Source organism: Lentzea xinjiangensis (assembly GCF_900110955.1).
Classification (GTDB): Bacteria; Actinomycetota; Actinomycetes; order Mycobacteriales; family Pseudonocardiaceae; genus Lentzea; species Lentzea xinjiangensis.
Genome location: NZ_FOFR01000034.1, coordinates 1 through 57,671 on the forward strand (window position 1 = coordinate 1; position 57,671 = coordinate 57,671).

Genomic DNA, 57,671 nt, shown 5'->3' on the forward strand with positions numbered 1-57,671 from the left:
TGCTCGCCGACGCCCCGCACGCACAGCACATCCACATCGGCGCACAGGGGCGTTGCCCGTCCCAACGCGCCGACACCAGCGGTGACGGCATCGTCAACACCACCGAAGGCCATCCCTTCTACGGCCACATCGGCACCTCGCTGACGACGAGCGGCGACACCAGCCCCGCCAGCGGCCTGGCCGTCGACCGCTTCCCGGCGCCCGGCGGCACCTCCTACGACTACCGGCGCAGCATCACCGTGACCGCCGACGTCGCGAGCAACATCCGCAACGGCAAGGCGGTTCTGGTCGTGCACGGCATCGACCCGAACCGCAGCGGCGCCTACGACGGCAGCGCACCCAGCGACCTGGACCCGTCCCTGCCCCTGGAGGCCACCTCGCCGGCCGCCTGCGGCTCGTTCCGGACCTGGCAGGGCGGCCTGCTCGGCCTGGACCTGGACCTCGGCATCGACGTGGGTCTGGGCCTCGGTCGCCGATGAGGTCCAAGCCACCCACCCGCGGGAGCGCGGCTTCGTGCGGGGAACGGCGCGGCCGGACGGGCTGAACCACCCACCACGGTGACCCCCGACGATCGGTGGGGGTCACCGTGGTCGATCGGCAGATCCGTCGCTGACCTGCCGATCCCTAGCGTTCCGGGCCATGAGGACACTCGTGACCGGACTGGTGCTGGGCCTCCTGCCCGCCCCCACGCCGGTATCGATCGACACCTACCTGGACCGGGTGCTCGACTCGACCGGGCTGCCCGGCGTCTCGGTCGTCGTCACCCACGGCCACAAGGTCGTGCACGCCACTGGCGCCGGGCACGACGCGCACGGCGGTGCCGTCACCGAGAACACGCCGATGCGGGTGGCGTCGGTCAGCAAGTCGTTCACCGCCGCCGCGGTGATGACGCTCGTCGAGGACGGCCGCGTCGGGCTGGACGACGAGGTGCACGACCACCTCCCGCAGCTCCCGCCGCGCATCACGGTGCGCCGCCTGCTGAACCAGACCTCCGGCATCTCCGACGACTCCGTCGACATCGGACGGCTGACCGAGGCGCGGACCCTCGCCGAGTACGTCGACCTCCTGCCACCCGTCGACGCCGCCGGGCCGGGCACGCGGTTCGCCTACAGCAACGTCAACCACAACGTCGCCGCCCGGCTGGTCGAGGTGGTCTCCGGTCAGTCCTACGAGGACTACCTGCGCCGGCACGTGTTCGAGCCGCTCGGCATGCACGACAGCCGGGCGGGCGGCGACGCGCCGAACGGCTTCAACTCGCTGTACGGCGTCTGGCTGAACAGGCCCGAGCTGGATGACGGTCCGGCGGTCGGCGGGTCGGGCACGATGATCACGACCGCGCACGACATGGGCCGCTGGCTCATCGCGCAGAACGGCCACGGCCCGTTCGCCACCGAGTCGCTCGACACCATGCACGGGCCGTCCGACGTGCACGACTACGGCATGGGCTGGCATCCCGACGGCAACGGCCTGCTCGTGCACAGCGGCAACCTGTGGACCTACAACGCAATTCAGGCCATCGACCCCAAGAGCGGCTACGGCTACGCCGTGATGACCAACGGCGCCGCGCTCGTCGACGACACCGGCACGATCCTCGACGGGCTGATCGCGCTGAGCCGCGGTGGGGCACCGGCGGAGCCCGGCAGCCCACGGCAGCTCGTCGACCTGGTGCTCGCCGCCACCGGGCTCCTGGCCGTCGCGCTCGGTGTGCTCGGGGTGGTGCGGGCGCGGCGCTGGGCGGAACGCAGGCGCGGGCGGCGCTCGTGGCTGACGGCCGTGCGGCTGGTGGTCGTGGGGCTGCCCGTGGTGCTGTTCGCGTTCTACCCGCAGGTCGTGTCGTTCGTCAGCTCGGGCCGGACGGTGCTGTGGGCGCAGCTCGGGTACTTCGCGCTGTCGCTCACGGTCACGCTCGCCGCCGCCGCGCTGGCCGGGCTCGCCGTGCTCACGGCACGGGTCGTCCGGCTAGTGTCGGTCCGGTGAGCCTCGGGATCCTCGCCGTGCTCGGCTTGGCCGGCGGACTGGGCACGGAGGACGGCGGCCTGCCGGTGTGGCAGGTGTGCGCCTGGGTGGTGCTGGCGGTGCTCGCGTACCTGCACGGCAGGCACGTCGACGCCCGCTTCGGCTGGCAGGTCCTCACCGGGGTCGCGCTCGCGGGCACGGCGGCCGTGGCTCTCCTGGACCTCACCGAGGTGCCGACGGTGCTGGTCGTCATGGTGATCACGGTCGTGCTGCCGTGGCTCGCCGGGCGGTACCGGCGGCAGCAGGCGCTGCTGATCGCGGCCGAGCAGGAGCGGGTGCGCCAGCTCGAGCGCGAGCAGGAGCACGTCGCCGAGCGGGCGCGGCTGCAGGAGCGGGGCAGGCTCGCGGCGGAGCTGCACGACTCGCTCGGCCACGACCTCGCGCTGATCGCGTTGCGCGCGGGTGCGCTCGAACTGTCACCGAAGCTGTCCGATGAGGACACCCGCACGGCGGGTGCGGTGCGGGCGTCGGCGGTGGCGGCGACGGACCGGTTGCGGCAGTCGATCGCGATGCTGCGGGAACGGGACGACGTGCCGCCGGTCGCGGTCCTGGTGGCGAACGCGCGGGACGCGGGCATGTCCGTGACCGTCGACGGGCTCGCCGACCTGCCGGACGTGGTGGACCAGGCCGTGCGCCGGGTCGCGCGGGAGGCGCTGACGAACGCGGCCCGCCACGCGCCCGGCCAGCCGGTGACGATGACGCTGACGGTCGCGGAGCGGCTGGTGACGCTGGAGGTCGGGAACCCGTTGACGGGCCGGGTCGGCAGGGGCAGCGGCCTCGCGGCGTTGGCGGAGCGGCTTCGGCTGCTGGGTGGCGAGCTGGCGGTGACAGCGGAGCACGGGCTGTTCACGCTGGTCGCACGGGTGCCGCTGACGTGATCAGGGTGCTGCTGGCCGACGACGAGGCCATGATCAGGGCGGGCCTGGCGGCGGTGCTGGCGACGGATCCGGAGGTCGCCGTGGTGGCGGAGGCGGCCGACGGGCGCGCGGCGGTGGAGCTGACGCACGCGCACCAGCCGGACGTCGTGCTGATGGACATCCGCATGCCGCACCTCGACGGCCTCGCCGCGGCCCGCGAGCTGCGCGACGTCGCCCCGGTGGTGATGCTGACGACGTTCGACGAGGACGAGTACGTGGCACAGGCCCTGGAGGACGGCGCGAGCGGCTTCCTGCTCAAGGCAGCGGACCCGCGGGAGCTGCTGATCGCGGTACGGGCGGTCGCCGACGGTGCCGCGTACCTGTCACCGCGGGTCGCCCGCCGCGTCCTCGCCGGCCTGCGGCCGGGACTGACGCGCCCGGCGGCGGCGAAGCGCAAGGTGGAGGCGCTGACCCCGCGCGAGCGGGACGTGCTGGCCCTCGTCGGGCACGGCCTGTCGAACCAGGAGATCGCGGCGCGCCTGCACCTGGCGGAGGGCACGGTGAAGGCGCACCTGTCGGCGATCCTGCGCAGGCTGGACGTGCAGAACCGCGTGCAGGCAGCCATCACCGCGTACGAGGCGGGGATGACGGAATGACCGTAGTCACCGCTTCGGCCGGTCGGGCTGTGCCGGCACGTTCCACCAGGGCCCACGCCGCCTCGTAGGAGCGTTGCACGAACCGGCTGCCCACCGTCGGACCGGCGTTGACCAGTGCCAGTAACGCGGTTGCGGTGCTCGGGCTGAACGCGGCGAACGCCGTGCAGCCACGGGTACCGCCGGAGTGGAACAGCAGCTCACGGCCGGACCGGCACCGCAGGTTCCACACCAGGCCCACCTCGTGGTCACCGGCCTGCGCTCGCGGCCGGGCGACCTCGCGGCAGGCTCTTCCCAGTGGGGAGGTGGACGGCGGGGACAGGTGGGCGGTCAGGTAGCGCAGCAGGTCGGACGCCGACGAGCGCAGCCCTCCGGCGGCGGGCAGGCCCGGTACCTCCCACGGCGGCAGGGGACGTCCGCGCAGGTGCCCGGTGACCTGCCCGGACGCGGAGAAGCCGGTGTCGGGCAGGCCGATCGGGCGCAGCACGCGGTCGGCCAGCAGCCGTTCGTAGGGCAGATCGGCGGCATTGGCCAGGGCCTGCCCCAGCAGTGCCACGCCGAAGTTCGAGTAGCGGTACCGGCCGGGTGGTTCCGGCCGGGTCCGGCGCAGCGCCGCGGCGAAGTCGCCGGCGCCGAAGTCCCGGTAGGGGTTGGTGCGCCAGTGGGGCAGCGCTGCCCGCCACAGGCCGGGTGGCAGGCGTGGCAGGCCGGAGGTGTGGGTGGCCAGGCTCGCCAGGGTGACCCCACGGCCCAGCCGGGGTGCCGCTCCCGGCGGCAGGTGGTGCCGGACGGGATCGTGCAGGTCCACCTCCGCCCGGTCGGCCATCTCGGCCAGCAGCAGGCCGGTGAACGCCTTGGTCAGCGAACCGAGCTCGAAGCGGGTGCGTCCGGTCACGGGCCGCGGGTCGTGACGGCCGGTCGTGCCGCCGACCAGGACCAGCTCCCGGCCGCCCTGCCGGACGGCGACCGCGGCTCCCGTGGCTCCGGGCGCGGCGGCCGGAAGGTGCTCCACGAGGTCCCTCACGTGCTGCCGCCGAGCAGGCGGGACGTGGTCAGCGTGCCGGCGATGGCGGCCACCACGGCGGTGTGCTGGTGGTCGTGGAAGCGCCGCAGCGGCTCGTCGTCGACCGGTTCGGTGTCCCGCGGCACGAGCCCGTCGGCGTGCTGGAGGCCGGCGAACAGCTCCCACCGCGCCGGCTCGCACCACGGCTCGGGCAGGCACGCGCCCACGATCAGCAGTTCACCGATCAGGTCCCACTGCCCCGCCTCGGCCCACACCTCGAACCAGGCCGGCAGCCAGTTCCGCAGGTACTCGGCCACGTCGGGCGGCAGTTCACCCGGCAGCGCGCCCCAGTCGGTCACGTGGAACACGGCGTGGGTCATGTGGTAGGCGGTGTACCAGTCCAACGCCCAGGGCTGCGGTGTGCGGCCCAGCCACGTCTGCCGGAGCATGTCCTGCGGATCGTCGTCGCGGGGCAGGCCCACCACGCGGTGGGCGTTGGCCACGGCCAGCCGGCGGTTGGGCACCACTTCCGTCATGGAGTCCGTGGCCGAGTCCTGTGCGAGCAGTTGCTCCAGCGCCTCGTGGCGCAGGCCGCCGCGGGCGTGGTGGGCGTAGGTCTCCAGCGGGTCGGTGAGCAGGACGTGCCGCAGCTGGCGCTCGTAGAGCAGGTCTCCCCGGCGCAGCTGCCGCCAGGAGAACTCCAGCAGTTCGCGCGCCGCCCGCAGCTCCGCCGTGCCCGCCACGCCCTCGCGCAGCACCAGCGACGACGCCAGCGCGAGCTCGCACAGCGGCTTGTAGACGCCGTCGGGGTCGTTGAGGTCGGCGGTGGCGTCGTCGTCGAACGCGCCCAGGTCGCGGTTGGCGTGCAACCAGCCGAGCGCGCGTGCCGTGACGTTGTGGGCGGTGTGGACGACGGTGTTCACGTCGACCGCACCAGATGACGGGCGGCGGCCAGGTCCAGCAGCCGGCGGGGCTCCGCGCCGGCTCGCGACTCGACGTGCGCGAGCAGCAGCACCGGGTCCAGCGGAAGTCCCACGCCTGTGGCGTGCAGCAGGCAGATCCAGCGGGTCAGGCGGCTCGCGGTGGCGAAGTCGCGGCGCAGCACGCTCCGCACGACCCCTCGGCACAGCGCCAGCGGCTGCGCCGCGACGGCGTCCACGACGGGGCCGGTCGCGCCGGGGTGTGCCGACGACGACAACTGGGCCACCGCGACCGACCAGCGCGCCCACTGCTCGACCGGGCCGAGCACGGCGGCCGGGTCCTCCGGTGTCGCGACGGGCACGGCACCGGTGAGGCCCGCCAGCAGCCGGGCGGTCGACCAGTCGTGCCAGGCCATCACCCGCTGCTCCGCCGTGGCCGGCGCGGTGACCGATGGCAAGATCTCGAACGACGCGACGACCACGTCGGCATCGCGGGTACCCAGTGGACGGTCCAGCACCAGGTGCGGCAGGAAGACGTCCGCGCCCACCAGCCGCACCGCCGCGAGACCGGCGGTCGCGTCGACGCACGAGTCGAGGAAGTCGGCCAGGTCCGCGGCGCTGCCATCGCGCAGCGCGCCGAGCACCCGACCGGCCAGATCCGCAGCGCCGCGCGCGCAAGTCGACGCGTCCACAGACCCTCCCGTCACCGATCACCTCCGCATGGTCCTGGACGGCGGCTGCCTACTTCCGCGGCTCCTTCGGTGTCGAGGGGGAGAGCAGCAGCCCCAGCAGGAGCACGCCCGCGGCGTTCGGTTCGGGCAGCGGCGGATCGGCGACAGCGGATTCCGGCTCCGCCACCAGCGTGCTGAGCGCCGCGAGGTCCGCCGGTGCGAGGACCGGACGGGCCGAGGTGTGGACAGTCATTGAAGCCTCCTTCATGTACGCCACGGCGTTGCCGTCATGGCGGCCTGTGGTTGCTTGCCAACCGAGTGCAGCACAATCGGCCGTCCTTGACCGCTCGCAAGTGCCGAATCGGGCCTGTACCACCTCTGTGGGTGACAAGGCCGCGATGGGAAGGGCTTCGTGGCGCCAAATGAGTGCCCGTGCGGTTGTAGATCCATTGCGAGAACGAACATCGGCGAGATGGCGAGGCTGCGACCCCGGCCGGGCGCGGTGGTCGTTTGGGCCGGATGGGTGACGTCCCGGCGGACGGTCCGGTTCACGGGCTCGCCGCTGAGGCGCGACCACATCGGATACCCGGTGCAGGCCCTCGCTCTGATCGGGGACGCGACGGTCGAGGAGAACCTGCGGCTGGCTCGCACCACCCGGCGTGGCCACTCGACCCGCCGGAGGGAGGCCCTCGAGCGAGTCGGCCTGGCAGGCCGGAGAAGGAAAAGATCTACGAACGACCGGATCCAACCCCCGTTCCGACGTCGAACACGAACTCCGCCCGCGGGTGTGACCGGCTGGTTCGTGCGTGAACGGCGGGGTTGGTCGGGAACTGAAACGTCCTCCGTGGATATTCGTCCGGGAAGTTCTCCGCGCCGGAACGCATCGCCGATGTGATCCGACTGTCTGATCATCCATAAGGGACCGTCAGGGCTGGCATCAGCTCTGACGGTCCGCCGTGCGATGGAGGGTGCGGCACACCCTCCCTGTGTCCGTGCGCTGCTTTTACGGTTTTCAGAGAACGGACACGAGCACGAAGCCGGCGATCGTGGCAGCTCGCCGGAGCTGAACCCGACATCCCGTAGAGGCAACCGCGCGGTCATCGCGCCCTGCCCCGCGGAAGAAATGCGCGCTCAAGCGAAGAAATGAGGAACGACACCATGAAGTACAAAACGCTGGGCGACACCGGGCTGATCGTCTCCCAGCTCTGCCTGGGCACGATGACCTTCAGCGGCGGCAGCGGCGTGTACGAGCACATCGGTGAGGTCGACCAGAGCGGCGCGAACGAACTGGTCAGGACGGCGCTGGACGGTGGCGTCAACTTCTTGGACACCGCTGACGTGTACTCAGGGGGACAGAGCGAGGCGACTCTCGGCCAAGCGTTCCGGGACCTCGGGATCCGGCGGCACGACTACGTCATCGCGACCAAGGTCTACAGCCGGACGGGGCCGGGGCGGAACGATGTCGGAGCCTCGCGCGGGCACATCATGGACGCCGTCGAGGCGAGTCTGCGTCGTTTGCGGACCGACCACATCGACCTGTACCAGATTCACGCGACCGACCGCTTGACTCCGCTCGAGGAGACGCTGCGCGCCCTGGACGACCTCGTCCGGCAGGGCAAGGTCCGCTACGTCGGCGTGTCGAACTGGAACGCTTGGCGGATCGCGAAGGCCCTGGGGATCTCCGACCGCCTCGGCCTGGCGCCCGTCGACACCGTGCAGTCCTACTACTCGCCGGCCGGACGGGACGTCGAACGGGAGATCGTCCCGCTGCTCGACGAGGAGCGGCTGGGGCTGCTGGTGTGGAGCCCGCTGGCCGGTGGCCTGCTGCCGGGCAAGTTCAGCCGCGACGAGCAGGACCCGGCCGGGGCGCGGCGGTCGGGGCTGGACTTCCCCGTCGTCGACGAGGAACGGGCCTGGCGGGTGCTGGACGTGCTGGGGCCGATCGCCCGCGACCACGGGTGCACGCCGGCGCGGGTCGCGCTCGCCTGGCTGCTCACCCGCCCCGCGGTGACGTCGGTGCTCATCGGCGCCCGGCGGCTCACCCAGATCGAGGACAACCTGGCCGCGGTCGACGTCGTCCTCGGCGAGGACGAGATCCGCCGCCTGGACGAGGTCAGCGAGCTGCCGCCCGAGTACCCGGGCTGGATGCTCGACACCCAGGGCGCGGACCGCTGGGAGCCGGTGGACCTCTGGGGTGCCCGGACCGCACCCACGTCCTGATCCTGCCCATGCCCGCGAGGATCGGAAAATCGGCACTCGGCTTCTGAACGGTCGTGGTACGGGCTGTCGTGCTCGGTGGAGTCGATGATAAGCAGAAAGGTGCACGGGTACGTGGCTGTTCACGTTTGACGAAGAAGAATCGCTGAAGTCATCGAGGTGAACGGTGTGGAGCAGGGGGCGGCTGACTGGTGTGAGCGGCCGGACGGGTGAAATTCGCTCGATTGTTCTCATGGCATTGCGATCACTGCCCCGGTGTGCGCGTGGAACCGGGGTGGACCGGCCGCGGACGTTGTCGGCTCGTGCTGGTCCCGCCGGATCGGCGCCGGGGAACCGCTCGTGACCGCGGACCTGCGGTCGAGGCGTTCTGCCTCGTCAGGAACACCGGCCGAGGTCCCAGCGGCGGCCGGACCGCTCTTTAGGTGTCCTACCAGGATTCGGGTACCGAGGTGAGGAACTGGTGACATGCCGGTCTCTTCTTGAGGTATTAATTGTGCGGCACCCCGTGCCTGGTGGGGCGTGTGAGGTTTTCGTGAGCGTCTCATTTGGTGTGGCGGCGGCGAGGCTGTTCGCATAGGGCGTCGATCTGTATTGTGTTGTGGTGGTGCCCGAACGACACGGGCCGAGCAACCTCGAATTCGATGTGCTCGAGGTGGGTGAAATAGTTGTTCGCTCACCGTCTCCTGGATCAAAAACGCGCTTTCGGCGCGGGGTTCGACCTGAGTGGGGTGGCGATGTGACCAGCACGTCGAAGGGTCCTTCGTCGGCTGCGCGACCCGCGGGAAGACAAGACCTGCGGATCAACCTCCTCGGTTCGCTGGAGTGCTGGTCGGGTGATCGGCGGATCCACCTCGGCGGTCCTGTGCAGGAACGCGTCATGGTCGCTCTGCTGCTCGACGCGGGGCAGGTCATGTCGGTCTCGCAGCTGATCGACTTCGTGTGGGACGTGGAACCGCCCGCCACCGCCGCCCACCAGGTGAGGAAGGCGGTCGCCCGGCTGCGGCAGCTGATCCCCCGCGGCGGGGAGGTGATCCTGACCGAGGGACCGGGTTACCGGGTCGAGCTGTCGGTCGAGCAGCTCGACCTCAAGGTGTTCCTGGACCTGCTGGAAAAGGCGGGGAAGGCGACCTCCCGGCAGAGCTGGGAGGAAGCGGCGGCGCACCTGCAGGAAGCCGTCGCCCTGAGACGGGGAGCGGTGCTCGCGGGCAGCGGCGGGCAGGCCATCCAGGCGGCGGACGTGGCGCTGTGGGAGCGCTACCTCGACGCGGTCGAACAGCTCACCGACCTGCGCCTGCGGCGGGGTGAGTCCCGGGAGCTCGTGGGTGAGCTGCGGGAGCACGTCGCGGCCAGCCCGCTGCGGGAGAAGCTGCGCTCCCAGCTCATGCTGGCCCTGTACCGCTGCGGACGGCAGGCGCACGCGCTCAACGAGTACCAGCAGGTCAGCCGGTTGCTGGCGGAGGAGCTCGGGATCGACCCCGGCCGTGAGCTCTCGACTTTGTACGAGCGCATCCTCTGCAACGACCCGACGTTGGGCGTGCCGGGGCCGGAGGAGACACCGGCGCTCGAGGGCCCGGCTCGCGCCGCCGCCAAGCCGGCCCAGGCGACGGCCCTGCGCACGTTGCCCTACGACCTCGCGGACTTCATCGGCAGGGAGACCGAGCTCGCCACGTTGCAGGGCATCCTCGGCCGGCCGGTGGGCCAGGGACCGCGGGTCGTCGCGATCGACGGCATGGGCGGCGTGGGCAAGACGTCGCTGGCCGTGCGCTTCGCCTACCTGGTGGCCGACCACTACCCGGACGGGCAGCTCGCCCTCGACCTCCACGGTTACACGGCCGGTGGCACCGCGGTGTCGCCGCAAGCCGCCGCCGAGAAGCTGCTGGGCATGCTCGGCGTGGAGGCCGACGCCCTGCCGTCGGAGGCCGACGCGCGGATCGCCCTCTGGCGGACGATGACGACGGAACGCCGGCTGCTCGTCCTGCTGGACAACGTCTGCGACGTCGCCCAGGTGCTGCCGCTGCTACCGCGGAGCGCGCACGCGCTGGTCCTGATCACCAGCCGGACGCGGCTCATCGACCTCGACGGCGCGCACTGGCTGACCCTGGGCACGATGACGAACGAGGACGGCGCCGCGATGGCGGCCCAGGTGCTGGGCAGCCGCCGCGCCGCCGCCGAGCCCGAGGCGGTGGCCGAGCTCGTCGAGCTGTGCGGTCACCTGCCCCTCGCGCTGCGGATCGCGCTCAGCCGGCTCGGCAACCGGCCGAGATGGCCGATCAGCTACCTCGTCGACCGGATGAGCGACGAGTCCCGGCTCCTGGACGAGCTCAAGTCGGGCGAGCGCGGCGTGGACCTGTCGCTGCGGATGTCCTACGAAGGCCTCGCGTCGCGGCACCGCACCGCTTTCCGCATGCTCGGCGTCAGCCCCGGCCGCGACGTCGACGTGTACTCGTCGGCGGCGCTGCTGGGCATGTCGGCGGTCAACGCCGAAGCCGTCCTCGAGGTGCTGCTCGACGCGCACATGCTCCAGCAGCACGAGATCGGCTGCTACACCTTCCACGACCTGGTCCGCAGTTTCGTGCGCCAGCTCACCCACGCCGAGAGCCGGGAAGAGGTGCTGGCGGAGGCGCGGGCCGCGTTCGTCCGCCTGCTCGAGTACTACGTGCGTGCCACCGACCACGCGTGCGACGTGCTCTTCCCCGGCAGGGCGGAGCTGCGCGGCGCACCGGCCACCGAGGAGTTCGAGCTCCCGCGGATGGCGACCGCCGAGGCCGCTCGCAAGTGGACCTACCGCGAGCAGGCCACGTTGCGGGACGCGCTGGTGCTGGCGCACGAGCGCGGGTTCGACAGCCAGGTCGCCCGGCTGGCCCGCAACGTCGTGTTCCTGCTGGACGCCGACGGGTTGTTCGAGGAGTTCGCCGAGGTGGCGCGGCTCGCGGTGATCTCGTCGCGGAAGATCGGGGACGCCGAGCTGCTCCGCCTCAGCCTGTCGAACCTGGCCGTGGCCGACTGGAAGCTCGGCCGCGTGGCGGCGGGGATCGAGGCCGTGTCGGAGGCACTGGCCGTCGCGACGGCGACGGGTGACCGAAGGGGCGTGGCGAAGGACACCGGGGTGCTCGGCCTGCTCATGCTCACGTCGGGGCAGTACGACGAGGCCCGGCCGCTGCTGGAGGAGTCCATCCGGATCAAGCGGGAGCTCGGTGCCGGGCGCGCGGAGGCGGAGTCGCTGGTCAACCTCGGCACCCTGCACGAGCAGCGGGGTGAGTACGCCGAGGCCATCGCCGCCACCGAGCGCGCCCTGCTGCTCAACCGCGAGCTCGGCGTCCGGGAGAACGAGGTCGTCACGCTCGCCTACCTCGCGATGACCCGCCTCGCCATGGGCGACGTGGCCGAGGCGGACGAGCTGCTGGTCACCGCGCGCGAACTCACCGAGACCGCCGGCGTACCCGGTGACATCGCGCTCGTGTACGTCCTTTCGGCGCTGGTGGCCCACCGCCAGGGCCGCACGGCCGAGGCCCGCCAGTTCGCCGCGTTCGGGCTGGGGCACCAGGAGGTGCGGTGGACACCGCTGCGGAGCATCGTCATCAGCAACCTGTCCGCCCGCCTGCACCGGGTTCAGTCGGAACTGGCTGAGGCGCGGGCGTTGCACGAGCGTGCGCTCGCGCTGGCCGTGCAGATCGGGTGCCGGGTCGAGGAAGCGCGGGCGCTGGCGGGTCTGGCCGAGATCTGCGAACGGAGGGGAGAGGACGAACAGGCCCGTTCGTTCGCGCAGCGGGCGGACGACCTGTACGAAAGCCTCGGTATCCCCGGATACGCTCGTTTTTGACCGTCGCCGAGTGCTCCACCCCGTCCGGCGCACCGCCTGACGCGGAGTGGTGACCGGCGCGGAGGTCGTTCCCGCCGGAGTTCCGGTGGGAACGAATCGGTATTCACCGCGGGCATCCTGACGCGGAAGCAGAGTCAACAGTTGAGGTGGCCTTGGCGACGCGCTGTGCCGCACCGGTCTGCCGCGGAACGCGACGATGAGACGGCGGTGGGCGAGCACGCGGTCCGACGGGGCCGGAAGTGCGAGGCGGAGATGAGCGCGGACGTACGGCTGCTGCTCTGTTTCCCGACTGTCTCCTTGGCGCGCAAGGCTGTGCGCAGCGGCGTCGACCTGCGGCTGGTGGTGGCGGAGGACGAGCGGCGCTCCTTCGAGTCGCTCGCGGCCGGCCGGACCGACGTGGTCGACGCCGGCGACGGGGACGCCGTGGCGCGGACTGTCGCGAGCGTCGTCCGGAACCACCGCATCACCCACGTCCTCACCGCCGACGGATTCCCCGCCACCCAGGCGGTTCCGGACGCCGCCCGTGCCGCGCACGTCCTGGCCGAGGACCGCAGGCTCGCGGAGGTGCTGGCAACGAGCCGGTACCCGATGATCCGCCGCCGCACCGCCACCGGTGCGGACATCGCCGAGACCGTCGCGAGGATCGGCCTGCCGGTGGTGATCAGGTCGGGGTGGTGCGACGAGGTCGTGCTGCGCCGCGGTGCCGAGCTGGCGGAGTGGCTGGGTGGAGGCGAACCCGGACCGGTCGAGGTCGAGGAGTTCGTCGTCGGCCCGCGGGTCGTGATCACCACGGTGACCCTGGACGGGATGCACCGCGTCGTCGGTGTCACGGCCAAGTGGACGACGGGTGGCGGAGTGCGGTACCTGCACCCGGCGGAACTGGACGAGGCGCTGGCATGCGAGGCCCGCGCGTCCGCCATGGCCGTCCTCGACCTGGTCGGCTACGAGTTCGGTCCCGCGGAGACGACGTTGGTGCTGTCCGACAGAGGTCCTCGCGTCGTCAGCGTCCGGCCAGGGTTCGGGACCAGGACGGTCACCAGGTTGATCGAGACCGTGTCGGGCATCGACGTGCAGACCGAGCTGTTGCGGGCCTTGGCGGGGGCGCGGGCGCGCCCGCGGAGCGCCTCCTGGTACGCGGGTGCGGAGCAGCCCCGTCCGCGGGCGGGTGACGCCGGCGGCGCTTCGTACGTGGTGGCCGAGGGACCGACACCGGGAACCGTCGAAGCGCTGCTGGACCGCGCCCGGCACGCGGGGCACGCCCCCGATCCCCGACCGGCGCCCCGCCGGCCAGGCGGAACCGGGTAGGTACTGGAGCGGTATCCCCGGGAGGAACGGATCGGGAACCGCGGCTGCCACAGTTGTCCTGGTCGAGAAAACGGGAGGGACAAAGTGCTGAAGAACGCAACTGCGAAGCGTGTCGCCGTCATGGTGCGCGACACCGGAATGGGACTGGGCGTCGCAGCCGTCGTCGCTCTCGGCGGTGTCGGCGCCGGCTCCGGGGTCGAAGGGCCCAACTCGGTTCCGTCGTCCACCGCGGCGGCCGCGACCGCCCCGGTCCTGACCGCGTCCTGAACCCTCGTCGCCGGGCCACTCCGGCAGCCGGCTGATCACTGCTGATCGCCGGGCACGTTCTTCCGTTCCCATCGCGGCCGTCCCTCGCGCACCAGGGCGGCCGCGGGTTTCCAGCCGGTACGACGCAAGTCGGGACCGCTGTCGGTGCTGTGCACGATCAACGGATCTCATTCGCCCGGCCGGTGGAGCCGGGCGCCTTTCCCGCGTCCGGGAAAAGGCTTCTTGCGAGAAGGACCGATCCGAGAAGCGGAGCCGCAATGCCTGTCACGCACGGAGGTGGCGTCGCACTCTTCCCCGGCCAGGGGACCCAGGCCAAGGGGATGGGGGCGGGGCTGTTCGACCGGTACCCCGAAGCCGTCGCGCTCGCCGGTGACGTCCTCGGTTACGACGTCGCGCGGCTGTGCCTCGAAGACCCCGACGGCCGCCTCGACGACACCCGCTACACGCAGCCCGCGATCTTCGTGGTCAACGCGCTGTCCTATTGGGACAGCGTCGACCGCGGTGAGCCGCCGGCCGACGTGCTGCTCGGGCACAGTCTCGGCGAGTACAACGCGTTGCTCGCCGCGGGGGCGTTCGACTTCGAGACCGGCGTGAAGCTGGTGGCGCAGCGCTCCGCGCTGATGGGGGCCGAGCGAGGCGGCGCGATGCTCGCCGTGGTGGGCGCTTCGGTGCAACGACTCGAAGAACTGCTCGCCGAGAACGAGCTCACGACCCTGGACGTGGCGAACCGCAACACGCCGTCCCAGAACGTGCTCTCCGGTCCGGTCGCGGACATCGACCGGGCTCGCGAAATCCTGGCGGCACAGGGGTTGCGGGTGGCTCCGGTGCGCGTGTCCGCCGCCTTCCACTCGCGGTACATGAGGTCCGCGCGGGAGGAGTTCGCGGCGTTCCTGCGCGGGTTCCGGTTCGCGCCGCTCGCCAGGACGGTGATCGCCAACGCGACCGCGCGGCCGTACCGCGACGGCGAGGTGGCGAGCACGTTGTCCGCCCAGCTCGACGGTGCGGTGCGCTGGTCGGACAGCGTCCTCGCGGTGCTCCGCCGGCTGCCTGCCGAGCGGTTCCGGGAAGTCGGCGGGAACGGCCTCCTGACCAGGATGGTGCGGCAGATCGAGACGGCGCCGGTGCCACCGGTGCCGAAACCGCGCCGGGTGTTCACCGTCGCGTTCGCGGGCGGTGACGAGAACTCCTACCGGCCGCTGGGCGAGCACCTGCGCGACGTCGAGCTGGTGCCGCTGGAGCGGCCCGGCCGCGGACGCCGCTACTCGGCGCCGCTCGTCTCCGACCCGGAGGCGCTCGTCGCGGACCTGACCGGCCAGGTGCGGGAGCACCTGCGCGAGCACGGCGACGAACCGTTCGCCGTCTACGGCCACAGCCTCGGCGCCCGGCTCGCGTTCCGGGTGTGCCGGCAGCTCCGCGCCGAGGGCCTCCCCGCACCGGTGCGGCTGGTCGTCTCCGGCGAGTGCGGGCCGTCGGTGCCCAGCCGGGAGCGGGACACCTGGCAGCTCACCGGCGACGCCTTCTGGGCCCACCTCGAACAGCTCGGCGGGGTGCCCCGGCAACTGCGCCAGTACGAGGACCTCATGGCGCACTACGAACGCGTGCTGCGCGCGGACTTCACCGTGCTCGGCCGGTACCGCCACCACGAGGAGGCACCGCTGGACGTGCCGATCACGGTCGTCACCGGTGACGGAGAGCCGTTCACGGAGGCCGACCTCGTGGCCTGGCAGCGAGAAACCACCGAACCGCTGGTCCGCTACCGGTTTCCGGGCGACCACTTCTTCATCCGCGCCCACTGGGCCGAACTGGCTCACCTGATCGAAGGAGCGAATCCATGACCGCCGCGCTGACCGCTGAGCTGAAGCGCTACCTGGAGAACGAGGCGCTGTTCACCTTCGGCGACGAGATCACCGAGGACACCGACCTGTTCAAGGCAGGGGTGCTCGACTCGTTCGGCTACGTCTCGCTGATGAACCACGTGCAGCAGCGCTACGGCGTCGAGCTCGGTGAGCAGATGCTCGACTCGGTGCTGGTCTCGCTCAGCGCGATCGTGAAGTTCGTCGAGGCGCAGGTGCTGTCCGGCGTGGACGGTCGGTGACGGCATGTGTGGAATCGCCGGCGCGTACGGAGGCGCCCGACAGCTCTCCGGTCACCACGACCTGATCGCGGGGATGCTGCGCCAGATCGAGCACCGCGGCCCCGACGAGGCCGGGTGCTACCTGGACGACCGCGTGGTGATGGGCACGGTTCGCCTGAGCATCATCGACCTCGCCTCCGGTTCGCAGCCGGTCGGCAGCGAGGACGGCCGGTGGTGGCTCTGCTACAACGGCGAGCTCTACAACTACCGCGAGCTGCGGGCGGAGCTCGGCCGGCTCGGGGTGCGCTTCCGCACCGACTCCGACACCGAGGTCGTGCTGCAGGCGTGGCTCACCTGGGGCCGCGACTGCCTGCGGAGGTTCAACGGCGCGTTCGCCTTCGCCGTCTACGACTCGCTGACCGGGGAGCTCACGCTCGTCCGCGACCGGTTCGGCAAGCGCCCGCTGTTCGTCGCCCGGCACGAGGGGGCGTGGCTGTTCGCCTCCGAGATGAAGGCGTTCCTGGCCGTCCCGGGGTTCCGGTTCTCCTTCGACCCCGGGCAGCTCGCGTCGATCTTCGCGACCTGGACGCCCCTGCCCGCCCAGAGCGGGTACCGCGACATCGAGCAGGTGCCGATGGGGGAGTTCCTGTGCCTGCGCGGCGACGACGTCGAACGGGGCCGCTGGGCCACGCTCGACCTGGAGCCTGGCCTGCCGCCGGAGTCCGAGGAGGACGCGGTCGAGCTGGTGCGGGCCGAGCTGACGGCGGCGGTTGACGTGCGGCTGCGCAGCGACGTCGAGGTCGGTGTCTACGTCTCCGGCGGGCTCGACTCGTCGATCATCGCCCACCTGGCGGCAGAGCGGCAGCAGCACCCGCTGCGGACGTTCTCGATCGAGTTCGACGACGCCCAGTTCGACGAGTCGGCCGAGCAGGCGGCGCTCACCTCGGACCTCGGCACCCGGCACCACTCCGTGCGCGTGCGTGACGGCGACGTCGTGCAGGCGTTCCCGGCGGCGGTCAAGCACGCGGAGGTGCCGGCGTTCCGGACCGCGTTCGTGCCGATGTACCTGCTCGCCGAGCAGGTGCGCGAGGCGGGCATCAAGGTGGTGCTCAGCGGTGAGGGCGCGGACGAGGCGTTCCTGGGCTACGGCATCTTCAAGGACGCCCTGCTGCTCGACGCCTGGCACGACCTCAGCGAGCAGGACCGCCTGGAGCGGATCGCGCGGACCTACCCGTACCTCCCGCACTTCTCCGGGGAGAACGCTCCCCGCCGCATGCTGGGGCTCTACCAGCAGTTCACCGAGGAGCGCCTGCCCGGCCTGTTCTCGCACCAGATGCGGTTCCAGAACGGCAGGTTCGCCGTGCGCCTGCTGCGCGACGCCACCGACCCGTTCGCCGCCGCGCAGCGGATGGTCGCCGGTGAACCGGGCTACGCCGGACTCGACACCGTGCGCAAGGCGCAGTGGCTCGAGTTCCGCACGCTGCTGTCCGGCTACCTGCTCTCCACCCAGGGCGACCGGATGGCGCTGGCGCACGGCGTCGAGAACCGCTGCCCGTTCCTCGATCCGGCGGTCGTGCACCTGGCCGCGTCGCTCAACCACCGCTTCGGCGACCCGTTCGACGAGAAGTACATCCTGAAGCGCGCTTTCGCCGACGTGCTGCCGAGGAAGGTCGTCGAGAAGGGCAAGTTCCCCTACCGCGCGACCGACAGCGCGGCCTTCGTGCGCGCCTGGCCGGAGTTCCGCGACGTCCTGGCCGACCAGGCCACGCTGGACGCGATCGGAGTGCTCGACCCCCGGTTCACGCGCGCTCTCGTCGACCGCGTCTTCACCGGTCCCGCCGAGCGGATCGGCACCAAGGAGAACCAGGCGTTCACCCTGCTGGCCTCCCTCTACTGGCTGCACCACTGGTTCGTACGCGGGCAGGCGTTCGACGCCTCGTCCCTGCGCGCCGGGCTGCACGTGGTCGATCGCCGCACGAGCGCGCTGCCTGCCGGACACGGCCAGGACTAGACGAGGAACCTCCATGACACAGCACACTTCCGGCGCGCAGGACACCGCGATCGCGGTCGTCGGACAGGCACTCAGGCTGCCCGGTGCGCGGACCGCCGACGAGTTCTGGGCGAACCTCGAGCAGGGGCGCTCGTTGATCAGCGAGGTGCCCCAGAAGCGGTGGCGCGCGGCGGACTTCGCGGGTGACCCGCGCCGCGACGGCGACAAGACGGCCAGCGTCTGGGGCGGTTTCGTCGACGACGTCGAGTGCTTCGACGCCGACTTCTTCAGCATCTCCCCGCGTGAGGCCCGACTGATGGACCCGCAGCAGCGGCTGGCCCTCGAACTGAGCTGGCACGCCGTCGAGGACGCGGGCTGGCGGGCCGACCAGCTGGCCGGTTCGCGCACCGGTGTGTTCATGGGGGTGTGCCACTGGGACTACGCGGAACTGGTCGAGCAGGAGCTCCCCACGATCGACGCGTACTACCCGACGGGTGCGGCGTACGCGGTCATCGCCAACCGCGTCTCGCACTTCTTCGACTTCCGCGGCCCCAGCGTGGTCAACGACACGGCGTGCGCCAGTTCGCTGGTGTCGGTGCAACAAGCCGTGCAGGCGTTGCAGGCGGGCGACTGCGACCAGGCGCTGGCCGGTGGCGTCAACCTGGTGTGGTCGCCGCGGCACTTCGTCGCGTTCAGCAAGGCGGGCATGCTCTCGCCGGCCGGCCGGAGCAAGACCTTCGACGCGGAGGCCAACGGGTACGTGCGCGGCGAGGGCGGCGGTGTCCTGCTGCTCAAGAGGCTCGCCGATGCGCGCAGGGACGGCGATCCCGTGCACGCGGTGGTGCGCGGCATCGGCAGCAACCACGGCGGCCGCACCAGCTCGCTCACCGTCACGAACCCCGACGCGCAGGCGGAGCTGATCGTCGACACCTACCGGCGGGCCGGGATCGACCCGGCATCGGTGAGCTACATCGAGGCCCACGGCACGGGGACGCCGGTCGGTGACCCGATCGAGGTGCGCGGCCTGAAGAAGGCGTTCGCCGAGCTCGGCGACACGGGCGGGGAGCACCACTGCGGCCTCGGCTCGGTCAAGACGAACATCGGGCACCTCGAAGGCGCGGCCGGGGTGGCCGGCCTGCTCAAGGTCATCGCGGCCATGCGGCACCGCCGGTTGCCGGCCACGGTCGGGTTCGAGCGGCTGAACCCGTTGATCAGCCTGGCCGGGTCGCCGTTCCGCGTCGTCGACGAGCTGTCCGAGTGGACCGCGCCGGACGGCGAGCCGCTGCGCGCCGGGGTGAGCTCGTTCGGTTTCGCGGGGACCAACGCGCACGCCGTGCTGGAGTCCGTTCCGCCGGTCGAGCCCACACCGGAGTCCGAAGAGGACGAATGGTTGCCGGTGTCCGCGTGGGACGAGGACCGGTTGCGCGAGACGTGCGCCGGGCTGGCGACGTGGGCGCGCACGCGGCTCGCGGAGGACGTGCCGCCCTCGTTGGCCGACATCGCGCACACGTTGAGGCACGGGCGCGTGCCCTTGCCCGTGCGAGTGGTTTTCCACGCGCGGGACCTGGAGGACTGGGCCGGTCAGCTCGAAGCGTTCGCTTCGGACGGTTCGCTGCGGGGACGCGGTGTGCGGGGCCAGGCCGAGGACGAGCAGGCCGCCGTGCTCGACGAGAGCGACCTGGCGGAGCTGGCGACCGTGTGGCGGGAGCAGGGGCGCACGGAGAAGTTCGCCCGTGCCTGGGTGCGCGGCCTCCCGGTCGACTGGTCGGCCTGGCCCGCGACCGGCAGGCGGATCCACCTGCCGGGCTACGCGTTCGCCCGCACGCCGTACTGGTTCCGGCCGCTGGAAGCCGCCGGTCACCCGTCCCTCGGCCCCGGCGAGGAGGAGAACGGCGGCTGGACGTTCCCGCTGACCTTCGACGCCGGTCAGGACATCATCCGCGACCACGTGGTGAACGGCGTTCCGGTCGTGCCCGGTGTCGCCGTGCTCGGCCTCGTCCTCGCGGCCGCCGAGCGGATCGGCGGGATCGAGGTGCCGAGCGTGCGCAACGTCGGCTGGCTGCGGCCGCTGGCGGTCACGGGAACCCGGCTGGCCGTGCGGCTGCGGCTGGAACCCCGGGCCGGCGGCTTCGGCTTCACCGTTCTCGACGACGAGGGGAACCGGTACACCACCGGACAGCTCACCGCCGGCCGGTCCGGTGGTGAGGCTGCCGGTGACCTGGCGGCCCGGTTCCCGCAGCCGGTCGACGTGGGCCGCGGGTACGAGGCGCTGCGCGCCAGCGGGATCGAGCACGGGTCCTCGCTGCGCGGCCTGGACGCGGTGTCACGGGGTGCGGACGGCGTGCTCGCCCGGATCCGGGTGCCCGCGCAGGCGGCGTCCGGCTGGCTGCTGCACCCGGTCGTGCTCGACAGCGCGCTCCAGGCCGTTCTCGCCCTGGGCGCGGACGGGACCGGCTGGCGCCGGCCCGACGCGGTCGCCGTCCCGTTCGCCCTCGACGAGCTCACGCTGCTGGCACCGGCCGGCCCGGTCGTCCACGCGGTGCTCCGCGCGGCGGGGGAGACCAAGGTCGACCTCGACCTGTTCGGTGAGGACGGAACGCCGTGCGCCCGGTTGCGCGGCTACACGCACCGCCCTCTCGCGCCCCGCACGGCCGAGGGCACCCTCATCGAGGCGCACCAGGTCTGGCGCACCGCCGGACCCGCGGCTGCGACCGGTGCCGCGGGCCCGCTCGTCGTGCTCGACGCGGTGCTGGGGGAACACCGTTCACGGGAGGTCGCCGGACGGCTGGACGCGGAGGTCCTGCCGCTGCCGACGGATCTCCCGGCCGCGCCCGCCGACGCCGCGAAGGTCGTGTTCGACGCTTGCTACCGGCACCTGCGCACGCTGCTCGACCGGCCAGGACCGGCCGGCCGGACGGTGGTCGTCGTCGCGCCCGGCCGCCCCGACGACCCCGTGTTCGCTCCGCTCGCCGCGGTGCTGAAGTCGTTGCACAAGGAGAACCCGGCGGTCCGGGGCAAGGTCGTGCTGGTCGACGGTCCGGTCGACCCGGCGCGGTTCGAGACGATCGTGCGCGCCGAAGCCGGATCGGCCGACGCCGAGATCGCCTACGACCTCTCCGGTACTCGCCTGACCAGGGAGACCGAGGAACTGCCCGCCTCCGGCGGCGGTGAGTCGCTGCTGCGGGACAACGGCGTCTACTGGATCACCGGTGGTGCGGGCGGTATCGGCCGTCAGATCGCCGAACACCTGTGCACGCGCCACGGCGCGCGCGTCGTGCTGAGCGGGCGGCGGGCCGACAGCGCGGAGGTCGCCGATCTGCGGGAGCGCTTCGGCGACCGGGTCGAGTACCGGCAGGCCGACGTCACCGACCTGACGAGCGTCCGCGCCGCGGCGAAGGCGATCAACGACCGCTTCGGCCGTCTCGACGGCATCTTCCACGCGGCCGGCGTGCTCGACGACGGCTACCTCGTGACGACCCCGCTCGAAACCACCGGACCGGTGCTGGCCCCCAAGCTGACCGGCACCGCGCACCTCGACGAGGTGTGCCGGGAGCACGGCGCCGGCTTCCTGCTGCTGTTCGGGTCGGTCGCGGGCACGTTCGGCGGTGCCGCGCAGACCGGGTACGCCGCCGCGAACGCCTTCCTCGACGCCTGGGCCCGCCGGGCCTCCTCCCACGTCGTCCGCGCCGTCGACTGGCCGCTGTGGGCGGAGGGCGGCATGCGCGTCGACCCGGCGACCGAGGCCTACCTGCGCAAGACGACCGGAACCGTTCCGCTGCCGACCGCGGACGCACTCGGTGCGCTGGAACGGGCCCTGGCCACCGACGCCCCCGCACAGCGCATCGTCATGTACGGCGACGCGCCGAAGCTGCGGCGCTACTCGGGTTTGACGAAGGACGTGCCCGCCGCGCGTCCTGTCGCCGCGCCCGCCGCTGCTCGGTCCGAAGTGGACGACAAAACGCTGACGGCACGCACGGAGGAGCACCTGCGGCGGTTGTTCGCCGAGCTGACCGGCCAGGACCCGGAGCGCATCCGGGTCGACCAGAAGCTGGAGCGCTACGGCATCGACTCGCTCGTCATCGTGGACGTGACCAGCCGGCTGGAGGACGACTTCGGCTCGTTGCCGAAGACGCTGTTCTTCGAGCACGTGGACCTGCGCGGGGTCGCGGGTCATCTCCTCGCGGAGCACCGGCCCCGGCTGGTCGAGATGTTCGGTCAGGTCGAGGAACAGGCGCCGGTGGAAACCGTGGTGCCGCAAGGTTCGGAGAAGTCCGAGCCGGAGGAGACGGAGCCGTCGTGGGAGCCGGTCGCCGACCAGCGGCCGATCGCCCGCGCGGAGACCGGGCCGCGGGCGGAGCAGGGTGACCGCGACATCGCGGTGATCGGCATGTCCGGCCGCTACCCCGGCGCGGACACGCTCGAGGAGTTCTGGGAGCTGCTCAGCGAGGGCCGGCACAGCTTCGAGCCGGTGCCGCGGGAGCGCTGGCGGCAGCAGGACATCTACTACGGCGAGCGGGACGTGCTCGGCAAGTCCGTGGTCAAGATCGGGACCTTCCTGCGCGACGTCGACGCGTTCGACCCGCGGTACTTCTCCCTCTCCCAGCGGCAGGCCGAACTGCTCTCGCCGGAGGTGCGGCTGCTGCTGCAAGCGGGCGTGACGGCACTGGAGGACGCCGGCTACTCCCGCGAGACGATCCAGCGCCGGTACCAGGGCGACGTCGGCGTGCTGGTCGGCTCGATGAACAACAGCTACTCGCTGTACGGGTTCCAGAACATGCTGATGCGCGGTACCGCGACGAGCGGCAGCGAGATCGGCGTGTTCGCCAACATGCTCTCGTACTTCTACGGCTTCACCGGCCCGTCGATGTTCCTCGACACGATGTGCGCGTCTTCGTCGACGTGCGTGCACCAGGCCGTGCGGATGTTGCGTGCCGGCGAGTGCCGGATGGCTGTTGTCGGTGGCATCAACCTGATGCTGCACCCCTACGACCTGATCGCCACCTCCCAGGCCCACTTCACCAGCAAGACGGCCGACCTGTTGCGCAGCTACGGGCTCGGCACCGACGGCACGGTGCTCGGCGAGGGCGTCGGCATGGTCGTGCTGAAGCCGCTGCGCGACGCGGTGGCCGACGGGGATCACGTGTACGGCGTCATCCGGGGGAGCGGGATGACGAACGCGGGCGTGCGCAACGGGTTCACCGTGCCCAGCCCGGTGCAGCAGGCCCGCGCCATCGAGAAGGCGCTGGACGACGCGGGCGTGAACGCGCGCACGATCAGCTACCTCGAAGGCCACGGGTCGGCGACGTCGCTGGGTGACCCGATCGAGATCCGCGGCGCGACCAGCGCGTTCCGCCGCGACACCGCCGACCGCGGCTTCTGCGCGCTCGGCTCGGTGAAGTCCAACGTGGCACACCTGCTGTCGGGATCGGGCATCGTCGGCCTGACGAAGGTGCTGCTGCAGCTCAAACACCGGACGCTGGTGAAGTCGCTGCACTCCGAGACGCTCAACCCGGCGATCGACTTCACCGAGACGCCGTTCGTCGTGCAGCACGAGCGCATCGAGTGGGCCCGCCCGGTGATCGACGGGCAGCCGGTGCCCAGGCGCGCCGGTGTCACCTCGATCGGGGCGGGTGGCGCGAACGTGCACATCGTCGTCGAGGAGCACGAGCCGGTGAGCCCGCAGGTGGCCGAGTCCGGGCTGCCGCGCCTGGTCGTCTGCTCGGCGACGACCCCGCAGGCGCTGGGGCGCGTGCTGCGCGACCTGCACGCGCACGTGCTGGCCACCCGGCCCGGCCTCGACTCGCTCGCCTACACGTTGCAGACGGGCAAGAACGAGCTGCCCTGCCGCATCGCCTTCGTCGCCGCGGACACCGGGACCGTCGCCGCGAAGCTGGCCGAACTGTCCGCAGTGGACTGGACGAACGCGGTCGCGCCGGACGGCGTGTGGTTCGTGCCGAGCACGATGGGCGTGACCGACCCGCCGGAGCGGACGGAGGTGGAGAGGGCGCTCGCCGAGACGGACCTCCGCGCGCTCGCGGCGGCCTGGACCGCCGGTGCGGACGTCGACTGGGACGCGCTGTGGCCACGGGCCGCACGCCCCGCCAAGCTGTCGCTGCCCGGCTACCCGTTCGAGCGGGTCCGGTGCTGGTACCCCGGTTTCGACGACGCGCCGAGCGTGCTGGACCCCATCGCGTTCGCGCGGCGGGCGCACCCGTGGGTGGGCGTCAACGAGTCCGACCTGGGCGGCATCCGCTACCGGCTCGAACTGCGCGGTGACGAGCTGCTCGACTACGTGTACTCGGTCCGGCGCGAGCGGCGTTACGCCACGATCGCGCTGGTGGACGGTGTGCTCGCGTTCGCGGAGGTCGCGGGCCTCGGGGACGGCTGGGCGGTGCGTGACGCGTGCTGGGCCGCGCTGCCGGACCCGTCGCGGGAACAGCGGCTCACCTGGCGGCTCGGCGCGAACCGCGCCGAACTGCACGACCAGGACGGCGCGGTCGTGTTCGGCGCCGACCTCGTGGCCGCCGCGGAACCGGTGCGGCAGCGCGACTCCGCGATCGACGCACCGCTGTCGATGGATGAGCGGGCGTTCTACGCGAAGCTCGGCGAGCTCGGCGTGGACGCCCGGCCCTACGCCAGGGTGGTCGAGGGAGTAGCGGAGCTCGGCCGGCGATCGCTCATCCGCGTCGCGGAACCCGCCGTGTCGCAGGACCCGCACAAGCGACGCGTCCGGGTTCCGGCCTGGGTGCTCAACGGGCTGGTCCAGGGCGTCCAGCTCCTCACCTCGGACGCCGACGCCACGGTTGTGCGGTTGCGTTCGGCCGAGGGCGTGAACCTCGACGGCACCAGGGCGATCGTGTTGGAGAACAACGGTTCCGCGTTCGACGTGCGGTTCCTCGACGAGTCCGGGGCCGTGCTGGGCCGCTGGGACGGCGTGGAGTTCGGCAACACGCCACCGGCCGCCGTGACCGGTGCGGGCGACCGGACCGGCGAGCTGCGGGACCGGCTGACCGCCCAGGTCCGCGAGACCGTGGCGGAGCTGCTCAAGACCGACCCGGCCGACGTCGACCTCGACACGCACTTCCCGGCGTTCGGCTTCGAGTCCATCAGCCTGGCCTCGCTCGCGCAGGAGCTCGGTGGCCGGCTCGGCATCGACCTGAGCCCGGCGGTGTTCTTCCAGCACCCCAACATCCGCGGGCTCGTCGGCAGGCTGGCCGAGGAGGTCGGGACGTCCGCGCCCGCCGACCCGGCTCCCGCGGTGCCGTCCTCGCTCCCGCCCGCTCTCCCCGCTGCCCTTCCGGCAGCTCTTCCGGCAGCCGGGCAGGAAACCGACGCCGTGGCGATCATCGGCCTCGCCGGGCGGTTCCCCGGTGCGGACGACCCGGACGCCCTGTGGGAACGACTGCGCGAGGGCGCCGACCTCGTCTCGCCGTACCCGGCCGGCCGGTTCGACGGCCGCTACGCCGAGGTCGTGGCGCGCGCGGACTTCCCGAAGTTCGCGGGGCTGATCGAGGGCGTCGACCGGTTCGACGCGGGCTTCTTCGCGCTGTCGCGGCTGGAGGCCGAGCTGATGGACCCGCAGCAGCGGCTGGCGCTGGAGACCGTGTGGACGGCGCTGGAGAACGCCGGCTACCCGCCCGCGCGGTTGCCCGCCGACACCGGGGTGTTCTTCGGCGTGTCCGGTTCGGACTACCACCACCTGCTCAACGCGAGTGGTGTCGAACCGGACGGCTACACCGCGACCGGCAACTCGCACGCCGTGCTGGCGAACAGGATCTCGTTCCTGCTCGACGTCCGCGGTCCGAGCGAGCCGATCGACACCGCGTGCTCCAGCTCGCTGGTGGCCCTGCACCGCGCGGTCGAGAGCATCCGGTCCGGGCGCTGTGCCATGGCGGTGGCCGGCGGGGTGAACCTGCTGCTGAGCGTCGACACGTTCGTCTCGACGCAGGCGGCGGGGATGCTGAGCCCCGACGGGCGTTGCAAGACCTTCTCGGCGGACGCCGACGGGTACGTCCGCGCGGAAGGTGTGGCGGCCGTGCTGCTCAAGCCGTTGTCCGCCGCACTGCGCGACGGGGACAACATCCACGGTGTCGTCCTGGGCACGGCGGAGAACCACGGTGGCCGCGCGGCCACCCTCACCGCTCCGAACGCCTCGGCGCAGGCGGAGGTGATCGAGGCGGCCATGCGCGGCATCGACCCGGACAGCATCGGCTTCGTCGAGGCGCACGGCACGGGCACGGCGCTCGGCGACCCGGTCGAGGTCGAAGCGCTCACCACCGCCTACCGGAACCTGGGTGGCTCGGCCACGCGGGCGCTCGGCGCGGTGAAGGCGAACATCGGCCACGCGGAGGCGGCAGCCGGCCTGGCGGGGGTGTTCAAGGTGCTGGCGCAGATGCGACACCGCGAACTGGTGCCGGTGCCACACCTCGACCGGCTGAACCCGCACCTGAAGCTCGACGGCAGCGGGTTCGAGGTGCTGCGCGCACCGCGGCCCTGGCGGGCGCGGACCGACGCGTCCGGCGCCGAGCTGCCGCTGCGCGCCGGGGTCAGCAGCTTCGGCTTCGGCGGTGTCAACGCTCACGTCGTCCTGGAGGCCCCGCCGTCGCGACCGGAACCGGTGCCCGCCGCCGGCCCGCAGGCGATCGTCCTCTCGGCTCGTGACCACGACCGCCTCCTGGCCCGTGCCGGGGAGCTGCGCGCCTTCCTCGGCGAGAGCTCGCCGTCGCTCGCGGACCTGGCCTTCACGCTCCAGGTCGGCCGGGAGGAGATGGAGCAGCGCCTGGGATTCGTCGCCAGTGACCTCGAAGACGTCGTCGCCGCGCTCGACGCGTTCCTCGCGGGTTCCGCCAGCCTGCACACCGCCAGCCTGCACACCGGGAGCCTGCGTCGGTCACGTGGCGCGGCCGTGCGCCGTGATCGTGAGATGGAGCCCGAGGCCGTGGCCGCGGTGCGGGACGGCGATCTCGGCCGGCTTCTCGCGCTGTGGTGCGAAGGCCGCACGGTGGACTGGGTGAGCCTGCACCCGCCGGGTGAACGGCGTGTGCTCGTGCTGCCCACCTATCCGTTCGCCCGCGAGCGCTACTGGGTGCCGGCGGCCAACGCCCCGCAGGCCCCGGCGGCTGTCCCCGTGACGGTGCTCGCCGCACCCTCCTTCGACGTCGGCGCGCGCACCGCCCTGCTGGAAGCGGTCCTGGCCAACCGGGAGGGACCCGATGCACTCGCCTGAGCCCACCTCGTTCTCGGAAGGAACCGTCGCCGTGACCCGCACCATCCTGCGCGTGCCCGTGTGGCGTGCCGACCGGGGTGTCGTGACCGCACCCGCCGGCGGTCGGCGGCTGGTCGTGCTGTGCGACCTGCCGGTCGCCGGCGTGCGCGACCGCCTCCCCGGTGTCCAGACCGCCGAGGTGACCACCGGCGGCGACGCCCCGCACGTCGCCTACGAGCGCGCCGCCGTCCGGCTCTTCGGCGAGCTCAAGCGGCTCATGTCCACTTCGGACGGACGCCCGTGCGTCGTCCAGGTCGCGTGCCGCGCCGACTCGCTGTACCGGGGTCTGATCGGGTTGCTGCGCACCGCGGCACAGGAGGACCCGGGCCTGACCGTCCGGCTGGTCGAGTTCACCCACGAACCCTCCGTCGCCGAGCTCGTGGAAGCCCTGAGCGGCCGGGACGAGCACGTGCGGCACACCCCGGCTGGACGGCAGACCGTGAGCTGGGAACAGACTGCGGGCACGAGCGCCTCCCCGGTGTGGAAGAACGGCGGTGTCTACCTGATCAGCGGCGGCGCGGGCGGGATCGGCCGCCTGCTCGCCGAGGACGCCGCCCGGCACGCCCCGGACGCGGTCGTGGTGCGGTGCGGGCGGTCCGTCACCGCGGACGGCCCGGGGGAGCACCGCCGCGTCGACGTCACGGACGCGGCGGCGGTGCGCGAGCTCGTCGCCGACGTGGTCCGCACGCACGGCCGGCTCGACGGCATCCTGCACGCGGCCGCCGTGCTGCGGGACGACTACCTGATCCGCGCGTCCTACCAGGACTTCCTGCGCGTGCTCGCGCCCAAGGTCGCCGGGGTGGTGCACCTCGACGAGGCGAGCCGCGATCTCCCGCTCGACTTCTTCGCCGCGTTCTCCGCCGCCGCGGGAGTCTTCGGCAACGCGGGCCAGGCCGCCTACACCGCCGGCAACGGCTTTCTCGACGCCTACGCCGCGCACCGCCAGGAACTCGTCAGCCGCGGCGAACGGCACGGGCTGAGCATCTCGCTGGCCTGGCCGCTGTGGCAGGACGGCGGCATGCGCGTGCCCGCCGAGGAACTTCCCGCGCTCACCGAGCGCTTCGGCCCGCCGCTGCCCACCGGGGCCGCGCTGGCCGCCCTGCACGGAGCCGTCGAGCTCGGTGCCACCCACGTCGTGATCTCCGGGGGAGGAGAAGGGATGACCCGCACGGACGACCTCCGCGGGGAGGTGCTCGGACGGCTCAAGGGCCTGATCGCCGAGACCATGCGACTCGACCCCGCCACGCTCGACGCCACCGCGCCGCTCGACAGCCACGGCATCGACTCGATCGCCGTCACCCGGCTGAACAAGCAGTTCGCGCGGTGGTTCGGCGCACTGCCGAAGACGGTGCTCTACCAGTACCCCACGCTCGCGGAGCTGGCCGCGCACCTGACCGAGCGCTACCCCGAGGGATGTGTGCGCTGGCTGGCCGATGTCGAGGACGGGGCTCCCGCGCCCGCCGCGGTCGGGGCCGAGGTGACTGTGAGCCGGGAGCCCGCGCCTGCCGCGGTTGCGGCCGAGGTGATTACGCGCCCGGAGCCCGCGCATGCCGCTGTTGCGGCCGAGGTGACCGCGCGCCCGGAACCCGCCCGTGTCGCGGCCACGGCCGAGGTGACCGCGCGCCGAGAGCCCACCCGTGCCGCTGTCACGGCAGAGATGACCGCACGCTCGGAGCCCACGCCTGCCGCTGTCACGGCCGAGGCCACCGCGCGCCCGGAACCCACCCGCGCCGCTTCCACCACCTCCGCCGCTCCCACCACCCCCGCCGTTCCCGCCGCCTCCACCGCCGCCCGCCCGGCCCCGGCGGGCGAGCCGATCGCGATCATCGGTCTCAGCGGCCGCTACCCCGACGCCCCGACCCTGGACGACTTCTGGGCGAACCTCAAAGCGGGCCGCGACAGCATCCGCGAGGTCCCGGCCCAGCGCTGGCCCCTGGAGGGCTTCTTCGAACCCGACCGGCAGAAGGCCGTCGAGACGGGCACCAGCTACAGCCGGTGGGGAGGTTTCCTCGACGGCTTCGCCCGCTTCGACGCGGCGTTCTTCGGTATCTCCCCGCGCGAGGCCGCCGACATCGACCCGCAGGAACGGCTGTTCCTGGAAACGGTGTGGTCCGCGCTCGAAGACGCCGGCTACACGCGGGAGCGGCTCGCCACCCGGCACGGGGGCCGGGTCGGCGTGTTCGCCGGGGTGACCAAGACCGGTTTCGACCGCAACGTGCCGCCCGCGGTGAGCGGCCCGCGCCGGGCGCCGCGCACGTCGTTCGCCTCGCTGGCCAACCGCGTCTCCTACCTGCTCGACCTGCGAGGCCCGAGCCTGCCGGTCGACACGATGTGCTCGGCCTCGCTCACCGCGATCCACGAAGCGTGCGAACACCTGCGGCAGGGCACCTGCGAGGTCGCCATCGCGGGCGGCGTCAACCTCTACCTGCACCCCTCGACCTACGTGGAGCTGTGCCGCTCCAGGATGCTCGCCGCCGACGGGCGGTGCCGCAGCTTCGGCGAGGGCGGCGAGGGCTTCGTGCCCGGCGAGGGCGTCGGCGCGGTGCTGCTCAAGCCCCTGGCGGCGGCCGAGGCGGACGGGGACCCGATCCACGCGGTGATCCTCGGCTCCGCGATCAACCACGGTGGCCGCACGAACGGCTACACGGTGCCGAACCCGCGCGCCCAGGCGGCTGTCGTCCGCGACGCGATCGAGGCCGCCGGGCTGCGCGCGGGCGACATCGGCTACGTCGAGGCGCACGGCACGGGCACGCGGCTCGGTGACCCGGTCGAGATCGACGGACTCACCCAGGCCTTCGAACCGGACGCGACCGCCTCCTGCGCGATCGGGTCGGTCAAGTCGAACATCGGGCACCTCGAGGCGGCGGCGGGGATCGCCGGGCTGACCAAGGTCGTGCTCCAGCTCCGCCACGGCGAGCTCGTGCCGACGCTGCACGCCGAGCGGACCAACCCGAACATCGACTTCGCGGCCACGCCGTTCGAGCTGTGCCGCGAGGGCGGCGCCTGGCCGCGCCCCGCCGGCGGGCGCCGGATCGCCGGTGTCTCCTCGTTCGGCGCCGGCGGTGCGAACGCCCACGTCATCATCGCCGAGCACCTCTCCACCGCGGTGACGCCACCGGCACCGCGGACTCCTCTGCTGCTGCCGCTGTCGGCGCGCACCGAGGACGACCTGCGGGCCCGCGTGGCGGAGCTGGCGCAGTGGCTCGACACCCAGGAGGCGCCGGACCTCGCGGCCGTCGCGGCGACCCTGCGCACCGGCCGCGAGGCCATGGACGAGCGGGTGTGCTTCCTGGCGCAGGACGCGCTGGAGTGGCGCCGCCAGCTCCGCGCCTTCCTCGCCGCTCCCGCGACCGCCTCCTCCGGCGAGTCGTGGTGGCGCGGCCGGGTCCAGGCGAACAACGAGACGCTCACCGAACTGGCGGCCAAACCCGAGCTGCGCGAGCTGATCAGGCACTGGCTCGACACCGGCTGCCACGCCGAGCTCGCGTCCTTCTGGGTCAAGGGCACCCCGATCGACTGGTCCGAAGTGGACGGATCGGGTGCGCGGCGGGTGCACCTGCCCGGCTACCCCTTCGCCGGACCGGAGTTCTGGTTCGAGCCCGCCGCGATCGAGCCGCAGGCCACGCCAGCCCCGCTCCCCGCGGGCGTGGACGTGGAGAGCACGCTGCTGACCGAGCTCGCGGAGATCCTCCAGATGGAGGTCTCGGAGATCGAGCGGCACCGGCCGTTCGCCGACTACGGGCTCGACTCGATCCTGGGCGTCAGCCTCGTGCACCGGCTCAACGAGGTCCTGGGCACCTCCGCCGACACCACCGACCTGTTCGACCACGGCACCGCCGAGCGGTTCGCCACGTTCCTGGCGGGCGCCCGCCCGGCCGCCGCCCCGGTCACCGCCGCCGCCTCCGGCCAGGACGACGCCATCGCGATCGTCGGCCTCGCCGCCCGCTACGGCGACGCCGAGGACCCGGACGCGCTGTGGGCGCACCTGGTCTCCGGCGACGACCTCGTCGAACCCGTGACGCGCTGGCCGCTGCCCGCCGACGTGGCCTGCCGCACCGGCAGCTTCCTGCGCGACGTCGACCGGTTCGACCCCGCCTTCTTCGGGATCTCGGGTGTCGAGGCCACGGCGATGGACCCGCAGCAGCGCATCTTCCTGGAGCAGTGCTGGAACGCGCTGGAGGACGCGGGGTACACCGGTGAGCGCCGGCGCGGCGCGCGGGCCGGCGTCTACGTCGGCTGCTACGCCGGTGACTACTCCGAGCACCTCGGCGAAGACGCGCCGGCGCAGGCGTTGTGGGGCACCATGGGGTCGGTCGTCGCGTCGCGGATCGCCTACCTGCTCGACTTCACCGGCCCCGCCCTCACCGTCGACACGTCGTGCTCGAGCTCGCTCGTCGCGATCGACCTCGCGTGCCGCGACCTGCTGACCGGCGCCGCCGACCTCGCCATCGCCGGCGGCGTCTTCGTCCAGAACACCCCGCGGCTCTACCGGTCCGCCTCCGTGGCCGGGATGCTCTCGGCGTCGGGCCGCTGCCGCAGCTTCGACGCCGGCGCCGACGGGTTCGTGCCCGGCGAGGGCGCGGGCGCGGTCGTCCTCAAGCGGCTCGCCGACGCCGAACGGGACGGCGACCACATCCACGCCGTCGTGCGCGCTTCGGGGGTCAACCAGGACGGCACCACCAACGGCATCACCGCGCCGAGCGCGATGTCCCAGGAGCGGTTGCTGCGCGAGGTGCACGGCAACCTGGGGGTCGGCGGTGTCCAGTTCGTGGAGGCGCACGGCACCGGTACGCAGCTCGGCGACCCGATCGAGTTCCGCGCGCTGTCGAAGGTCTTCGCCGGAGCGCGGCCGGGCAGCGTCGCGCTCGGGTCGATCAAGTCGAACCTCGGGCACACCCAGTTCGCCGCCGGGGTCGCCGGTGTCGTGAAGGCCGTCCTGGCCCTGCGGCACCGGCAGATCCCGGCCACGCTGCACTTCACCGGTGCGAACGCGCGGATTCCGTTGCAGGGCAGCGCGTTCACCGTGCCGACGGAGACCGTCGCCTGGCCGGAGCCCGAGCTGGGCCCGCGCCGCGCGGCCGTGAGCTCCTTCGGCGCGAGCGGGACCAACGCCCACGTCGTGCTGGAGGAGTACCGGCGCCGACCGGCCGCCGAGGTGCCGGGGGAGCAGGCGTTCCTGCTGTCCGCCAAGTCACCGGAGGCGCTGCGCGCGGCGGCCGGCCGGCTGGCCGCGCACCTGGAGCGCGAACCGGGCCTGTCCGCGGCGGAGGTCGCGTACAGCCTCGCGGCCGGCCGCGCAGCTCTGCCCCACCGCCTCGCCGTCGTCGCGGCGGACCCGGCCGAGGCCGCCCGGCGCCTGCGGGCCTGGCTCGCCGGAACGGCGACCGACGCGCACACCGGCGAGGTCGCCGTCGACGCCGCGCCACGGGCGGGCGTCCTGCCCGGCACGGCCGCCGAGCTCGCGGCGGCGTTCGTGCGCGAGAACCTCGCCGGCGTCGAGGCCGCGTTCCCGGCCGCCGTGCGGCGGATCGTCCCCCTGCCGACCTACCCGTACCAGCGGCAGCGCTACTGGCCCGCGCGCCGTGCCGCCGCCTCCGCCCACCGCGCCCGGCTCACCGGGCAGGAGTTCTTCCTCGCCGACCACCACGTCAACGGCCGTGCCGTGCTGCCCGCGGTGCTGTCGCTGGAGTACGCGCGCCGTGGGGCGACCAGCGGTGCGTTCGAGGCGGTGGGGCTGCGTGACCTCGTGTGGTCCCAGCCGTTCCCGGTCGGGCCCGAGGGCGCGGACCTCGCGGTGGAGCGCGACGGGGACAGGTTCCGCATCTGCCGGGGCGAAGCCGAGGTGCACGCGCACGGGCGCTATGCCCGGCCGGAACCCGCCGAGACCGTGGCGCTGGACGCCGTGCGGGCGCGGTGCGCCACCCGGACGCTGACCGCGCAGCAGTGCTACGCCGCGCTCGACGCGGTCGGCATCGCCCACGGACCCCGCCTGCGCGCGCTCGACGGCCTGGCCATCGGCGACCGCGAGGTGCTCGCGAAGCTCGTCGTGCCCGCGGGCGCGCAGGACGACGACCTGGCCGCGCACCCCGCCGTGCTCGACAGCGCCATCCAGGCTGTCGTCGGGCTGTTCGGCGGTGCGTCCGGTGAGCTCGCCGAGCGCGAGGGGCGGCCCGCCCTGCCCTTCGCCGTCGACCGGGTCGACCTCCTCCGACCGGTCTCCGGCACGATGTGGGCTCACCTGCGGCACACCGGCGGTGGCGCGCAGTCGTCCACTGTGGACATCGACGTGTGCGACGAAGCCGGGCGGGTCGCCGTGCGCCTGCGCGGCCTCGCCTTCCGGCACGTCACCGAGGAACCGGACCTGCGCACGGCGCTGCTCGCCCCGGTGTGGGACCCGGTTCCGGACGGGATCGAGCTCGACCCCGCCATCGGCGGCCGCCCGGTGCTCGCCGGTGGCGGCGAGGCCGAGCGCGCGGCGTTCCTGGCCCGGTTCCCCGGCGCCACCACCCTCGGCGCGGAGGACCACGAGAGCCTTCCCGCCGATGCGGACCACGTGGTCTGGCTCGCTCCGGAACGCGGAGGACAGGACGGGACGTTCACCGTCTTCCGCTGGATCAAGGCTCTGCTCGCCAGAGGCGCGGACGGCCGCGAGATCGGGTTCACCGCCGTCACCCGGCAGGCCTGCCGGGTGGGCGGGGACGAGACCGTGGACGCGACCCACGCGGGAGTGCACGGCCTGCTGGGCTCGGTGGCGAAGGAGTACCCGCACTGGCAGGTCAGGGTCGTCGACATCGCCGCCGGGGCGACCGTGCCCTTCGACGCCGTGCTGAACCCGCCCGCGCAGGCGCGGGGCGGGGTCGCCGCCCTCCGCCACGGTGAGTGGGTCCTGCCGCGCCTGGTCGAGGTGGCCGCCGAAGGGCCGGTCGCCGCGCCACGCGCACCCGGCGGCGTGGTCGTCGCCATCGGTGGCGCGGGCGGCATCGGCGAGGTGTGGACCGAGCACCTGCTGCGCCGGTACGGCACGCAGGTCGTCTGGCTCGGCCGCCGCCCCCTCGACGCGGAGATCACCGCGAAGCAGGACCGGCTCGCCGCGATCGGGCCGCGCCCCGACTACCTCTCGTGCGATGCGTCCGATGTGGACGATCTGCGGCGGGCGTGCGCCGAGGTCGTGCGGCGGTACGGGCCGGTGCACGGCGTCCTGCACACCGCCATCGTGCTGGGCGACCGCAGCGTGGCGCGGATGGACGAGGAGCTCCTGCGGACGACCTACGCCGCCAAGGCCGGCGTGACCGTCGCGCTGGCGGAGGTCTTCGCGGACCAGCCGCTCGAATTCGTCGTCTTCTTCTCGTCCATGCAGGTGTTCTTCACCGCCGCCGGCCAGGCCAACTACGCGGCGGGCTGCACGTTCGCCGACGCCTTCGCCGACGGGCTCGCGGATCGCCTCGGCTGCCCGGTCAAGGTGATGAACTGGGGCTACTGGGGCAACGTCGGCATCGTGGCCGAGGACGGCTACCGGCGCAGGATGGCGCGGCTCGGACTCGGCTCGATCGAGCCGGACGAGGGCATGGCCGCCGTCGACTTCCTGCTCACCTCGCCCCACCACCGCCTCGCCCTGCTCAAGGCCGCGGACTCCCGCAGCATCGCGAGGTTCTACGAGCGCAGCACGGTCACGGCACTGCCGCAGACGAACGAGTCACCGGCCGCGGCGCTGCTCGCGGCACGGCCGGACCGGCGGGCCGCCATCGAGCGCGTGCGCGTCGCCGCGGACGGCCACGGCCGGTCCATGGAGCCGGCGCTCGTCCGGATCACCTGGGCCTTGCTGCGCGACCTCGGCCTGTTCGGCCCCGGCCGGGCGGGCACGGTCGACGAGTGGATGGCGGCCGGTGGCATCATCGCCCTCTACCGCCGCTGGCTCGCGCACACGCTGGACGTGTTCGTGCGCGAAGGGCTGCTGAGCGAGTCCGGTGACGGCCGCTACGCCGCGGTCGACCCGCGCCCGGTGGACCTCGGCGCCGCCTGGCGCCGCTGGGACGCCGACCGCGCGCCGTGGCTCGACAACGAGGGCAAGCGGCCGCAGGCGGTGCTCGTCGACACCACGTTGCGGGCGCTGAACGACGTCCTGACCGGACGCCGTCCCGCCACCGACGTCATGTTCCCCAAGTCCTCCCTCGAACTGGTGGAGGCGGTCTACCGCAACAACCCGGTCGCCGACTACTTCAACGACGTCCTCGCGGACACGCTCGTCGAGCACGTGCGGGCACGGGTGGCGGAGAACCCGGACGTGCGGTTGCGGCTCCTGGAGATCGGCGCGGGCACCGGCGGCACGAGCAGGGTGGTGTTCACCCGCCTCGCACCGTGGCGCGACAACATCGAGACCTACTGCTACACCGACCTCTCCAAGGCGTTCCTGCTGCACGCTCGCCGTTCGTTCGGCGACATCGCGCCGTACCTGGACACCCGCATCCTCAACGTCGAGAAGCCCCTGGCGGAGCAGTCGCTGGACCTCGGCGGCTTCGACGTCGTGGTGGCGACCAACGTGCTGCACGCGACCCGCAACATCCGCTCGACCCTCACCAACACCAAGGCGGCGATGCGCGCGAACGGCGTGCTGCTGCTCAACGAGCTGAGCGACAACGTCTACTTCAGCCACCTCACCTTCGGCCTGCTGGAGGGCTGGTGGCGCTACGACGACCCGGCGCTGCGGATCCCCGGCTCCCCGGGGCTCACGCCGGCCAACTGGCTGCGCGCGCTCGGCGAGACCGGTTTCCGGTCCGCGTTCATCGCGGCGGAAGGCGCCGACGACCTCGGCCAGCAGGTGTTCGTGGCCTGCGCCGACGGTGTCGTCCGGCAGCCGGTTCCCGCAGGAGGAGCGGCTTTCGCGGCCGGACCGGACAGCGAGCCGGTCTCCCCGCCCGCCGTCCCGGTCGTCGAGGAACGCGTCGAGCCCGGCCCGGCCACGACCTCGGCCGCTGGCCGCGAGGACGAGCTTCTGGAGCGTGCCCGCGACCACTTCCGCGCCCTCGTGGCGGAGGTGTTGCAGCTCCCCGTCTCCTCGGTGCGCGCCGACGTGAGCTTCGACCGCTACGGCATCGACTCGATCCTCGTCGTCCAGCTCACCGAAGCGGTGCGCCGCGGGCTCGACGACGTCGGCAGCACGCTGTTCTTCGAGGTGCGCACGATCGACGGGCTGGCCGCGCACTTCGTGAAGACCCAGCCGGAGGCGCTCGCCGCGCTCGTGGGCCTGCCCGCGGCCGAGCAGGAGGTCGTGAGCGCGCCGGTGGCAGCTCCGGTTCCCCAGCCGGTCGCCGGGCCGGCGGTACCCGCTCGGACGGACGAGGAGATGCCGATCGCCGTGATCGGGATCTCCGGCCGCTTCCCGGGAGCGCGGAACCTCGACGAGTTCTGGACCAACCTGCTCGACGGCGTGGACAGCGTCACGGAGATCCCGCCGGACCGCTGGGACCACGACCGCTACTTCGACCCGCGCCGCGGGGTGCCGGGCCGCACCTACGCGAAGTGGGGTGGCTTCCTCGACGGGGTGGACGAGTTCGACCCGCTGTTCTTCGGCATCTCTCCCGCGGCCGCGTCCACAATGGACCCGCAGGAGCGGCTGTTCCTGCAGGCGGCTTACGAGACGCTGCAGGACGCGGGCCACACGAGGGACTCGTTGCGGGACGCGGCGAGGGCCGTCGTCGGTGAGGACGCCGGGGACATCGGCGTGTTCGCCGGCGCGATGTACACCGAGTACCAGCTCTACGGTGCCGAGCAGGCCGTGCGCGGCGAGCCGGTGGTCGTGCCGGGAAGCCTGGCCTCGATCGCGAACCGCGTCTCGTACTTCTTCGACGCGAACGGCCCGAGCGTCGCCGTCGACACGATGTGCGCCGCGGCGTTGACCGCGATCCACCTCGCGTGTGCCGCGTTGCGCCGCGGGGAGTGCGGCGTCGCGCTGGCGGGTGGGGTGAACCTCTCGCTGCACCCGAGCAAGTACCTGATGATCGGGCAGACCCAGTTCGCCTCCAGCGACGGCCGGTGCCGCAGCTTCGGCGCGGGCGGCGACGGCTACGTCCCCGGAGAGGGCGTCGGCGCGGTGCTGCTGCGCCCGCTGGCCCACGCGGAGGCCGACGGTGACCGGATCCTCGGGGTCATCCGGGGCTCCGCGGTCAACCACGGCGGCCACACGCACGGCTTCACCGTGCCGAACCCGCTCGCGCAGGCGTCGGTGATCCGGCAGGTGTACCGCCGCAGCGGGGTCGACCCGCGCCGGATCGGGTACGTGGAGGCGCACGGCACCGGCACCCCGCTGGGCGACCCGATCGAGATCGCCGGGCTCACCTCGGCGTTCGCCGAGTTCACCGACGACCGCGAGTTCTGCGCGATCGGCTCCGTCAAGTCCAACATCGGCCACCTGGAGGCGGCGGCCGGGATCGCCGGCCTGAGCAAGCTGCTGCTGCAGATGCGGCACGGCACCTTCGCGCCGTCCCTGCACTCCCGCGAGGTCAACCCGGAGATCGACTTCAGCCGCACGCCGTTCGTGCTGCAGCGCGAGGCGGCGCCCTGGCCCCGCACCGGCGCGGACCCGAGGGCCGGGGTGGTCTCGGCCTTCGGCGCCGGTGGATCGAACGCCCATCTGCTCGTGGAGGAGTACATCGTGCCGGAACGTCCTGAGCGTGCACCCGAGGCCCAGGCGGTGGTGCTCTCGGCCGCGGACCACGAGCGGTTGCGCGAGTCGGCGGAGCGGCTGCGCGACGCACTGCGCGACGGTGCCTGGAGCGACGCGGACCTGCCCGACATCGCCTACACGCTGCAGGTCGGCCGCGAGCCGATGACGGCGCGCTTCGCCACGGTGGCACGGGATCTGCCGACCCTGGTGGCGGCTCTCGACGCGTACGCCACCGGCGCGGAGCTGCCCGCGGACACCTTCGCAGGCGACGAGGGCAGCGCGGCGGGCCCGCTCGCGGCCCTGCGGCACGACGAGGACTTCCAGGAGACCCTGGCCCGCTGGGCCGCGCGGCGCAAGCTCGCGCCGCTGGCGGAAGCCTGGGTGAGCCACGCGCGGGTGGACTGGTCGCTGCTGCACGCCGACGGGCCGCGCCCGCGCAAGGTGGGCCTGCCGACCTACCCGTTCGCGCGGGAGCGGTACTGGTACACGGACGTGCTGCCGAAGGGGGCCGCGACGGGGCAGTCCTCCGCTGCACCGGTTCCCACTGCTGCCCCGGTTCCCGCTGCACCGGTTCCCGCTGCACCGGTCGTTCCGGCGGCCACCTCCGCTCCCGCCCCCACGCCCATCCCCGCGGGTGCGGCACCGGTTCCCGCCGCCGCACCCGCGGTCCAGTCCGTCCCCGGCCCGCGTGCCACGGCCGACGACGTGCTGCCGGCCGGCGACGTCACGGTCTGCCCGGTGTGGGAGGTCGAACGGCCGGGCGCGGCCCAGCTCTCCGGCCGGGTCCTCGCCATCGGCCTGGGCACCGACGACTTCGCCGTGCTGCACCAGGCCGTGCCCCAGGCGGTCACCTGGGACGGCTTCGGCCCGATCCCGGACGACGCGGACCACGTCGTGCTCTCGGTGCCGACCCGCACCGGCGGCACCCCGGCCGAACGCATCCGGGACCACCGCACCGCCGTGCAACGCCTGCTGCACATGGTCAACGCCGTTCAGGCGCGGTACGCGGGCCGTCAGCTCGAGCTCACCCTGCTCACCCGGGACGCGTTCGGGCCCGGCGGCGGGGACCCGGCCCAGGCGAGCCTGCACGGGTTCATCGGCGCACTGGCCAAGGAGCAGCCGCACTGGCGGGTCAGGGCCGTCGACCTCGCGAAGGACACGCCCTGGCAGCCCGCCGAGGTGTTCGGCCTGCCCTGCGACCGGCGCGCCCACCCCGTCGTGCAGTCCGGTGGCCAGTGGCTGCGCCGGCGGCTCGTCCAGGTCGATCTGCCCGTGCCCGCCACCTCCGCGATCCGGCGCGGCGGTGTGTACGTGCTCATCGGCGGAGCCGGTGATCTCGGCGTCGTGCTGACCGAGCACCTCGCCCGCACGCACGGAGCCCAGGTCGTGTGGGTCGGCCGGCGTGCCGAGAACGACGTCCGCGCCCGCAAGGCCGGCCTCACCGGTCCGGAACCGCTCTACCTGCAGGCCGACGCGGGTGACCCGCGGGCGCTGCGCCGGGTGCGCGACGAGGTCGTCGCCCGGTACGGCCGGGTCGACGGTGTCGTGCACCTCGCGATGACCTTCACCCACACCCCGATCACCGCGCTCACCGACGAGGAGCTCGCCGCGACGCTCGCGTCCAAAGTGGACCCGGTCGTGCACCTCGCGGACGCGTTCGGCGGGCTCGGCCTCGACTTCGTCCTGCTGGTCTCCTCGCTGGTCAGCCACATCCGCAACGCGAACCAGGCGCACTACGCCGCGGCCTGCGCCTACGTCGACGCGGCCGCCGACGGTCTGCGCGCCTTGCTCGGGTGCCCGGTGAAGACGGTCAACTGGGGTTACTGGGGCAACGTGACCGAGGACCTGATCGAGGGTATGGCCTCGCTCGGCCTCGCCCCGATCGACCCGGCCGCCGCGATGGCCGTGGTCGAGGCGCTGCTCGCCGGTCCGCTCGACGTCGCCGGTTTCCTGCGGCTGGGCCGCCCGCTGCCGGTGGAGGGCGTGCTCACCGGTGAGGTCGCGGCGGTGCGCCCGCGGGTCGCCGTCGCGCCGGTCGAGGTGCGGGACCCGCGGCTGCCGGTCGCGCTCGCCGCCTACCAGGACGGGCCGCTGCCGGCCGAGATCGACGCCGCCCTGTGCCGCTGGGTCGCCGCCGAGCTGCGCGACGCGGGCTTCGCCGGCCCGTCGCGGCTGCGCGCTGACGCCCGGTTCGCCTCCTGGGTCCCGCCGATGCTGCGAGCGCTCGCCGAGCACGGCCTCGTCGACGCCACCGGCCGTTGGGCGGTGACGGCGGACGCGGCGGCGTGCCGGGAGGAGTGGGCCCGGTGCACGGGCCGGTGGGCGGAGGCCAACCCCGACCTGCGGACCCCGCTCGCGCTGCTCGCCCGCACCGTGCCCGCGCTGCCCGCGGTGCTGAGCGGCGAGGTGCTCGCCACCGACGTGCTCTTCCCCAACGGTTCCTTCGACCTCGTCGAGGGCGTCTACCGGGACAACCGGGTCGCCGACCACTTCAACGCCGTGCTGGCCGAGCACGTCGTGGAGTTCCTGCGGGCCCGGCTCGCGGCGGAGCCGCACGCGCGGCTGCGCGTGCTCGAGGTCGGCGCGGGCACCGGCGGCACCACGCGCGTCGTCCTCGACCGGCTCACCCGCGAAGGCCTGCCGCCGGCCGAGTACTGCTTCACCGACATCTCGCGGGCGTTCCTGCACCGCGCCGAGGACTCGTTCGGCGCGCGGCACGACTACCTGACCTACCGGCTGTTCGACGCCGCCCGGCCGCCGCACGGGCAAGGGCTGGACCTCGGCGCGTTCGACGTCGTGATCGCCGCCAACGTGTTGCACACCACCGAGGACGTGCGCGCGACTCTGCGCGGGGTCAAGGCGTTGCTGCGTGGCGGTGGTCTGCTCGCGCTCAACGAGATCAGCGGTTTCTACCTGGTCAACCACCTGACGTTCGGCCTGCTCGACGGCTGGTGGGCGCACACCGACCCGGAGCTCAGGGTGCCCGGCGGTCCCGCGCTGTCCCCGGCCTCGTGGCGCGCCGTGCTGGAGCGGGAGGGCTTCACCGGCGTCGTGCACGCCGCCGCGGACGGCGAGCCGCTCGGCCAGCAGGTCGTCATCGCCCACAGCGACGGTGTCTCGCGAGGACCGCGGGAGAGCACGGCCGCGCCGGCGCCCGAGCCCGCTCCGGTGCGCGCCGAGGTCGTGCAGGAGACGTCGATCCGCGCGGTGGTGCTGCGGGAGCTCGCCGACGCGCTGCGGATGGCGGAGGCGCAGATCGATCCGGAGCGGGCCTTCGCCGACTACGGACTCGACTCGATCGTGGGCGCCGGGTTCGTGCAGCGGCTCAACGAGAGCCTCGGGCTCGACCTGCTCACCACGGTGATCTTCGACTACCGCAGCGTCGACCTGCTGGCCGGCCACATCGCCGCCGAGCACCGGCCTGTCCTGCCCGGTGCGGTGCAGGAGCCCGCGACCCCGGAGCCGGTGAAGACCCCGGAACCGGTGGCGGTTCCCGAACCGGCGGCGGTTCCGGCACCCCGGGAGACCACGGAGTCACAGCCGGTTCCGGCGCACCCCGCGGCGGCGCCGGGGCCGGACTCGGCGGACCCCATCGCGATCATCGGCGTCAGCGGCCGGTTCGCCGGTTCGCCCGACCTGGACGCGTTGTGGCAGCACCTCGCCGACGGCGACGACCTGGTCACCCCGATCGAGCGCTGGGACGTCTCCGGTCCGGAGTGGACGGACGTGGCCTGCCGGGAAGGCGGTTTCCTGGACGGCATCGACGAGTTCGACGCCCAGTTCTTCCGCATGTCCGGCCGCGAGGCCGCCTACACCGACCCGCAGCAGCGGCTGTTCGTGGAGGAGGCGTGGACGGCCCTGGAGAACGCCGGCTACGTCGGTGCCGCGCTCGACGGCAAGCGCGCGGGCGTCTACGTCGGCTGCACCGGTGGTGACTACACCTCGTGGTTCACCGAGCGCCCGCCCGCCCAGGCGGCCTGGGGCAACGCGCCGTCCATCGTGCCCGCCAGGGTGGCCTACCACCTGAACCTGCACGGTCCGGCGATCGCCGTCGACACCGCCTGCTCCAGCTCGCTCGTCGCGATCCACCTCGCCTGCCAGGGCCTGCGCGACGGGGAGACCGACCTGGCCGTCGCCGGTGGCGTGGCGGTGCAGACGACCCCGAACACCTACCTGACCGCGGGCCACGCCGGCATGCTGTCCCCGACCGGCCGCTGCCACACCTTCGACTCCGCCGCGGACGGGTTCGTGCCCGGCGAGGGAGTCGGCGTCGTCGTGCTCAAGCGGCTCTCCGACGCACTCGCCGACGGCGACCACGTGCACGCGGTGATCCGCGGCTCCGGGATCAACCAGGACGGTGCGACCAACGGGATCACCGCGCCGAGCGCGGCGTCCCAGGAGCGGCTGATCCGCGAGGTGTACGAGCGCTTCGGCGTCGACCCGGCCGAGATCGGCATGGTGGAGGCGCACGGCACCGGAACGAAGCTCGGCGACCCCATCGAGACCGAGGCGCTCGTCCGCGCGTTCGGCACCGCGGAGGGGTCCACCGGCTGTGCGCTGGGCTCGCTGAAGACGAACCTCGGGCACACCATGTCCGCCGCCGGGGTGGCGGGCGTGCTCAAGATCGTGCTCGCCCTGCGGCACCGCATGCTGCCGCCGTCGCTGCACCACGACGAGACGAACCCGGCGATCCGGCTCGACGGCAGCCCGTTCCGCGTCCACACCGAGCTCACGCCGTGGGAACCGAACCGCTGGGGCAAGCGGGTCGCCGCGACCAGCTCGTTCGGGTTCAGCGGCACCAACGCCCACCTCGTGGTGGAAGAGCCGCCCGCCCTCGCGGCCCGGCCGCACGACGGTCGTGAGCTGCTGTTCCCGCTGTCCGCGCCACGGCAGGAGGCGGTGCGGCAGCTCGTCGCGAACCTGGCCCGGCACCTGCGGGACACCCCGGAGGTCAGCGTCGCCGACGTCAGCCACACCCTGGTGCACGGCCGCGCCCACTTCGCGCACCGGGTGGCCTTCGTCGCGGCCGACCACCGAACGCTGTTGTCCCGCTTGGAGGACTGGCTGGCCGACGGGACCTCGCACCCGGCGCGCGACGTCACGCTCGACGGTGTCCGCACGCGGTGGGTCGAAGGCGGACGGCTGGCGAGCGAGGGGCTCTTCACCGGCCTGGACGTGCGGCGGACGCCGCTGCCCACCTACCCGTTCCAGCGCCGCAGCGCCTGGGTGAACGGCAGCGGCCCGTCCGGCGGGCGACCGGCCGCCGCCAGGGCGGCCGACGAGCCCATCGCCGTCGTCGGGCTCGCCGCCCGGTTCGCGGACACCCCGGACGCCGAGCGGCTGTGGGAGCACCTGGCCGCGGGGGACGACCTCGTCGGCGAGGTCACCCGCTGGGACCTCGACGGGAAGCTCGGCAAGAGGTCCGGCCGCCAGCACGGCAGCTTCCTCGACGACCCCGCCCGGTTCGACGCGTTGTTCTTCAGCGTCTCGGGCGTCGAGGCCACCTACACCGACCCGCAGCAGAGGGTCTTCCTCGAGGAGTGCTGGCACGCGCTGGAGGACGCGGGCTACGCCGGTGAACGGCTGACCGACCGCGGCTGTGGCGTCTACGTCGGCGCCTACCCCGGCGACTACCACGAGCTGATCGGCGACGAGCGGCCTCCGCAGACCATGTGGGGCAACATGGCCTCGGTCATCGCGTCGCGCATCTCCTACCTGCTCGACCTGTCCGGTCCCGCGGTCGCGGTGGACTCGGCGTGCTCCAGCTCCCTCGTCGCCATCCACCTCGCCTGTGACGCGCTGCGCCTCGGCACGGTGTCGATGGCCTTGGCCGGTGGCGTGTTCGTCCAGGCGACACCGCGGCTCTACGAGTTCTCGGCCACGGCGAAGATGCTGTCGCCGACGGGTCGCTGCCGCACCTTCGACGCGGCCGCGGACGGGATGGTGCCCGGTGAGGGCGCTGGCGTCCTGGTGCTCAAGCGCCTGTCCGACGCCCTGCGCGACGGGGACCACGTCTACGGCGTCATCAGCGCCTCCGGCGTCAACCAGGACGGTGCCACCAACGGCATCACCGCGCCGAGCGCCCAGGCCCAGACGGACCTGGTGCGCCAGGTCCACCGCGACGCGGGCGTGCGCCCCGGCGGGGTGCAGATGATCGAGGCGCACGGCACCGGCACGCCGCTCGGCGACCCGATCGAGTTCGGCGCGCTGGCGGAGGCCTTCACCGGCGCGCCGGAGGGGAGCTGCGCGCTCGGCTCCATCAAGACCAACCTGGGCCACACCCAGTTCACCGCCGGCGTGGCGGGCACGATCAAGGCGCTGCTGTCGCTGCACCACGGGCAGGTGCCGCCGTCGCTGCACTTCACCCGCGAGAACCCCGCGATCTCGTTGCAGGGCAGCCCGTTCTACGTGCCGACCACCCTGCGGGAGTGGCCCGCTCCCGCGTCGGGGCCGCGCCGGGCCGGGGTCAGCTCGTTCGGCGCCAGCGGCACCAACGCGCACCTCGTCGTCGAAGAGGCGCCCGAGGTCACCCGGCCGGCGCGGCAGGACCGGGACGAGTGGCTGGTGGTGTTGTCCGCCCAGGACGACACCGCGCTGCGCGCCCACGTCGAGCGCATGATCACCCACGTCGCGGCGCGCCCGGACCTCGACCTCGGCGACCTCGCGTACACCCTCGCCACGGGTCGTCGCCACGAGAAGCTGCGGCTCGCCGTCGTGACCGGCGACCGGGACGAGTGGCTGGGCGCGCTGCGCGTCTGGCTGCGCGACGGCCACGCCGAGTCCGTGGTGGCCGGTTCGGTGCCCGACGACGTCCCCACGACCGCGGGAACCGAAGGCCTGGCGCTGACCGAGGTCGCGCGACGGTTCGTGCGCGGTGAGATCGCGGTGCTCGGGGGCCTGTTCGGACGCGGCTTCCACGTGGTTCCGCTGCCCGGCTACCCGTTCGGTGGCGAGCGGTACTGGATCTCCACGCCGCCGGCGCCCGCCCGGTCCGCCCAGCCCACCCGGTCCGCCCAGCCCGCCCGGTCCGCCCAGTCCGCCCTGGCCGTCCACAAGCGGGGCGGGTCCTACGTCGCCGACCTCACCGGCCGCGAGTTCTTCCTGGACCAGCACCGGCTCTCCGGTGTCCCGGTGCTGCCCGGCGTCGCCTACCTGGAACTGGCCAGGGCGGCGGCCGAGGCCGAGGGCTTCGGCCGGACCGGGGTGACGCTGCGCAACGTCGTCTGGGTCCGCCCGGCGCGCATCCCCGTCCCGACCGCGGCCGAGGTGGCGCTCGAACCGGGCGACGGCGGCTTCGGCTACCGGATCACGACGACCGTCGGCGGCGAAACGCTGGTGCACGGCCAAGGACGCGTCGAACGCGCGGTGGACGTGGTGCCGCCGAAGCTGGACATCGCCGGGTTGCGCGCGAAGTGCACCCGCCCCGCGCTCGACCGCACCGCCTGCTACGCCCGGTACGGGGGCACGGAGGTGGACCTCGGTGAAGCGATGCGCGGCGTCGAGCGGCTGGAGATCGGCGACGGCCTGATCGTCGCCAGGGTGCGCAGGCCGGCGGCGGCCGGTGACGGCTTCACCGTGCACCCGGCGGTGCTCGACTCGGCCCTGCAGGCGACCCACGGCCTCGCGCTCGCCGAAGGCAGGGACGACGTCACCGCGGCACTGCCGTTCGCCCTCACCGAGGCCACGGTGTACGCGCCCACGCCGGTGGAGGGCTGGGCGGTGGTCCGGCCGTCGTCCAACGACCTGCCCGGCACCGTCCGGCGGCTGGACATCGACCTCTGCGACGACTCGGGGCAGGTGTGCGTGCGCCTGCTCGGCTTCACCTTCCGCGAGTTCGGCGCGGGCGAGCAGCCGGCCGAGCAGCCGCGGGTGGCCGAACCGCGGGAGCGGCAGGCCGGGACGGGCGAGGCGCAGGTGCCGGCACCGCGAGCGGGGGAGCCCGGTGCGCTGGTGCTGGGTCGCTCCGGCTGGCACCGGGCCCCGGCCGCGGGCGACACCAGGCGGTTCGTCCGGCACGAGGTGTACTTCGCGGAGGTCGACCCCGGCGACGTCGCCGACCGGCTCGGCGTCCACTGCGAGGTGCTGCCCGCCGGTGACGACCTCGCCACGACGTACACCCGCGGGGCCGAGGTCCTGCTCTCCCGGCTCCAGGACGCCGCCAAGGCCAGCAGGGACGGCTGGGTGCTGGTGCAGGTCGTCGTTCCCGGCGGGCCTGAGCACCAGCCGCTCGCCGGGCTGGCCGGGCTGCTGCGGACGGCGCGCAACGAGTGCTCCAAGCTGCTCACCCAGCTCGTCGTGGTCGAACCCGGTGCGGACGCGGCCTCTCTGGCGGCTCGCCTGCGCCAGGAGTCGTCCGCCGCGGACGACGTGGTGACCAGGGTGGTCGCCGGACGCCGTGAGGTCGCGCGCTGGACCCCGCTCGGCGAGGCCCCGGCCGTGCGGCCGTGGCGGGACGGCGGTGTGTACCTGATCACCGGTGGCGCCGGCGGCCTCGGGGCCGTGTTCGCCAGGGAGATCGCCGCCAGCGTCAGGGACTCCGTGCTCGTGCTGTGCGGGCGTTCCCCCGCCGCCGCGAGCCAGCGCGAGCTGCTGGAGGAGCTGCGGGCGCGCGGTGCGCGGGCGGAGTACCGGCAGCTCGACGTGGCCGACCGGGCCGCTGTCGGCCGGTGCGTCGCGGAGGTCGTGGCGTCGCACGGCGAGCTGACCGGTGTGCTGCACTCCGCCGGGGTGCTGCGCGACGGGTACCTCGTCCGCAAGACGGCCGCACAGCTGCGGGAGGTGTTCGCCGCCAAGGTCGCGGGCTTCGTCAACCTGGACGAGGCCACCGCGGGGGAGGACCTGGACTTCTTCATCGGGTTCTCGTCGCTGTCCTCGTCCGGCAACCCCGGCCAGGCCGACTACGCCGCGGCCAACGCGTTCCTCGACGGGTACGCCGTCCACCGCGAGGCGCTGGTGGCCTCCGGCAAGCGGCGCGGGCGCACGCTCAGCGTCGGCTGGCCACTGTGGACGGACGGCGGGATGCGCGTCGACGCCGCGACCGAGCGGGCGATGCGCGACTCGGTCGGCGTGCTGCCCATGCCCTCGGCCGCCGGGGTGCGCGCCCTGCACCACGCCTACGGCAGCGGCGAAGCCCACGTCCTCGTCGTCTACGGCGACCGGGAACGGATCGAGCGCACCGTCCTGACCGCTCCCGAGCCCGTCCGTGAAGTGGAGGTCCTGCCCGTGCCGGAGAACGACGCCCTGGTGAGGTTGCTCGCCGACCGGGTCGCGGCCTTGCTGGACGTGCCCGTCGACGACATCGAGGGCGAGGTGGAGCTGACCGAGTACGGGTTCGACTCGATCTCGCTGGTGGAGTACGTCGGCGTGCTCAACGACGAGTTCGGCCTCGGCCTGGTGCCCACGCTGCTGATCGAGTACCCGACGCTCGACGGGTTCGCGTCCTACCTCAGGCAGGCCCACGGCGACGTCTTCGGCAGCGCCGTCCCGGCTCCCGGGGCAGCAGCGGAACCGGCCACCGCGGAAATCCCGGCCACCGCGGAAATCCCGATCACCCCGGTCACCTCGGAAGCACCGTCCCACGAGGCGCTGCTCGGTGAGCTGATCGGCATGGCCGCCGCGGTGCTGCGCCTGCCGGCCAACCGGATCGAGGGCAGCCGCGAGCTGTCGCGGTACGGCGTCGACTCGCTGTCGCTGACGGAGCTGGTGACGGCCGTCAACAACCGGTTCGGCCTCGACCTGGATCCGACGATCCTGTTCGAGCACCCGGCGCTGAGCGGCTTCGCCGACTTCCTGCTGGAGCACCACGCCGACCGCGTCACCGTCGCCGGGCGGACCCCGGAACCCGCTCCCGCGCCGGTTCCGGTGCCCGCCGCCACCACTACCACCGCCGCCACCACCACCCCGGAGCCGGCGGGTCCGGAACCGATCGCCGTCATCGGCATGAGCGGCCGGTTCCCGATGGCCCGCGACCTCTCCGAGTTCTGGCAGAACCTGCTGGACGGCCGTGACTGCATCAGCGAGATCCCGGCCGACCGCTGGGACTGGCGCGAGTGCTTCGGCGACCCGGTCACCGAGCCCAACACGAGCAACGTCAAGTGGGGCGGGTTCATCGAGGGCGTCGGCGACTTCGACCCGCTGTTCTTCGACATCTCCCCGCGCGAGGCCGAGCTGATGGACCCGCAGCAGCGGCTGCTGCTGCTCTACGCGTGGAAGGCGCTGGAGGACGCCGGGTACTCGGCCGAGTCCGTCGAGGGCACCGACCTGGCGATCGTCATCGGCACCGCCAGCACCGGCTACCCGACCCTGGTGGCGAAGCACTCGCCGGCGGTGGACGCCTACGACACCAGCGGAGCGGCGCCCTGCATGGGGCCCAACAGGATGAGCTACTTCCTCGGAGTGCACGGCCCGAGCGAACCGGTCGACACCGCCTGCTCCAGCGCGCTCATCGCCGTCCACCGCGCGGTCCGCGCCATTCAGGACGGCACCTCGGACATGGCCATCGTCGGCGGGGTCAACACGATCATCAACAAGGACCTGCACATCAGCATGAACATGGCCGGCATGCTCGCCGAGAACGGCAGGAGCAAGACCTTCTCCGCCGACGCCGACGGGTACGGCCGCGGCGAGGGCGTCGGCATGCTGGTGCTCAAGCGGCTGTCGGCGGCCGAGCGCGACGGTGACCACATCTACGGCCTGATCAGGGGGACCGCCGAGAACCACGGTGGCCGCGCCAACTCGTTGACCGCGCCCAACCCGAAGGCGCAGGCCGCGGTCGTCCGCGCCGCCCACCGCAGGGCCGGGATCGACCCCCGCACCGTCGGCTACGTGGAGGCGCACGGCACCGGCACGAGGCTCGGCGACCCCGTCGAGATCAACGGCCTCAAGGAGGCCTTCCGCGACCTCTACGCCGACACCGGTGCGGCGGAGGTCACCGCGCCGCACTGCGGCATCGGGTCCGTGAAGACCAACATCGGGCACCTGGAGGTCGCGGCCGGGATCGCCGGCCTGATCAAGGTGCTCCTGCAGATGAAGCACCGCACCCTGGTGCGGAACTTGAACAACGACAACACCAACCCGTACGTCAAGCTGGACGGCTCACCGTTCTACCTGGTGCGGGAGCAGCAACCGTGGCGGGCGCCGGTCGACGCCGACGGCGTCGAGCTGCCCCGTCGCGCGGGAGTCAGCTCGTTCGGTTTCGGCGGGGCGAACGCGCACGTCGTGGTGGAGGAGTACCGGGCGAAGCCGGTGGCGGGGAACCCGCCCGCGCAGCCGGTGCCCGTCGTGTTGTCCGCGAGCCACCCCGAGGTGCTGCGGTCCCTGGTGGAGGAGTGGGTCGAGGCACTGGACGCCCACGACGACGCGGCACTGCCCTCGATCGCCTACACCACGCACGTCGGGCGGACGCCGATGGCCGAACGGCTCGGGTGCGTCGCGAGCACGGTGGCCGAGCTCCGGGCGGGGCTGAGGTCGTGGCTGCGAGGAGAACCGGACGGCACGATCGTCACCGGCCGCGTGTCCAGGGACGAGGTTCCGGACGCGCCGGCGGGGACGAGCGCGGCGGAGGTGCTGCGGGCGTGGGTGCGCGGCGCCGAGGTCGACTGGAGCCGCTGGCACCCCGAGTCCCCACGCCGGATCCCGCTGCCGACGTACCCGTTCCGGCTCAAGCGCTACTGGATCGACACGAGCACGCCCGTGGAGGGGAAGACGGCGGCGAAGCTGCACCCACTGGTGCACGCCAACACCTCGGACCTGACCGGGCCGCGCTACACCACGCGGCTCACCGGCCGCGAGTTCTTCCTCGCCGACCACCGGGTGCGCGGCGCGGCGGTGCTGCCGGGAGCGGCCTACCTGGAGATGGCCAGGGCCGCGGCGGAACTGGCGGGTGGTGACCGGTCCTGGTCGCTGACCGACGTCACCTGGGAACGACCGCTCACCGTCGAGACGGCCACCGAAGTCCACATCGGACTGTCCGTCGAGGATTCCGGCGCGCTCTCCTACCGGGTCTTCGGCACGACCGGTCAGGGATCGCCGGCGGTGTACGGGACGGGCCTCCTGCGGGAGACCAGTCCGGAACCGTTGCCGGCACACGACATCGACGCCCTGATCGCCGGCTGCGACGGCCCGGTCATCGAGGCGCGGGAGTGCTACGAGCGGTTCGCCCGCCTCGACCTGTCCTACGGTCCCGCGATGCGAGCGGTCGAACGGCTGCACAGCGGTGAACGCCTCACCGTCGCGCGGCTGCGGCTTCCCGCCGCCGCGGGAGGAGCGTCATCGTTCGTGCTCCACCCGAGCACGCTCGACGCGGCCTTCCAGAGCACCCTCGGTCTCTTCGCCACGGACGACACGGCCACCGCCGTGCCCTGCGCCGTCGGGGAGGTGCGCGTGATCGCGCCGCTGCCCGCGTCCGCCTGGGCCGTGGCCCGGTTCGCCGAGGGACACCGATCGCCGGGTGAGCAGGTGTTCGACATCGACGTGTGCGACGACGACGGCCGGATCTGCGTGCGGCTGAGCGGTTTCCGCGTTCGTTCCCTCGCGGGGGCGCCTGCCGCGGCGGCCGAGCAGGACGACGACTTCCTGGCCCGGTTGATCGACGCCGCGGGAGACGGCTCCATCACCCTGGCCGAGTTCGAACGGAGCCTGGCATGAGCCTCACAGCGGTGATCTTCCCGGGCCAGGGTGCCCAGTCGAAGGGCATGGGTCGTGACCTGTTCGACGCCTACCCCGAGCAGGTCGACCAGGCCTCGGCGCTGCTCGGCTACTCGGTGCGGGAGCTGTGCCTGGACGATCCTCGGCGCGAGCTGAACCGCACGGAGTTCACGCAGCCCGCCCTGTTCGTGGTCGGTGCGCTGGCCTACCGGCGCTGGAAGGACGAGGGAGGGACCGGGGCGGCGTTCTTCGCCGGGCACAGCCTGGGTGAGTACTGCGCGCTGCACGCGGCCGGTGCGTTCGACTTCGAGACCGGGCTGCGCCTCGTCCGGCGCCGGGGTGAGCTGATGGCCGGCGCGGCGGGCGGCGGCATGGTCGCGGTGACCGGCCTGGACCGCGACGAGGTCACCGACCTGCTGCGGCAGGGCGGGTTCGGCTCGCTCGTGGTGGCGAACGACAACTCGCCCGAGCAGTGCGTGGTGTCGGGAGACGCCGCGTCGATCGAGGCGCTGGGCGAGTTCCTGCACGAGCGGAAGGTCCGCTGGGTCCGCCTGCGGGTGTCCGGCGCGTTCCACTCCGAGCTCATGCGCCCGGCGCAGCAGGAGTTCCGCCGGTTCCTCGACGGTGTCGCCCTCGGCAGTCCCGCGACGCCGGTGATCGCGAACGCCACCGCGGCGCCCTACCCGGCCGGCGCCGTGGCGGGGATGCTGGCCGACCACCTGGTGCGCTCGGTGCGCTGGACCGACACCGTGCGGTACCTGCTCGACGCGGGCGTCACGGAGTTCGTGGAGCTGGGCGGCACCGTGCTGACCAAGCTCGTCGAACGGACCCGCGCGGCCCACCGCACCCCCGCCGTGCGCGCCCAGGGGCTCGGCAGCGCGGTCTTCCGCGAGCGCCACGGCCTCCGGTTCGCCTACGTCGCGGGCGGCATGTACCGCGGCGTCAGCTCACCCGAGCTGGTCATCCGGCTCAGCCGCGCCGGCATGCTCGGCTTCCTCGGCACCGGTGGCCTGGACCCGGTGGAGGTGGAACGCGGTGTCAAGGAGATCCAGGCCGCGGTGGGGCAGGACGGCCCGTACGGCGTCAACGTCATCGCGAACCACGACGACCCGGCGGCCGAGGAGGAGCTGGTCGACCTCCTGCTGCGCCACCACGTCCGGACGATCGAGGCGTCGGCGTTCATCCAGATGACACCGGCGCTGGTGCGTTACCGGGCCACCGGGCTGCGGCGAGGTCCTGACGGCGCACCGATCTGCGACCACCGCGTGGTGGCCAAGGTGTCGCGTCCGGAGGTGGCGGCCGCGTTCCTGGCCCCGGCCCCGGACGCGGTCCTGGACCGGCTGCGCTCGAGCGGGGCGATCACCGCGGAGCAGGCCGAGCTCGCCCGGCGCGTGCCGATGAGCCACGACGTCATCGTCGAGGCGGACTCCGGCGGGCACACCGACGGAGGGATCCCGACCGTGCTGCTGCCGTCGATGCTCGAACTGCGGCGCCGCGCGGAGGCCGAGCGCGGCTACGACGAACCGATCTGCATGGGACTGGCCGGCGGGATCGGCACACCGGCCGCGGTCGCGGCGGCGTTCGTGCTCGGCGCCGACTTCGTCGTGACCGGCTCGATCAACCAGTGCACGGTCGAGGCCGCGACCAGCGACGTGGTCAAGGACATGTTGCAGGACATCGACGTGCAGGACACCGAGTACGCGCCGGCGGGTGACATGTTCGAACTCGGCAGCAAGGTGCAGGTGCTGCGCAAAGGCGTGTTCTTCCCGGCGCGCGGCAACAAGCTCCACGCGCTCTACACCCACCACGACAGCCTCGACGACCTGCCGGAGAAGACCCGTTCGCTGCTCGAACGCACCTACTTCCGCAAGCCGCTGGACGAGGTCTGGGCCGACGTCGTGCGGCACCTGCGGGCGACCGGCAGGGCCGAGCTGGCCGAGCAGGCCGCCCGGCAGCCGAAGCAGAAGATGGCCCTGGTCTTCCGGCGCTACTTCGGGTACAGCGCGCGGATCGCGCTGGAGGGCAGGCCGGACGACAAGGTCAACTACCAGGTCCACACAGGACCGGCGCTGGGCTCCTTCAACCAGTGGGTGCGGGACACCCCGCACGCGTCGTGGCGGCACCGGCACGTCGACGAGGTGGGCCTGATGCTGCTCGACGCCGCGGCGGCACACCTCAGCCGGTTCGCCGCCCGCTGACGTCCGCTTCTTGCTGTCCGATTTGTCTGTGTTACCGCCGTGGGTGAGGTGACGGGGACCGGAGCGGGAACCCGCTCCGCGACCTTGTGACAGGCGGGTGCCGCGCACCTGCCTCCTGCCCCTGCGGCGCCTCGGTACTTCCCCGAACGCGAACGGAGCCCGACATGAGCCACCGCGTCACCTCGGTGACCCAGCTGTACGAACTGGTCAGCCAGGGGCGGATCGGCAAGGCGGAAGCGGTACGCCTGGCCAGGCAGTTGCAGGGGGCTGGGCAGGCGCAGAAGGCTGAACAGCCGCAGGAGGCAGAGCAGGCCGGACCCGCGGTGCCGTCCGGTGTCGACCCGGAGGTGCTGCGGGACCGGGTGTGCGACGTCCTGGCGGACAAGGTCCGGCAGTTGCTCAAGGTCAGCGCCGACGACCTGGACGTCGACGTCGACCTCAGCGAGTACGGGCTCGACTCGGTGATCATCACCCAGCTCGCGAGCATGGTCAACGACGCGCTGGGCGTCGACATCAAGCCCACCACGATGTTCGACCACCCGAACCTGCGCGCGCTGGCGGCGCACATCGCCGACGAGCACGGCTCCGGGCTCGCCGCCCGCCTCGGTCTGCGCCCCGCCACCGTTCCGGTGGCGCGGGAAGAGGCCTCGCCCGTGGTGCCGTCACCCGTCTCCGAGCCCGTGGCACCGGCGCGGCCTGCCCCCGCACCCGCGGCACTTCCGCGACAGGCTCCCGCCGCCGAGGACCGGGGGACGGACGCCATCGCGATCATCGGGGTGAGCTGTCGCTTCCCGCAGGCGGACGACCTCGACGCCTTCTGGCACAACCTCCACGAGGGCCGCGACTGCATCAGCGAGGTGCCCGCCGACCGCTGGGACTGGCGGGAGCTGTACGGCGACCCGTTCGCGGAGGAGGGCCGCACGACCGTCAAGTGGGGCGGGTTCGTGGACGGTGTCGCCGACTTCGACCCGGAGTTCTTCGGCATCGCGCCGCGCGAGGCGCGGTTGATGGATCCCCAGCACCGGTTGCTCATGCTGCACGTGTGGAAGGCGCTGGAGGACGCGGGCTACGCGGCCTCCTCGCTGGCCGGCAGCGATCTGGGCATCATCGTGGGCACCGCGGGCACGGGGTACCACCGGTTGATCGAGCAGCACGCGCGTGGCGGGGACGGTGTGGCCGCGACGGCCACCGTGCCGTCCATCGGCCCCAACAGGATGAGCTTCTTCCTCGACGTGCACGGCCCGAGCGAGCCGGTCGAGACGGCGTGCTCCAGTTCTCTCGTCGCCCTGCACCGGGCGGTGACCGCGTTGGAACGGGGTGAGTGCTCGATGGCGGTGGCGGGCGGGGTCAACACCGTGCCCGTGCCGGACGGCCACATCAGCTTCGGCCGGGCGGGGATGCTCAGCGACGACGGCCGCTGCAAGTCGTTCTCCGACCGCGCCGACGGCTACTCCCGCGGCGAGGGCGTCGGGATGCTCGTGCTCAAGAAGCTCTCCGCGGCCGAACGCGATGGCGACCACATCCACGGCGTGATCCGTGCGACCGCGGTCAACCACGGCGGCCGCGCCAACTCGCTGACCGCGCCGAACCCGAGGGCGCAGGCGGCGGTGATCCTCGACGCCCACCGCCGGGCGGGCGTCGACCCGCGCACGATCGGCTACGTCGAAGCGCACGGCACCGGCACGAAGCTCGGCGATCCCGTGGAGGTCAACGGTCTCCGGGACGCTTTCCGGCAGCTCTACGCCGACTTCGGGACCGAGGTCGGCGGGACCCACTGCGGCATCGGCACGGTCAAGACCAACATCGGGCACCTCGAGCTGTCCGCCGGCATCGCCGGCGTGATCAAGGTGCTGCTGCAGATGCGGCACCGCACCCTGGTCGAGAGCCTGCACTGCGAGACCGTCAACCCGTACGTCGACCTGGACGGCAGTCCCTTCTTCCTGGTGCGCGAACGGCAGCACTGGCCGGCGCCCCTCGACGCCGACGGCAGGGAGCTCCCGCGCAGGGCCGGCGTCAGCTCGTTCGGCTTCGGCGGCGCGAACGCGCACGTCGTGATCGAGGAGTACCGCGCGCCCGCCGCCACCACCACCGCGAACGCCGCGCAGGGGCCGTTCGCCATCGTGCTGTCCGCCAGGGAACCCGGCACCCTGGTGGCTCGCGCCCGGCAGTTGCTGTCCTGGCTCGACGACCGCACGCCGTCCGACGTCGACCTGGCGGGCCTGGCGTACACCCTCCAGGTCGGCAGGGTGGCGATGCCCGAACGGCTCGCCTTCACCGCGCGGACCGTGGAGGACCTGCGGGAGGTGCTGAGCGCGTTCGTGGCCGGTGAGCTGCCGGGGCACGTGCACCGGGGCAGCCCGCAGCCGAACGGGTTGTGGAAGGTGCTCGCCGCGGACGAGGACATCGCCGCCGCGATGGACACCTGGGTCGCCAAGGGCAAGTTGTCGCGCCTGCTCGAACTGTGGGCCGGTGGCTTCGACTTCGACTGGCGGCGGCTGTACGGCGACACCCCGCCGCGCCGCGTCCCGCTGCCGTCGTACCCGTTCAACCTGCGCCGCTTCTGGATCGCCGACGGCGCTTCCCGCGCCGCCACCGCACCGCACGGCCCGCACGTGTTGAGCGGCAACGAGTTCTACGTGCGCGACCACCTCGTGCGCGGGGTTCCGGTGCTGCCCGCGGTCGCCTACCTCGAACTGGCGAGGGAAGCGTTCACCTCCGGTGCCGCGGTCACCGGCCTGCGGCTGCGTGACGTGTGCTGGCTGCGGCCCATCGAGGTCACCGGAAGCTGCGGCGTCGAGGTGAGCCTCTCGCCCCCGCACGGCTCGGGAGCGCGCGAGTTCGCGGTGCGGGTGGCGGGCGCGGAGGCGGTGCACGCCCAAGGCGTCGGACACCTCGACGAGGCTCTCGCCAGGACCACCGAGACGATCGACGTGCGACGGCTGCTCGACACCTGTGCGCGCGGCATGGACTCCGGCGAGTTCTACCGGCTCTACGAGCGCCTCGGCATGAGCTACGGCCCGGCCCTGCGCGCTGTCCGCTCCCTGCACGTCGGCGACGGCGTGGCGGTGGCGCGGCTGACCGTTCCGCGTGAGGCCGAGTCGCCGCTGGTGCTCAACCCCAGTGTTCTCGACGGCGCCTTCCAGGCCGTCCTCGGCGCGTGGAGCGGTGAGGACCCCGGTGCGGAAGGTCGTCTCGCGCTGCCCTTCGCGGTGCGCGAGGTCCAGGTGCGGGCCGCGACACCCGCGGACGGCTGGGTCGTCGTCCGCGGCGGCGCCGAGGACCGCGGTGGTGACGTGCACCGGTTCGACATCGACGTCTGCGACGCCGACGGGCTCGTCTGCGTGAGGATGCTCGGGTTCAGCATCAAGGCCCTGCCGGCGCCCGCGCTCCCGGCGGAGGCCAGGACCTGCCTCATGGCACCGGTGTGGGACGCCGTCCGGGTGGATCCCGTCCCGGCATGGCCCGCCGAGCAGGCCCGGGTGGTGCTGTTCGGCGGGGACGCGGCGGAGCGGGCCGCGTTCCGCGAGCTCCGGCCGCGCGTTGTGGTGCTGGACCCCGAGAGCACCGTGGAGGAGCTGACCTCCGCCCTTCCGGCCGACGCCGAGCACGTGGTGGTGCTGGACCCGGTGGCCGCCGGCACGGCGTTCCGCCTCGTCAAGGCGGTGCAGGCGAGCGGTGGTGACGGCCGGGAGATCGGCTGGACGGTGATCACCAGGCAGGCCCGGCTCCTCCCCGGCGACGAGGTGGTGAACCCGGCGGGGGCCGGCGCGCACGGCCTGTTCGGCTCGCTCGCCCGTGAGTGTCCACAGTGGCCGGTCCGGGTGGTGGACGTGCCCGCCGGTGAGCCCGTGCCGTGGAACGAGGTGCTGGAGCTGGCCCCGCAGCCCGGCGGCGCGCTGCTGGCACGCCGGGACGGCGAGTGGTACCGCCAGGGGCTGCTGGAGCTGACCGAGCCCGTTCCGGCCGGACCCGTGCACGAGAACCTGCGGCCGGACGACGTGGTCGTGGCCGTCGGCGGCGCCGGGGGCATCGGCGTCGTCTGGACCGAGCACCTGATCCGCCGGTACAAGGCGCGGGTGGTGTGGATCGGCCGCCGTCCGCTCGACGACAGGATCGAGGAGCTCCGCCACCGGCTTTCGGCCCACGGGCCCGCCCCCGACTACATCCAGGCCGACGCCACCGACCCGGCGGCGTTGCGGCGCGCCCGTGACGAGGTCGTGCGCCGCTACGGCCCGGTGCGGGGGGTGCTGCACTCCACCATCGTGCTCGGGGACCAGAGCCTGGCGCGGATGGACGAGGAGCGGTTCGGCGCGACCTACGCGGCCAAGGCCGAGGTGGCGGTGAACATCGCGGAGGTGTTCGCGGACGAGCCACTGGACTTCGTCGTGTTCTTCTCCTCGCTCCAGTCGTTCCTCACCTCACCCGGGCAGGCCAACTACGCCGCGGGCTGCACGTTCGCCGACGCCTACGCCGAGCACCTGCGCACCCGGCTCTCCTGCCCCGTCAAGGTGGTCAACTGGGGCTACTGGGGTGGCGTGGGCGTCGCCGCCGACGACGCCCACCGCGAGCGGATGGCCAAGGGCGGGGTCGGCTCGATCGAGCCCGCCGAGGGAATGGCCGCCTACGACACGCTCATGGGCGGCCGGCGTTCCCAGCTGGCGCTGATCAAGGTGACGAACACCCGCGCGTTGGACGGGCTCCTGGGCGACGACGTGGTCGAGCACGTCGCGCCCGTCTCCCCGGAGCTGGCCGGCGTCCTGCGGGACAGCCGCGCACGGGGCGGCGAGCACACCGGCGCACTCGACGCCGAACTGGTGAAGGTCACCTGGGCCGTTCTGCGCTCGCTCGGGTTGTTCGAGGAAGACGGTCCTCGCGACGCCGTGCAGTGGCGGGAGAGCGGCGGGATCACCGAACAGCACGACCACTGGTTGCGGCACACCCTGGACCTGCTGGCGGACGCCGGTTTCCTGGTCCGTGACCGCGATGGCCGCTACCGCCGCGCCGAAGGCGCGCCGGAGGACGTCGGCGAGATCTGGGCGGAGTGGGACCGGCAGCGCGACACCTGGCCGGACGACGAGCCCACCAGTGCGCGCGTTCTCCTCGCCGACAC

19 protein-coding genes (1 of these 19 running past the window's edge) are annotated in these 57,671 nt (G+C 73.0%); 15 read left to right on the forward strand and 4 right to left on the reverse strand.

What is annotated here, in order from left to right:
• The 4 genes from BMW88_RS42560 to BMW88_RS39130 form a co-directional block, all read left to right on the forward strand.
• A partial coding sequence (locus BMW88_RS42560) for a hypothetical protein (RefSeq protein WP_218148389.1) occupies nt 1–479 on the forward strand: 479 nt, incomplete at its 5' end.
• A gap of 160 nt (nt 480–639) precedes the next feature.
• Nucleotides 640–1,977 carry a serine hydrolase domain-containing protein gene (locus BMW88_RS39120; RefSeq protein WP_089961741.1) on the forward strand — a complete coding sequence of 446 codons (1,338 nt, stop codon included), beginning with the start codon at nt 640–642 and terminating at the stop codon, nt 1,975–1,977.
• A complete protein-coding gene (locus BMW88_RS39125) occupies nt 1,974–2,894 on the forward strand; it encodes a sensor histidine kinase (protein WP_089961744.1) in 921 nt (306 codons plus the stop codon). Before BMW88_RS39120 ends, BMW88_RS39125 begins: the two co-directional genes overlap by 4 nt.
• On the forward strand, nt 2,891–3,529 hold the full coding sequence (locus tag BMW88_RS39130; RefSeq protein WP_089961746.1) for a response regulator: 639 nt from the start codon (nt 2,891–2,893) through the stop codon (nt 3,527–3,529). The genes BMW88_RS39125 and BMW88_RS39130 overlap by 4 nt, the downstream gene beginning before the upstream one ends.
• On the opposite strand, the gene BMW88_RS39135 is transcribed toward BMW88_RS39130, so the two are convergent.
• Genes BMW88_RS39135 through BMW88_RS39150 form a run of 4 tightly spaced genes read right to left on the reverse strand, consistent with a single transcriptional unit; the run spans nt 3,498 to nt 6,373 of the window.
• Entirely contained in the window at nt 3,498–4,538 is a 1,041-nt protein-coding gene (locus BMW88_RS39135; protein ID WP_218148390.1) for a serine hydrolase domain-containing protein, read from the reverse strand. The genes BMW88_RS39130 and BMW88_RS39135 overlap by 32 nt on opposite strands.
• An 8-nt stretch (nt 4,539–4,546) precedes the next feature.
• Nucleotides 4,547–5,452, reverse strand: a complete 906-nt coding sequence (locus BMW88_RS39140; RefSeq protein ID WP_089961751.1) for a DUF6895 family protein — start codon at nt 5,450–5,452, stop codon at nt 4,547–4,549.
• A complete protein-coding gene (locus BMW88_RS39145) occupies nt 5,449–6,141 on the reverse strand; it encodes a hypothetical protein (protein ID WP_143116482.1) in 693 nt (230 codons plus the stop codon). Before BMW88_RS39145 ends, BMW88_RS39140 begins: the two co-directional genes overlap by 4 nt.
• Nucleotides 6,142–6,190: 49 nt before the next feature.
• Entirely contained in the window at nt 6,191–6,373 is a 183-nt protein-coding gene (locus tag BMW88_RS39150) for a hypothetical protein (RefSeq protein ID WP_089961757.1), read from the reverse strand.
• A gap of 905 nt (nt 6,374–7,278) precedes the next feature.
• Between BMW88_RS39150 and BMW88_RS39155 the strand changes: the two genes are divergently transcribed.
• From BMW88_RS39155 to BMW88_RS39200, 11 genes are all read left to right on the forward strand, one after another.
• On the forward strand, nt 7,279–8,340 hold the full coding sequence (locus tag BMW88_RS39155) for an aldo/keto reductase (RefSeq protein WP_089961790.1): 1,062 nt from the start codon (nt 7,279–7,281) through the stop codon (nt 8,338–8,340).
• 874 nt (nt 8,341–9,214) lie between these two features.
• Nucleotides 9,215–12,157: an AfsR/SARP family transcriptional regulator gene (locus tag BMW88_RS39160; RefSeq protein WP_089961762.1), complete on the forward strand. Its 2,943-nt coding sequence runs from the start codon at nt 9,215–9,217 to the stop codon at nt 12,155–12,157.
• 297 nt (nt 12,158–12,454) lie between these two features.
• Nucleotides 12,455–13,462: an ATP-grasp domain-containing protein gene (locus BMW88_RS39165; RefSeq protein ID WP_143116483.1), complete on the forward strand. Its 1,008-nt coding sequence runs from the start codon at nt 12,455–12,457 to the stop codon at nt 13,460–13,462.
• Nucleotides 13,463–13,546: 84 nt separating this feature from the next.
• A complete protein-coding gene (locus BMW88_RS41500) occupies nt 13,547–13,729 on the forward strand; it encodes a hypothetical protein (protein WP_143116484.1) in 183 nt (60 codons plus the stop codon).
• A gap of 257 nt (nt 13,730–13,986) precedes the next feature.
• Complete coding sequence (locus BMW88_RS42565) at nt 13,987–15,564, forward strand: thioesterase domain-containing protein (RefSeq protein ID WP_177221650.1); 1,578 nt, start codon at nt 13,987–13,989, stop codon at nt 15,562–15,564.
• Nucleotides 15,561–15,824, forward strand: a complete 264-nt coding sequence (locus BMW88_RS39175; protein ID WP_218148391.1) for an acyl carrier protein — start codon at nt 15,561–15,563, stop codon at nt 15,822–15,824. The genes BMW88_RS42565 and BMW88_RS39175 overlap by 4 nt, the downstream gene beginning before the upstream one ends.
• A 4-nt stretch (nt 15,825–15,828) precedes the next feature.
• Entirely contained in the window at nt 15,829–17,814 is a 1,986-nt protein-coding gene (gene asnB, locus BMW88_RS39180) for an asparagine synthase (glutamine-hydrolyzing) (RefSeq protein ID WP_089961770.1), read from the forward strand.
• 13 nt (nt 17,815–17,827) lie between these two features.
• Nucleotides 17,828–27,019 carry an SDR family NAD(P)-dependent oxidoreductase gene (locus BMW88_RS39185; protein WP_089961773.1) on the forward strand — a complete coding sequence of 3,064 codons (9,192 nt, stop codon included), beginning with the start codon at nt 17,828–17,830 and terminating at the stop codon, nt 27,017–27,019.
• Between the two features lie 31 nt (nt 27,020–27,050).
• Nucleotides 27,051–50,363 carry an SDR family NAD(P)-dependent oxidoreductase gene (locus BMW88_RS39190; protein ID WP_143116485.1) on the forward strand — a complete coding sequence of 7,771 codons (23,313 nt, stop codon included), beginning with the start codon at nt 27,051–27,053 and terminating at the stop codon, nt 50,361–50,363.
• Nucleotides 50,360–52,561, forward strand: coding sequence for an ACP S-malonyltransferase (gene fabD, locus BMW88_RS39195; RefSeq protein WP_089961780.1), 2,202 nt, complete (start codon nt 50,360–50,362; stop codon nt 52,559–52,561). The genes BMW88_RS39190 and fabD overlap by 4 nt, the downstream gene beginning before the upstream one ends.
• A gap of 164 nt (nt 52,562–52,725) precedes the next feature.
• Nucleotides 52,726–57,671, forward strand: partial view of an SDR family NAD(P)-dependent oxidoreductase gene (locus tag BMW88_RS39200; protein ID WP_089961783.1) — the 5' portion only. It continues 1,867 nt past the right edge of the window; only the first 4,946 of its 6,813 coding nucleotides appear in the window; the start codon lies at nt 52,726–52,728; its stop codon lies beyond the right edge, outside the window.

Excerpts from the sequence above, each read along its gene's own strand:
- BMW88_RS39120 (WP_089961741.1), top strand. The coding sequence starts at position 640 with ATGAGGACACTCGTGACCGGACTGGTGCTGGGCCTCCTGCCCGCCCCC.
- BMW88_RS39150 (WP_089961757.1), bottom strand. The coding sequence starts at position 6,373 with ATGACTGTCCACACCTCGGCCCGTCCGGTCCTCGCACCGGCGGACCTC.
- BMW88_RS39155 (WP_089961790.1), top strand. The coding sequence starts at position 7,279 with ATGAAGTACAAAACGCTGGGCGACACCGGGCTGATCGTCTCCCAGCTC.
- BMW88_RS39160 (WP_089961762.1), top strand. The coding sequence starts at position 9,215 with ATGGTCGCTCTGCTGCTCGACGCGGGGCAGGTCATGTCGGTCTCGCAG.
- BMW88_RS42565 (WP_177221650.1), top strand. The coding sequence starts at position 13,987 with ATGCCTGTCACGCACGGAGGTGGCGTCGCACTCTTCCCCGGCCAGGGG.
- BMW88_RS39175 (WP_218148391.1), top strand. The coding sequence starts at position 15,561 with ATGACCGCCGCGCTGACCGCTGAGCTGAAGCGCTACCTGGAGAACGAG.
- asnB (WP_089961770.1), top strand. The coding sequence starts at position 15,829 with ATGTGTGGAATCGCCGGCGCGTACGGAGGCGCCCGACAGCTCTCCGGT.
- BMW88_RS39185 (WP_089961773.1), top strand. The coding sequence starts at position 17,828 with ATGACACAGCACACTTCCGGCGCGCAGGACACCGCGATCGCGGTCGTC.
- fabD (WP_089961780.1), top strand. The coding sequence starts at position 50,360 with ATGAGCCTCACAGCGGTGATCTTCCCGGGCCAGGGTGCCCAGTCGAAG.